General features: G+C 42.1%; 54 protein-coding genes, 3 tRNA genes and 1 pseudogene. 1 reads left to right on the plus strand and 57 read right to left on the minus strand.

Annotation, left to right across the window (positions count from 1 at the left end; translation table 11 throughout):
• The 39 genes and pseudogenes from J2T50_RS10025 to purD all read right to left on the minus strand — a co-directional run.
• Positions 1 to 94: pseudogene (locus J2T50_RS10025) on the minus strand (ATP-dependent metallopeptidase FtsH/Yme1/Tma family protein); the annotation flags it as partial.
• 186 nt (positions 95 to 280) lie between these two features.
• Entirely contained in the window at positions 281 to 667 is a 387-nt protein-coding gene (gene rplQ / locus J2T50_RS10030; protein ID WP_222348914.1) for a 50S ribosomal protein L17, read from the minus strand.
• 14 nt (positions 668 to 681) lie between these two features.
• Entirely contained in the window at positions 682 to 1620 is a 939-nt protein-coding gene (locus J2T50_RS10035) for a DNA-directed RNA polymerase subunit alpha (RefSeq protein WP_253366260.1), read from the minus strand.
• Positions 1621 to 1664: 44 nt separating this feature from the next.
• Positions 1665 to 2048 carry a 30S ribosomal protein S11 gene (rpsK, locus tag J2T50_RS10040; protein ID WP_018166218.1) on the minus strand — a complete coding sequence of 128 codons (384 nt, stop codon included), beginning with the start codon at positions 2046 to 2048 and terminating at the stop codon, positions 1665 to 1667.
• Between the two features lie 17 nt (positions 2049 to 2065).
• Complete coding sequence (rpsM, locus tag J2T50_RS10045) at positions 2066 to 2431, minus strand: 30S ribosomal protein S13 (protein WP_049617497.1); 366 nt, start codon at positions 2429 to 2431, stop codon at positions 2066 to 2068.
• 17 nt (positions 2432 to 2448) lie between these two features.
• Complete coding sequence (rpmJ, locus tag J2T50_RS10050) at positions 2449 to 2565, minus strand: 50S ribosomal protein L36 (RefSeq protein ID WP_001808836.1); 117 nt, start codon at positions 2563 to 2565, stop codon at positions 2449 to 2451.
• Between the two features lie 23 nt (positions 2566 to 2588).
• Positions 2589 to 2807 carry a translation initiation factor IF-1 gene (gene infA / locus J2T50_RS10055; RefSeq protein WP_002936627.1) on the minus strand — a complete coding sequence of 73 codons (219 nt, stop codon included), beginning with the start codon at positions 2805 to 2807 and terminating at the stop codon, positions 2589 to 2591.
• Positions 2808 to 2926: 119 nt separating this feature from the next.
• On the minus strand, positions 2927 to 3568 hold the full coding sequence (locus J2T50_RS10060) for an adenylate kinase (protein ID WP_253366262.1): 642 nt from the start codon (positions 3566 to 3568) through the stop codon (positions 2927 to 2929).
• Positions 3569 to 3666: 98 nt separating this feature from the next.
• Complete coding sequence (gene secY / locus J2T50_RS10065) at positions 3667 to 4977, minus strand: preprotein translocase subunit SecY (protein ID WP_253366264.1); 1311 nt, start codon at positions 4975 to 4977, stop codon at positions 3667 to 3669.
• 13 nt (positions 4978 to 4990) lie between these two features.
• Positions 4991 to 5431, minus strand: coding sequence for a 50S ribosomal protein L15 (gene rplO, locus J2T50_RS10070; RefSeq protein WP_253366266.1), 441 nt, complete (start codon positions 5429 to 5431; stop codon positions 4991 to 4993).
• A 137-nt stretch (positions 5432 to 5568) separates the two neighbouring features.
• Entirely contained in the window at positions 5569 to 5751 is a 183-nt protein-coding gene (gene rpmD, locus J2T50_RS10075; RefSeq protein ID WP_222348920.1) for a 50S ribosomal protein L30, read from the minus strand.
• A 13-nt stretch (positions 5752 to 5764) separates the two neighbouring features.
• Complete coding sequence (gene rpsE / locus J2T50_RS10080) at positions 5765 to 6259, minus strand: 30S ribosomal protein S5 (RefSeq protein ID WP_253366268.1); 495 nt, start codon at positions 6257 to 6259, stop codon at positions 5765 to 5767.
• A gap of 18 nt (positions 6260 to 6277) precedes the next feature.
• Positions 6278 to 6634 (minus strand): 50S ribosomal protein L18, encoded by a 357-nt coding sequence (gene rplR / locus J2T50_RS10085; protein WP_222348921.1) that lies wholly within the window; start codon positions 6632 to 6634, stop codon positions 6278 to 6280.
• 94 nt (positions 6635 to 6728) lie between these two features.
• Positions 6729 to 7265, minus strand: a complete 537-nt coding sequence (rplF, locus tag J2T50_RS10090; protein ID WP_253366270.1) for a 50S ribosomal protein L6 — start codon at positions 7263 to 7265, stop codon at positions 6729 to 6731.
• A gap of 77 nt (positions 7266 to 7342) precedes the next feature.
• A complete protein-coding gene (gene rpsH / locus J2T50_RS10095; protein WP_253366272.1) occupies positions 7343 to 7741 on the minus strand; it encodes a 30S ribosomal protein S8 in 399 nt (132 codons plus the stop codon).
• A 229-nt stretch (positions 7742 to 7970) separates the two neighbouring features.
• Entirely contained in the window at positions 7971 to 8156 is a 186-nt protein-coding gene (locus J2T50_RS10100; protein WP_002936651.1) for a type Z 30S ribosomal protein S14, read from the minus strand.
• Positions 8157 to 8170: 14 nt separating this feature from the next.
• Positions 8171 to 8713 carry a 50S ribosomal protein L5 gene (gene rplE, locus J2T50_RS10105; RefSeq protein ID WP_222348924.1) on the minus strand — a complete coding sequence of 181 codons (543 nt, stop codon included), beginning with the start codon at positions 8711 to 8713 and terminating at the stop codon, positions 8171 to 8173.
• Positions 8714 to 8736: 23 nt separating this feature from the next.
• On the minus strand, positions 8737 to 9042 hold the full coding sequence (rplX, locus tag J2T50_RS10110) for a 50S ribosomal protein L24 (RefSeq protein WP_253366274.1): 306 nt from the start codon (positions 9040 to 9042) through the stop codon (positions 8737 to 8739).
• Positions 9043 to 9117: 75 nt separating this feature from the next.
• Positions 9118 to 9486 carry a 50S ribosomal protein L14 gene (gene rplN, locus J2T50_RS10115; protein ID WP_004195497.1) on the minus strand — a complete coding sequence of 123 codons (369 nt, stop codon included), beginning with the start codon at positions 9484 to 9486 and terminating at the stop codon, positions 9118 to 9120.
• 24 nt (positions 9487 to 9510) lie between these two features.
• On the minus strand, positions 9511 to 9771 hold the full coding sequence (gene rpsQ, locus J2T50_RS10120; RefSeq protein ID WP_000440801.1) for a 30S ribosomal protein S17: 261 nt from the start codon (positions 9769 to 9771) through the stop codon (positions 9511 to 9513).
• Positions 9772 to 9794: 23 nt separating this feature from the next.
• Positions 9795 to 10001: a 50S ribosomal protein L29 gene (gene rpmC, locus J2T50_RS10125; protein WP_253366276.1), complete on the minus strand. Its 207-nt coding sequence runs from the start codon at positions 9999 to 10001 to the stop codon at positions 9795 to 9797.
• A gap of 9 nt (positions 10002 to 10010) precedes the next feature.
• Positions 10011 to 10424 (minus strand): 50S ribosomal protein L16, encoded by a 414-nt coding sequence (gene rplP, locus J2T50_RS10130; protein ID WP_049617483.1) that lies wholly within the window; start codon positions 10422 to 10424, stop codon positions 10011 to 10013.
• 3 nt (positions 10425 to 10427) lie between these two features.
• Positions 10428 to 11081 carry a 30S ribosomal protein S3 gene (gene rpsC, locus J2T50_RS10135; RefSeq protein WP_253366281.1) on the minus strand — a complete coding sequence of 218 codons (654 nt, stop codon included), beginning with the start codon at positions 11079 to 11081 and terminating at the stop codon, positions 10428 to 10430.
• Positions 11082 to 11093: 12 nt separating this feature from the next.
• Positions 11094 to 11438 (minus strand): 50S ribosomal protein L22, encoded by a 345-nt coding sequence (gene rplV / locus J2T50_RS10140; RefSeq protein WP_222348928.1) that lies wholly within the window; start codon positions 11436 to 11438, stop codon positions 11094 to 11096.
• Positions 11439 to 11453: 15 nt separating this feature from the next.
• A complete protein-coding gene (gene rpsS, locus J2T50_RS10145) occupies positions 11454 to 11735 on the minus strand; it encodes a 30S ribosomal protein S19 (protein ID WP_000533766.1) in 282 nt (93 codons plus the stop codon).
• A gap of 91 nt (positions 11736 to 11826) precedes the next feature.
• Positions 11827 to 12660, minus strand: a complete 834-nt coding sequence (gene rplB / locus J2T50_RS10150; RefSeq protein ID WP_253366283.1) for a 50S ribosomal protein L2 — start codon at positions 12658 to 12660, stop codon at positions 11827 to 11829.
• Positions 12661 to 12677: 17 nt separating this feature from the next.
• Positions 12678 to 12974 carry a 50S ribosomal protein L23 gene (locus tag J2T50_RS10155; protein WP_253366285.1) on the minus strand — a complete coding sequence of 99 codons (297 nt, stop codon included), beginning with the start codon at positions 12972 to 12974 and terminating at the stop codon, positions 12678 to 12680.
• Positions 12974 to 13597, minus strand: a complete 624-nt coding sequence (gene rplD, locus J2T50_RS10160) for a 50S ribosomal protein L4 (RefSeq protein ID WP_253366293.1) — start codon at positions 13595 to 13597, stop codon at positions 12974 to 12976. Before rplD ends, J2T50_RS10155 begins: the two co-directional genes overlap by 1 nt.
• A gap of 24 nt (positions 13598 to 13621) precedes the next feature.
• A complete protein-coding gene (gene rplC / locus J2T50_RS10165; RefSeq protein ID WP_222348931.1) occupies positions 13622 to 14248 on the minus strand; it encodes a 50S ribosomal protein L3 in 627 nt (208 codons plus the stop codon).
• 75 nt (positions 14249 to 14323) lie between these two features.
• Positions 14324 to 14632, minus strand: a complete 309-nt coding sequence (gene rpsJ / locus J2T50_RS10170; protein WP_067087606.1) for a 30S ribosomal protein S10 — start codon at positions 14630 to 14632, stop codon at positions 14324 to 14326.
• Positions 14633 to 14947: 315 nt separating this feature from the next.
• Positions 14948 to 15514, minus strand: a complete 567-nt coding sequence (locus J2T50_RS10175; RefSeq protein ID WP_253366295.1) for a nucleotidyltransferase family protein — start codon at positions 15512 to 15514, stop codon at positions 14948 to 14950.
• 4 nt (positions 15515 to 15518) lie between these two features.
• Entirely contained in the window at positions 15519 to 16517 is a 999-nt protein-coding gene (ruvB, locus tag J2T50_RS10180; protein WP_253366297.1) for a Holliday junction branch migration DNA helicase RuvB, read from the minus strand.
• Between the two features lie 251 nt (positions 16518 to 16768).
• Positions 16769 to 17668: a helix-turn-helix domain-containing protein gene (locus J2T50_RS10185; RefSeq protein WP_253366299.1), complete on the minus strand. Its 900-nt coding sequence runs from the start codon at positions 17666 to 17668 to the stop codon at positions 16769 to 16771.
• 164 nt (positions 17669 to 17832) lie between these two features.
• On the minus strand, positions 17833 to 19128 hold the full coding sequence (purB, locus tag J2T50_RS10190; RefSeq protein ID WP_253366301.1) for an adenylosuccinate lyase: 1296 nt from the start codon (positions 19126 to 19128) through the stop codon (positions 17833 to 17835).
• A gap of 3 nt (positions 19129 to 19131) precedes the next feature.
• Positions 19132 to 19686: a hypothetical protein gene (locus J2T50_RS10195; protein WP_253366303.1), complete on the minus strand. Its 555-nt coding sequence runs from the start codon at positions 19684 to 19686 to the stop codon at positions 19132 to 19134.
• A complete protein-coding gene (locus J2T50_RS10200; RefSeq protein ID WP_253366305.1) occupies positions 19646 to 20341 on the minus strand; it encodes a DUF6731 family protein in 696 nt (231 codons plus the stop codon). Before J2T50_RS10200 ends, J2T50_RS10195 begins: the two co-directional genes overlap by 41 nt.
• Before the next feature lie 204 nt (positions 20342 to 20545).
• On the minus strand, positions 20546 to 21637 hold the full coding sequence (gene purK, locus J2T50_RS10205; RefSeq protein ID WP_253366307.1) for a 5-(carboxyamino)imidazole ribonucleotide synthase: 1092 nt from the start codon (positions 21635 to 21637) through the stop codon (positions 20546 to 20548).
• The gene (gene purE, locus J2T50_RS10210) at positions 21624 to 22112 is read right to left on the minus strand and encodes a 5-(carboxyamino)imidazole ribonucleotide mutase (RefSeq protein ID WP_253366309.1); all 489 of its coding nucleotides are present in this window, start codon (positions 22110 to 22112) and stop codon (positions 21624 to 21626) included. The genes purK and purE overlap by 14 nt, the downstream gene beginning before the upstream one ends.
• 208 nt (positions 22113 to 22320) lie before the next feature.
• Positions 22321 to 23583 carry a phosphoribosylamine--glycine ligase gene (purD, locus tag J2T50_RS10215; protein ID WP_253366311.1) on the minus strand — a complete coding sequence of 421 codons (1263 nt, stop codon included), beginning with the start codon at positions 23581 to 23583 and terminating at the stop codon, positions 22321 to 22323.
• Between the two features lie 174 nt (positions 23584 to 23757).
• On the opposite strand from purD, the gene J2T50_RS10220 reads away from it, so the two are divergent.
• Positions 23758 to 25398 (plus strand): GBS Bsp-like repeat-containing protein, encoded by a 1641-nt coding sequence (locus tag J2T50_RS10220; RefSeq protein ID WP_253366313.1) that lies wholly within the window; start codon positions 23758 to 23760, stop codon positions 25396 to 25398.
• Between the two features lie 268 nt (positions 25399 to 25666).
• On the opposite strand, the gene purH is transcribed toward J2T50_RS10220, so the two are convergent.
• The 18 genes from purH to J2T50_RS10310 all read right to left on the minus strand — a co-directional run bounded on the left by purH (position 25667) and on the right by J2T50_RS10310 (position 43218).
• On the minus strand, positions 25667 to 27214 hold the full coding sequence (purH, locus tag J2T50_RS10225) for a bifunctional phosphoribosylaminoimidazolecarboxamide formyltransferase/IMP cyclohydrolase (RefSeq protein WP_253366315.1): 1548 nt from the start codon (positions 27212 to 27214) through the stop codon (positions 25667 to 25669).
• A complete protein-coding gene (locus J2T50_RS10230; protein ID WP_253366317.1) occupies positions 27211 to 27981 on the minus strand; it encodes a GNAT family N-acetyltransferase in 771 nt (256 codons plus the stop codon). The genes purH and J2T50_RS10230 overlap by 4 nt, the downstream gene beginning before the upstream one ends.
• Before the next feature lie 19 nt (positions 27982 to 28000).
• Entirely contained in the window at positions 28001 to 28558 is a 558-nt protein-coding gene (purN, locus tag J2T50_RS10235; protein ID WP_253366319.1) for a phosphoribosylglycinamide formyltransferase, read from the minus strand.
• Complete coding sequence (gene purM, locus J2T50_RS10240) at positions 28558 to 29583, minus strand: phosphoribosylformylglycinamidine cyclo-ligase (RefSeq protein WP_253366321.1); 1026 nt, start codon at positions 29581 to 29583, stop codon at positions 28558 to 28560. Before purM ends, purN begins: the two co-directional genes overlap by 1 nt.
• A 35-nt stretch (positions 29584 to 29618) precedes the next feature.
• A complete protein-coding gene (purF, locus tag J2T50_RS10245; RefSeq protein WP_253366323.1) occupies positions 29619 to 31073 on the minus strand; it encodes an amidophosphoribosyltransferase in 1455 nt (484 codons plus the stop codon).
• Positions 31074 to 31261: 188 nt separating this feature from the next.
• Positions 31262 to 34987, minus strand: a complete 3726-nt coding sequence (locus J2T50_RS10250; RefSeq protein ID WP_253366325.1) for a phosphoribosylformylglycinamidine synthase — start codon at positions 34985 to 34987, stop codon at positions 31262 to 31264.
• 1 nt (position 34988) lies between these two features.
• Entirely contained in the window at positions 34989 to 35696 is a 708-nt protein-coding gene (purC, locus tag J2T50_RS10255; protein ID WP_253366327.1) for a phosphoribosylaminoimidazolesuccinocarboxamide synthase, read from the minus strand.
• Between the two features lie 116 nt (positions 35697 to 35812).
• Positions 35813 to 36046, minus strand: coding sequence for a phosphopantetheine-binding protein (locus J2T50_RS10260; RefSeq protein ID WP_253366329.1), 234 nt, complete (start codon positions 36044 to 36046; stop codon positions 35813 to 35815).
• Positions 36039 to 37046 carry a phosphate acyltransferase PlsX gene (plsX, locus tag J2T50_RS10265; RefSeq protein ID WP_253366331.1) on the minus strand — a complete coding sequence of 336 codons (1008 nt, stop codon included), beginning with the start codon at positions 37044 to 37046 and terminating at the stop codon, positions 36039 to 36041. Before plsX ends, J2T50_RS10260 begins: the two co-directional genes overlap by 8 nt.
• A gap of 63 nt (positions 37047 to 37109) precedes the next feature.
• A complete protein-coding gene (gene recO, locus J2T50_RS10270) occupies positions 37110 to 37874 on the minus strand; it encodes a DNA repair protein RecO (RefSeq protein WP_253366333.1) in 765 nt (254 codons plus the stop codon).
• A complete protein-coding gene (locus tag J2T50_RS10275) occupies positions 37861 to 39039 on the minus strand; it encodes a pyridoxal phosphate-dependent aminotransferase (protein ID WP_253366335.1) in 1179 nt (392 codons plus the stop codon). Before J2T50_RS10275 ends, recO begins: the two co-directional genes overlap by 14 nt.
• 114 nt (positions 39040 to 39153) lie before the next feature.
• The gene (locus J2T50_RS10280) at positions 39154 to 40122 is read right to left on the minus strand and encodes a ribose-phosphate diphosphokinase (RefSeq protein WP_253366337.1); all 969 of its coding nucleotides are present in this window, start codon (positions 40120 to 40122) and stop codon (positions 39154 to 39156) included.
• 125 nt (positions 40123 to 40247) lie between these two features.
• Positions 40248 to 41444 carry a peptidoglycan hydrolase PcsB gene (gene pcsB, locus J2T50_RS10285; protein WP_253366339.1) on the minus strand — a complete coding sequence of 399 codons (1197 nt, stop codon included), beginning with the start codon at positions 41442 to 41444 and terminating at the stop codon, positions 40248 to 40250.
• Positions 41445 to 41528: 84 nt separating this feature from the next.
• Complete coding sequence (gene mreD / locus J2T50_RS10290) at positions 41529 to 42044, minus strand: rod shape-determining protein MreD (RefSeq protein WP_253366341.1); 516 nt, start codon at positions 42042 to 42044, stop codon at positions 41529 to 41531.
• Positions 42037 to 42876, minus strand: coding sequence for a rod shape-determining protein MreC (gene mreC / locus J2T50_RS10295; protein ID WP_253366343.1), 840 nt, complete (start codon positions 42874 to 42876; stop codon positions 42037 to 42039). The genes mreD and mreC overlap by 8 nt, the downstream gene beginning before the upstream one ends.
• A 65-nt stretch (positions 42877 to 42941) precedes the next feature.
• Positions 42942 to 43029, minus strand: a tRNA-Ser gene (locus tag J2T50_RS10300).
• Between the two features lie 15 nt (positions 43030 to 43044).
• Positions 43045 to 43118 (minus strand) — tRNA-Ile (locus tag J2T50_RS10305).
• 27 nt (positions 43119 to 43145) lie between these two features.
• Positions 43146 to 43218, minus strand: a tRNA-Phe gene (locus J2T50_RS10310).
• Positions 43219 to 43237 lie beyond the last annotated feature (19 nt).

Consider the following 43237-nt stretch of genomic DNA (forward strand, 5'->3'; position numbering starts at 1 on the left):
ACTTAATTTGCACGCTATCCAGCGTTTCATGCTCTAACAACGCCTCTGCTATCAATTTATGCACCTCGCGATGCTCTTGGATGATCGAGGCTGCTCAGCGCCGTATACAAATACAAAAACGCCCGCTTATGAAATGATTTAGAACTAAGTCATTTCATAAACAAGCGTTCGATATTCAATTTCTGATGAGTGTTACCGCTGAGATAATCTCAGCGGTAGACCAGAGCTAGACTAAGGATTCAATATCCCATCATCATAACACTCAACAAAATTGATGATCTTATACAAGTTCGATAATTGCCATTGGTGCTGCGTCACCACGACGTGGTTCTGTTTTAAGAATACGTGTGTAACCACCATTGCGTTCTGCATAACGAGGAGCAATTTCAGAGAACAATTTTTGAAGAGCTGTAGTAGAAGTATACTTATCTGTTGCTTCATCATAGTTTTCTGCTGCAATTTCGTTACGAACAAATGCTGCTGCTTGACGACGAGCGTGCAAATCGCCACGTTTACCAAGAGTAATCATTTTTTCAACTGTTTTACGGATTTCTTTCGCACGAGCTTCAGTTGTAACGATTGATTCATTGATTAAAAGGTCAGTCGTCAAATCGCGCAACATTGCTTTACGTTGTGAGCTAGTACGTCCTAATTTACGGTATGCCATTTTTTCCTCCTATATTATTTATCTTTTTTCAATCCTAGACCAAGGTCAGCCAATTTAACTTTGACTTCTTCAAGACTCTTACGGCCAAGATTGCGCACTTTCATCATTTCAGGTTCAGATTTTTCTGTTAAATCAAATACAGTGTTAATTCCTGCACGTTTCAAACAGTTATATGAACGCACTGACAAGTCAAGTTCTTCAATTGTACGGTCAAGCATACGATCATCTGAAGCCACTTCTGCTTCCTTCATCACTTCGGCTGACTTGGCAACTTCAGTTAAATCAGTAAACAATCCTAAGTGTTCCATCAAAATACGTGCTGACAGTCCCAATGCGTCTTCAGGAATTGTCGTTCCGTTTGTCATGATTTCAAGCGTTAATTTGTCAAAACCATCATTGCTACCAACGCGAGCTGGTTCAACTTGGTAATTTACTTTGACAACAGGCGTATAGATTGAATCTACCGCAAGTGTACCTACTGGTGCATCATCTTTTTTGTTACCCTCTGCTGGGATATAGCCACGTCCAGTATTGACAGTCATAACTGCCTTGAAAGTAGCGCCTGCAGCGATGGTGAAAAGATAATGATCAGGATTTACAATTTCAATATCACTATCTGTCAAGATGTCGCCTGCAGTAATTTCTGCTGGACCTACAACATCAAGTTCAATTGTCTTTTCGTCTTCGACATAAGATTTTACAGCAATGCCTTTGATGTTCAAAATAATTTGCATAACATCTTCGCGAACACCTGGAACTGTGTCGAATTCGTGGAGTACACCATCAATTTTAATTGATGTCACTGCAGCACCTGGAAGTGATGCAAGAAGTACACGACGAAGTGAGTTACCAAGAGTTGTTCCATAACCACGTTCTAGTGGCTCGATAACAAATCTGCCGTAATCTTTATTTTCATCAATTTTTGTTATAGTTGGTTTTTCAAACTCAATCATTTCTTACTCCCTCTTAAACGAAAAGCTGTGTATCGTTTGTATGATTATACACGGCGACGTTTTGGAGGACGAGCACCATTGTGTGGTACAGGAGTCACATCACGAATTGCAGTAACTTCAAGACCAGCGGCAGCAAGAGCACGAATAGCAGACTCACGACCTGAACCTGGACCTTTAACTGTAACTTCAACTGTTTTAAGACCGTGTTCTTGTGCAGATTTAGCAGCTGCTTCTGAAGCCATTTGGGCTGCGAATGGTGTAGATTTACGAGAACCTTTGAAACCAAGAGCACCAGCTGATGACCAAGCAAGAGCGTTACCATGCACATCAGTAATCATAACAATAGTGTTGTTAAATGTAGCGTGAATATGTGCAATACCAGATTCGATATTTTTCTTCACACGACGTTTACGTGTTGGTTTAGCCAATTTTTTTACCTCCTATTTTATTTTTTCTTACCTGCAATCGCAACAGCTTTACCTTTACGAGTGCGAGCGTTATTTTTAGTGTTTTGTCCACGGACAGGAAGTCCACGACGGTGACGGATACCACGGTATGAACCGATTTCCATCAAACGTTTGATGTTCAAGTTTACTTCGCGACGAAGGTCACCTTCAACTTTAATTGCATCAACTTCACGACGGATAGCGTCTTCTTGATCAGAAGTCAAGTCTTTTACACGGATATCTTCAGAAATTCCTGCAGCAGCAAGGATCTTTTTAGATGTTGTGAGACCGATTCCGTACACGTATGTCAATGAAATTACAACACGTTTGTCGTTTGGAATGTCAACTCCAGCAATACGAGCCATTTTTTCTCCTTTCTATCTTAACCTTGACGTTGTTTGTGTTTTGGATTTGCTGGGCAAATTACCATAACACGACCATTACGACGAATAACTTTGCAGTATTCGCAAATTGGTTTGACCGATGGTCTTACTTTCATTTTTATCCCTCCAAGTATTTCGACTATTTAAAGCGGTATGTGATACGTCCACGTGTCAAATCATATGGGCTAAGCTCGACAGTTACACGATCTCCGACCAAAATACGGATGTAGTTTTTACGGATTTTCCCTGAAACAGTTGCCAAGACTTGGTGTCCATTCTCCAACTCAACAGTAAACATAGCATTCGGCATTGTATCAACTACCTTGCCTTCAATTTCAATCACATCTTCTTTTGCCATGCAAAAGTTTCCCCCTCTAAATTTCGATTTGATGCCCTCTGCGCACAGAGGTAACAATTATAAGTCAGACTGGCTCATTTTATCATTTTTATCTAAAAAAAGCAAGTCATATTCATCAATTATTGTAATTTTGATAAAACAGCATCAATTGCTTCAAATACAACATCGATATCTTGATTGCCTTCAATATCATGAACAAGTCCTTGTGCACGATAGTGGTCGATAATTGGTTGTCCTTGAGCAATATTTACTTCCAAACGACGTTTTACTGATTCTGGTTTGTCATCTTCACGTTGGTAGTAATCTGCTTCGTTGTAACCTTCAGGTGGTAGGTTAAAGACTTTATGGAAAGTTTCACCCGTTTCACGGTGGATAATCCGTCCGCTAAGGCGCTCTACCAAAATACTTGGGTCAATTTCAATATTGATCACACCTTGAAGATCTATACCTAACTCTTTCAAGTTTTCATCCAAAGCATGTGCTTGCTCAATTGTGCGTGGGTAGCCATCTAGCAAAAAACCTTTTTCTTGAATATCATCTTGAGTCAAGCGTTCTTTCACGATACCGTTTGTTACTTCGTCAGGAACCAAGTCACCTTTATCGATATATGATTTTGCCAATAAACCCATTTCAGTTTGGTTAGCCATCGCAGCGCGGAACATATCTCCTGTTGAAATATGAGCTACGCCAAATTTTTCAACAATTTTTGCTGCCTGTGTCCCTTTACCAGCACCTGGCAACCCCATAATCAAAAGATTCATTTCGAACTCCTTTTATTGTGTGAATAGCTTTACGCTATTTTCTAATGTTAATTGACCTATCAAAACAAAATAGAAGGTTGACAATGTCAACCTATATACTATTCTGTGATTTCCATAAATCCAACGTATTTTCTCTTCAATAGGTAACCTTCCAACTGCTTGATACCTTCGATACTTGTCATGATCACGATGATCAAACTTGTACCCAAGAAAGCAATATTAGAAGAAAGTCCCAAAAGGTTTTGTGCCAAAATTGGTAACAAGGCCACAATACCAAGGAAAAGAGAACCTACAGTTGCTAAACGTTTCAACAATTTTGAAAAGTATTGCTCTGTGCCATTACCTGGACGAACTCCGTGGATGTAAGCACCACTCTTTTGCAAACTTTCAGCAGTTTTTTCTGGATTTACCTGAACAAAACTGTAGAAGAATGTAAAGATGATAATCAAAACTGCATAGACAAGCATTCCTTTAACTGTAGTGTAATCAAAGTAGCTTTGCAAGTTTTGAAGAAGTGAGCTTGTGCGGTTTTGACTTGTCAAAAATTGTAAAATTGAAGTCGGAATGGCTGTGATAGAACCTGCAAAGATGACAGGGATAACACCAGCTGGATTCAGCTTCAATGGCAAGTATGAGCTCGAAGGAGCACCTTGCGCACGTTTTGTGTACTGGATTGGAATTTTGTACTCCGCTTGTTGTACGTAGGTTGTAAAATAAACAATGGCTAAAATAGCAACTACCAATACGGCTACAAAGATAGCCGATTCTGTTAAGCGACTAGAGTCGATATTCACAAAACGATCTTCGTAAATTTCTTTGATAGTAGCTGGAAGGGATGAAATGATACCGGCAAAGATAATCATTGATGTTCCATTTCCGTAACCCTTGTCTGTAATTTGTTCACCGAACCAAGTAACAATCATTGAACCAGTTGTTAAGATACTACCGATAATGATGTAAGTTTTCCAGTTGAGAGGCATGGTTGTCAGTTGAGCACCCGCGAGAGCATTCAAACCTGCTGTAATACCGACTGATTGAACAAATGCAAGAACAAGTGAAATATAGCGTGTTGCTTGATTTAATTTCCGACGACCAACTTCACCTTGTTTTCCCCATTCAACAAACTTTGGAACGATGTCCATTTGTAACAGTTGAACGATGATGGATGCAGTGATATAAGGACTAACACCCAAGGCAAAAACGGAAAAGTTCTTCATCGCATTCCCTGAAACCAAACTCAACATGTTTAAGAATGGCAAGTTTGACACCGCCTCTAAACTCTTTGCGTTGATTCCTGGTACTGTGATGTGTGTTCCTACGCGAAAAACAAATAAGATAAAAATTGTAAACAAAATTTTATTGCGAACATTTTTTACCTTGAACGCTTCTTTTAATAGTTTAAAAAACATAGTTGGTCACCCCTTAGATGACTTCTACTGAGCCACCTTTTGAAGTGATTGCTTCTTCAGCTGATTTAGAGAATTTAGCAGCTTTCACTGTCAATTTCTTAGTCAATTCGCCGTTACCAAGAACTTTAACTCCTGATTTTTCAGCTTTGACAATACCAGCTTCGATAAGTACAACTGGTGTTATCTCTGTACCATCTTCGAAAACATTCAATTGATCAAGGTTCACAATTGCATACTCTTTAGCGTTGATGTTTGTGAAACCACGTTTTGGAAGACGACGGAACAATGGAGTTTGTCCACCTTCAAAACCAAGACGCACGCCACCACCGCTACGAGCTTTTTGACCTTTTTGACCGCGGCCAGAAGTTTTACCGTTACCCGATGATGTACCACGACCTACACGGTTGCGAACTTTACGTGAACCTGTTGCAGGCTGTAATTCATGAAGTTTCATTATTTAATTTCTCCTTATTTGTAAAATGCTAGCGCCTTTATGAGAAAAAGGACTTCCCACAAAAACTCGCCTATACTAAATTAACTTTAAGCCGCACAGAAACCCGTACGACTCAAGTTCTTATTCTGTTTGAAGTCTTATTTAACTTCTTCTACAGTTACCAAGTGAGATACGGCGTTAACCATACCACGGATAGCTGCATTGTCTTCTTTAACGACTGAGCTATTCAATTTGCCAAGACCAAGCGCCACAACAGTTTTACGTTGTGATGGAATACGGCCGATTGGAGACTTCGTCAAAGTAATTTTAATTTGAGCCATGAGTTCCCCTTTCTTATGCCAAATCTGAAACTGAGATTCCGCGAAGTGCAGCAACCTCTTCAGCACGTTTCAATTGTTTCAAACCTTCAACTGTTGCACGAACGATGTTGATTGGAGTGTTTGAGCCAAGTGATTTAGATGTTACATCTGCAATACCTGCCAATTCGATTACGGCACGTGTTGCACCACCAGCAGCAACCCCAGCACCTTCTACAGCTGGTTTCAACAATACTTTAGCACCACCAAATTCTGAACGAACTTCGTGAGGGATTGTTGTACCAACCATTGGTACTTCGATCATGTTTTTCTTAGCAGCTTCAACTGCTTTACGGATAGCTTCAGGTACTTCTTGAGCTTTACCAGTACCGAAACCTACACGTCCGTTACGGTCTCCAACAACCACAAGAGCTGCAAAACGAAGACGACGTCCACCTTTAACAACTTTTGTAACACGGTTGATGGCTACTACGCGTTCTTCAATTTCAACTGCGTTATCTTTAAATGCCATTTCTTAGTGTCCTCCCTATTAGAATTTCAATCCGTTTTCACGAGCTGCGTCAGCCAAAGCCTTCACACGTCCGTGATAGAGATATCCACCGCGGTCAAAGACCACTTCAGAAATACCTTTCGCAGCTGCACGTTCAGCAACGAGTTTACCTACAACAACGGCTTGTTCTGTCTTAGTTCCTTTTGAAACTTCTTTATCAAGAGTAGAAGCGCTTGCGAGCGTTACACCCGCTACGTCATCAATCACTTGAGCGTAGATGCCTGTATTAGAACGGAAAATGTTCAAACGTGGGCGAGCAGCAGTTCCAGAGATTTTACCGCGAACACGACGGTGGCGTTTTTGGCGGATTTTGTTTTTATCTGGTTTTGAAATCACAATTTTCACCTCTTTATTATTGATTTCGCCTCAAACGAGGCTAGTTTCGGAAAATAAAGTTCCGAGAAAGATATACATCTTCCTCAAGAAACTATTATTTACCAGTTTTACCTTCTTTACGGCGAACGAATTCACCAACGTAACGAATACCTTTACCTTTATATGGCTCAGGAGCGCGAAGGCTACGGATGTAAGCTGCTGTTTGACCAACAACTTCTTTGTTGATACCAGACACAATGATTTGTGTTGGTGTTGGAACTTCAAATGTGATACCTTCTGGTGCAATCACTTCGTCTGGATGTGATTTCCCAACTGCAAGTGTCAATTTGTTACCAGCCAATTGTGCACGGTAACCGACACCACGCATTTCAAGTTCTTTTTTGAAGCCTTCAGAAACACCAACAACCATGTTGTTGAGATTAGCACGGCTAGTACCGTGGATAGTCTTCATTTCTTTTGAATCATTTGGACGGTGAAGTGTTACTTCTGTACCTTCTACTTTGATTTCAATTGTTGTAGGGAATTCACGAGTCAATTCACCTTTAGGTCCTTTTACAGTTACCACGCCGTTGTTTTGAGCAAGCTCAACACCAGCAGGCAATGTAATCACTTTATTACCAATACGTGACATGTTATTTTTCTCCTGTTAAATTATCAGGCCATATGGCCAGTTTTCACGGGGCAGAAATTTAGTCTAAAACGACTAAATTACCATACATACGCAAGGATTTCTCCACCAACGTTCTTTTGACGAGCTTGTTTGTCTGTCAAAAGACCTTCTGATGTAGAAATGATTGCAATTCCAAGTCCGTTAAGAACTTTAGGAACATCTTCACGTTTTGAGTAAACACGAAGACCTGGTTTTGAGATACGTTTCAAGTTTGTGATAACTTTTTCACCGTTTGGTCCGTATTTCAAGAATACACGGATGATGCCTTGTTTGTCATCTTCGATGAATTCAACGTTTTTTACAAAACCTTCGTTTTTAAGGATTGTAGCAATCCCTTTTTTAATGTTTGATGCAGGTACTTCAAGCACTTCGTGTTTTGCTTGGTTAGCATTACGAATGCGTGTCAAAAAGTCTGCAATTGGGTCAGTCATAACCATTTTATTTTCTCCTCTTACTAGCAGTTTGAAAGAATCACTTGCTAGTTAATGATGTCCATTTGGACAGGCTCAGCAAAGCTGATTTAGATGTACGCTCATTCACAGAACAAGCCGATTCGAACACGGGCTAAACACTGGACAAAAAAGATAAACTCTCCTAGAAACCAAAGTCTCGTCGTCTAGTTTCCTATTTTTGCTGTGCGTTTTTAACGCCCTTTGTATCATCTTCTTACCAAGAAGCTTTTGTAACGCCTGGAATTTGTCCAAGGTAAGCCAAGTCGCGGAAGCATACACGGCAAAGTTTGAATTTGCGGTAAACTGAATGTGGACGTCCACATTTTTCACAACGAGTGTAGGCTTGAGTTGAGAACTTAGCTGGGCGTTTGTTCTTAGCGATCATTGATTTTTTAGCCATTTATTCTCTCCCTATTATTTCGCAAACGGCATACCAAGGCCTGTGAGCAATGCACGTGATTCTTCGTCAGTGTTAGCAGTTGTAACGATGACGATATCCATACCACGAGTTTTATCAACGTCATCGAAGTTGATTTCTGGGAAGATCAATTGTTCTTTCACACCAAGTGTGTAGTTTCCGCGTCCATCAAACGATTTTGTTGGAACACCGTGGAAGTCACGTACACGTGGAAGTGATACTGAAACCAACTTGTCCAAGAATTCATACATGCGTTCGCCACGAAGAGTCACTTTCGCACCGATAGCAACCCCTTCACGAAGACGGAAGCCGGCGATTGATTTCTTAGCTTTTGTGATAAGTGGTTTTTGACCTGAAATAAGTGCCAATTCTTCAGCAGCTTTTTCAAGGTTTTTAGCGTTAGAAACAGCGTCACCAACACCCATGTTCAAAACGATCTTATCAACTTTTGGCACAGCCATAACTGATGAATAGTTAAATTGCTCAGTCAAAGCAGGAACAACTTCATTAAGATATTTTTCTTTTAAACGATTTGCCATTATACTTCTCCTTTCCTTCGTGATTAATCAAGCACTTCGCCTGATTTTTTGTTGTAACGAACTTTTTTGCCGTCAACAACTTTGTAACCAACGCGTCCAGCTACACCGTTTTTGTCCAAAACTTGAACGTTTGATGCATGGATTGGAGCTTCGATTTCAACGATTGCACCTTGAGGGTTTTCGTTGTTTGGTTTTTGATGTTTTTTGACAATGTTAACACCTTCAACAACAACTTTGTTTACTTTTGGAAGTGCTGTTACAACAAGGGCTTCAACACCTTTGTCTTTACCAGCGATAACGCGAACTTTGTCGCCTCTTTTTACAAACATTTGGTTTCTCCTGTGAATTTCTTACGCCCTAATGGGCACCCTGCAGAACTGCAGGGGACTTAGTTTGTTTTTAGATTAAAGTACTTCTGGTGCCAATGAAACGATTTTCATGAAACCGCCGTCACGCAATTCGCGTGCCACTGGGCCAAAGATACGAGTTCCGCGAGGAGTTTTGTCTTCACGGATGATAACAGCAGCATTTTCGTCGAATTTGATGTATGAACCATCAGCACGACGAGCACCTGTTTTAGTACGAACGATAACAGCTTTTACAACGTCACCTTTTTTAACCGCACCACCAGGAGTAGCTTGTTTTACTGAAGCAACGATAATGTCGCCAATGTTTGCAAATTTACGTCCTGAACCACCAAGAACTTTGATAGTCAAGATTTCGCGTGCGCCACTGTTGTCAGCAACTTTTAAACGAGTTTCTGTTTGAATCATATTCGTTTTCTCCTTTCAGTTTGATTAAATGATAACTGCTTCTTCTACAACTTCTACAAGACGGAAACGTTTTGTAGCTGAAAGCGGACGAGTTTCCATGATACGAACGATATCGCCTTCTTTAGCAACATTGTTTTCATCATGAGCTTTGTATTTTTTAGAGTAGTTAATACGCTTACCATAGACTGGGTGGTTACGTTTAGTTTCAACTACAACTGTGATGGTTTTGTCCATTTTGTCAGACACAACACGTCCAACAAGGACTTTACGATTATTGCGTTCCATTGAAATTCTCCTTTCCCAATCTATTATTTCATTTCAGATTGCACTGTTTTGATACGTGCAATTTGTTTTTTAACTTCGTTCAAACGAGCAGTTTGCTCAAGTTGACCTGCAGCAGCTTGGAAACGGAGCTCAAAGAGTTCTTTCTTCAACTCGTTTTCGCGTTTTGCAAGTTCTTCTTGAGAAAGTCCACGAAGTTCTTTAACAAATTCTTTTACTTCATTAAGTTTCATGCCTTCTCCTTATTCTGCTTCACGTTTTACGAATTTCACTTTAACTGGTAATTTGTGGCCAGCAAGACGGAATGCTTCGCGAGCGATTTCTTCTGAAACGCCTGCAACTTCAAACATTACTTTGCCACGTTTAACTGGAGCTACCCAACCTTCAGGAGCACCTTTACCAGAACCCATACGAACCCCGATAGCTTTAGCAGTGTATGATTTGTGAGGGAAGATTTTGATCCAAACTTTACCACCACGTTTCATATAACGAGTCATCGCGATACGAGCAGCTTCGATTTGACGGTTTGTAATCCATGAGCTAGTTGTAGCTTGAAGGCCGTATTCACCAAATGCTACTTCTTTACCACCTTTAGCTTCACCGCGCATTTTTCCACGGAATTCACGACGGTGTTTAACACGTTTAGGTACTAACATTGGTTATTTACCTCCTTGAGTGTTTTTACGAGCTGGAAGAACTTCACCACGGTAAATCCATACTTTAACACCAAGTTTACCGTAAGTTGTAAGAGCTTCTTCCCATGCGTAGTCGATATCAGCACGAAGTGTGTGAAGAGGAACAGTACCCTCTGAGTAGCCTTCTGCACGGGCAATATCAGCACCGTTCAAACGACCAGAAACTTGTGTTTTGATACCTTTAGCACCAGCGCGCATTGCACGTTGGATAGCTTGTTTTTGTGCACGACGGAAAGCAACACGTTGCTCCAATTGACGAGCAATACCTTCACCAACAAGGTGAGCGTCCAAATCTGGTGATTTGATTTCAACGATGTTGATGTGTACTTGTTTACCAGTCAATTTGTTCAATTGTGCACGAAGTGCGTCAACATTGCTACCTGATTTACCAATAACCATACCTGGTTTAGCAGTGTGGATTGATACGATAACTTTGTTTACTGCACGTTCAATTTCAATAGTTGAAACTGATGCATCAGCCAATTCTTTTTTGATAAAGTTGCGGATTGAAAGATCTTCATGAAGGTAATCCGCGTATTCTTTTTCAGCATACCATTTAGCATCCCAGTCACGGATGATGCCGACACGCATACCAATTGGATGTACTTTTTGTCCCACGTTTTTACCTCCTTATTTTTCTGCCACAACTACAGTGATATGAGCTGTGCGTTTGTTGATTGGTGAAGCAGAACCTTTCGCACGTGGACGGAAACGTTTAAGAGTTGGTCCTTCGTTTGCGAATGCTTCGCTTACTACCAAGTTAGCTTTTTCCAAACCAAAGTTGTTTTCAGCGTTAGCGATAGCTGAGTTCAAAACTCCTTCAATCACTGTTGCAGCTTTGTTTGGTGTGAATTTTAAGATTGCAATTGCATCGGCTACGCTTTTGCCGCGGATGTTATCCAAGACAAGACGTGATTTACGAGGTGAAACACGTACTGTGCGAGCAGTTGCTTTAGCTGAAGTAATTTCTGCCATTGTGTTTTCCTCCTATTATTTTCTACGTGTTTTCTTGTCGTCAGCAGCGTGACCTTTGTAAGTACGAGTTGGTGCAAATTCACCAAGTTTGTGACCTACCATGTCTTCTTGGATGTAAACAGGTACATGTTTACGTCCATCGTATACTGCGATTGTATATCCGATAAAGCTTGGGAAAATCGTTGAACGACGTGACCAAGTTTTAATTACTTTTTTCTTTTCGTCATTTGCTTGAGCTTCAACTTTTTTCATCAAATGCTCATCGACGAAAGGTCCTTTTTTAAGACTACGTCCCATTATGTAGTTTTCTCCTTTAAATAATGTACCACAGCGGCTTGTGCGCTTACGCGCACTACCGAGCTGGCGGATAAATCAACTAGCTAGTTGATTATTTTTGGTTGCGACGACGAACGATAAGTTTGTCAGATTTCGCTTTCTTGTTACGAGTTTTAAGACCAAGCGCAGGTTTACCCCATGGAGTAGATGGCGCTTTACGTCCAACCGGTGCTTTACCTTCACCACCACCGTGTGGGTGATCGTTAGGGTTCATTACAGAACCACGAACTGTTGGGCGGATACCTTTCCAACGGCTACGTCCTGCTTTACCAATGTTAACAAGTGATTGTTGTTCGTTACCTACAGTACCAACAGTAGCACGGCAAGTGCCCAAGATCATACGAACTTCGCCAGATTGAAGACGAACAAGAACGTATTTACCTTCTGCTCCAAGTACTTGTGCAGATGCACCAGCAGCACGGACCAACTCACCACCGTGACCTGGTTTCAACTCGATGTTGTGTACAACTGTACCGACTGGAATGTTTGCAAGTGGAAGTGCGTTACCAACTTTGATATCCGCATCTGGACCAGAAACGATACGTTGACCTACTTCAAGACCTTTTGGTGCAATGATGTAAGCTTTCACACCGTCAGTGTAGTGTACAAGTGCGATGTTTGCAGTACGGTTTGGATCGTACTCGATAGTTTTAACAACTGCTTCAACGCCAGCTTTGTTACGTTTGAAGTCAATCAAACGGTAGTGACGTTTGTGACCGCCACCTTGGTGACGAACAGTGATGCGACCGTTGTTGTTACGACCAGCTTTGCTCTTAAGAGAAACAAGCAATGATTTTTCTGGAGTGCTTGTAGTGATTTCAGCGAAATCCAAAGAAGTCATGTTACGACGGCCATTTGTCGTTGGTTTATAAACTTTAATACCCACGTTATTTCCTCCTTAGATTATTCAGCTTCAGTTGCAAACAACTCGATTGCTCTTGAATCAGCTGTAAGAGTGATGATAGCTTTTTTCACTTTGTTTGTGCGACCTACATAACGACCTACGCGTTTTGTTTTAGGTTTTACGTTGATTGTGTTAACGTTAGCAACTTTAACACCTTCAAACGCAGCTTCAACAGCTTGTTTGATCAACAATTTGTGTGCACGAGTGTCAACTTCAAATACATATTTACCTGCTTCAAGTTGGCCCATTGAGCTTTCTGTGATGACAGGTTTTTTGATAACATCATACAAATTCATTATGCAAGAACCTCCTCGATTTTAGAGATAGCTGCTTGAGTCACAAGAAGTTTGTCACTGTTTGCGATGTCAAGAACACTTGCAGTTGTTGCAGTTGCAACTTTCACGTTTGGAATGTTGCGAGCTGAGAGAGCTGCGAATTCGTTTCCTTCTTCAAGAATAACAAGGACTTTTGAATCAATGCTCAAAGCTGCAAGAACTTTTGCAAATTCAGCAGTTTTTGGAGCTGCAAATGTAAGTGAGTCAACAGCTACAAATTTGTTTTCAGCAACTTTTTCTGAATAAACAGATTTAAGTGCCAAGCGACGAACTTTTTGTGGAAGTTTGTACGCGTATGAACGTGGAGTTGGTCCGAAGACTACGCCACCGCCACGCCATTGTGGTGAACGGATAGAACCTTGACGAGCGCGTCCAGTTCCTTTTTGACGCCATGGTTTGCGTCCGCCACCGCGAACTGCTGAACGGTTTTTAACTGCGTGAGTACCTTGACGAAGGCTAGCACGTTGGCTGATGATGACATCAAACACAACTGATTGATTTGGTTCGATACCAAATACTGCATCGTTCAATACAACTTCACCAGCTTGTTTACCAGTTTGGTCAAATAATGTTACGTTTGCCATTTCGACTGATTTCCCCTTTCCTTATTATTTACCAGCTTTAACTGCTGATTTGATAGTGATAAGAGATTTCTTAGCACCTGGTACGTTACCTTTGATAAGGATAACGTTCTTTTCTGGAACAACTTGTACAATTTCAAGGTTTTGAATTGTCACACGGTTTCCACCCATACGGCCTGCAAGGTTTTTACCTTTGAAGACACGGTTTGGCGCAACAGGTCCCATTGAACCTGGACGACGGTGGTAACGTGAACCGTGAGCCATAGGACCACGTGATTGACCATGGCGTTTGATAACACCTTGGAAACCTTTACCTTTTGATGTACCAGTTACATCAACAACATCGCCGGCTGCGAATGTTTCAACTGTGATTTCAGCACCAACTTCTAAGCCTTCAATGTTTTTGAATTCACGAATGAAGCGCTTAGGAGCTGTGTTAGCTTTTGCTACATGGCCTTTGGCAGGTTTGTTGCTCAATACTTCGCGTTTGTCATCAAAACCAACTTGAACAGCTGCATAGCCGTCAGTTTCAACAGTTTTCACTTGAAGAACTACGTTTGGAGTAGCTTCGATGACAGTTACAGGGATAAATTCACCTGATTCAGTGAAGATTTGAGTCATTCCCACTTTTTTCCCTAAGATTCCTTTTGTCATGAGAAAATGTTTCCTTTTCTTTATTTTTCTTAAAAAGTTTTTAACGAGCGTTTTTTATGCTCAAGTGAAATCAGATTAAAGTTTGATTTCTACGTTCACACCTGATGGCAAGTCAAGTTTCATCAACGCATCAACTGTTTTTTGAGTTGGGTTAACGATGTCGATCAAGCGTTTGTGTGTACGCATTTCGAATTGTTCGCGAGAATCTTTATATTTGTGAGTCGCGCGGATGATTGTGTAGAGGCTACGTTCAGTTGGAAGCGGAACTGGACCAGCTACGCTAGCGCCTGTACGAGTTGCAGTTTCTACGATTTTTGCAGCTGCTGTGTCAAGAGTACGGTGTTCGTACGCTTTCAAGCGGATGCGGATTTTTTTGTTTGCCATCTTTGTCTCCTTTTCGTCTATTTACGATAATAGGCTAGCTCCACAAGAAAACCGACAGGTGATTGCGTGGCAATGCAACCGAGCGTGTCGCAACCTCTTGCATCAAAGCTAAACTGTGATTTTCACAGCACCATAGTAGTATATCAAAACTCTATTCGCTTTGCAAGAATTTTGTGCACTTATTTAAAAAATAAAACAGGAACCATTTCTGTATCAAAAAATCGGACCTGTTTGTTTACTATTAATAGAAGAAGGTTTTTCAATTGATGGAAAGTCAGCTTGAAGTTGTTATACGAAAAAAGACTAGAGTTGCCTCTAGTCTGCTACAGGAATAGTTGTAATCTGTAAATTTGGCCATTTTTCTAACCAATTTTTCTTTTGCAGGCGTGTGTGGTAAAGTTGACGACGTGCCTCATCTTGAAGGAAATGAGGCGTTGGCTCAATGCGAAACGCTCGAATAACTTCCAGTCCGTAAGGGGCAAACACTTCTATCGTCTCATCTTCCATCAGTCGAACACCACTTGCGGTACAAGTTTCGGGATATTTTGACATAGCATCTTTAGAATTGATGTAGGGGGCTGTTCTAGGATTATGGATGTGCATGTAGACTTGTTTTTTTAATTCCCAACGATACTGCGGATAGACTTGTAGCAATTGCTTTTCCAACTGACAAGTCTCCTCATAAGAAACGTCTGGATCATAAAAAATAATATCTACATCTGTCTCTGGATCAAAGCCTGGTTGCCCAGAAGAACGATTCCAGATAAAATTACGCACACTACCTGCACACAGCCAACTATCTTTGAGTTCAAGTTCCTTGATGATGTGCAGAATCTTCCATATATCTGAATCCTGCTGCAATTCTTTTTTGAGAGTTTCCATGTTTTTATTTCCCGTGGTAGGGATAACCCAGATGGTCATAGGCTTTGGCCGTTGCCACGCGCCCCGTTCTCGTTCGCATAATAAAACCTTTTTGAATAAGATAAGGCTCATACATGTCTTCAACCGTATCACGATCCTCAGCAATATTGACCGAAAGAGTTCCCAGACCCACAGGTCCGCCATTATACATTTCAATCATGGTGCGAAGGATTTTCTGATCCACATAGTCCAAACCTTCTCGGTCTACATCCAGCATGGTCAAGGCCTTGTCCGTAATGGCATCATCAATCAGCCCATCTCCCATAATTTGAGCAAAATCGCGCACGCGTTTGAGTAGACGATTAGCAATACGAGGTGTTCCACGACTCCGACGAGCCAGCTCAATTGCCGCTTCATGGGTAATTTCCATTTCAAAAATTTCTGCCGTCCGTTCGACAATCTCTGTCAAATCATCCAGCTCGTAGTATTCCATGTGACCTGTGATTCCAAAACGTGCTCGAAGTGGATTGGACAACATCCCTGCACGGGTGGTGGCACCAATCAGAGTAAAAGGCGGTAAGTCCAAATGCACGGCACGGCTGGCTTCTCCAGCACCAATCATGATGTCAATATAGAAATCCTCCATAGCACTGTAGAGAATTTCCTCAACCGCCATCGGCATACGGTGAATTTCATCGATGAAAAGAACATCTCCCGGCTCCAAGTCATTGAGAATCGCTACTAAATCGCCTGCTTTTTCAATCACCGGACCGGAAGTCTGCTTGATATTAACGCCCAGCTCATTCGCAATGACAAAAGCCATAGTCGTCTTTCCCAAGCCAGGAGGTCCAAACAAAAGGGCATGATCCAAAGCCTCGTCCCGCAGCTTAGCCGCTTCAATAAAAATCTTCAGCTGATCCTTGACCTTGTCCTGACCGATATATTCGTCTAATTTTTGGGGGCGCAGCGTCCGTTCAACTTGCTCCTCATCCCCCATTTGCTCTGTATCAAAAATTCTAGTCATAAAAGTATTATAGCATAAAAAGAAGCTATTGATAAGCGCTAAAAGAGCGAAACACGACTCGTTTCGCCCTCCAGATCAATATTTCCACCATTCCCAGTCTGATAAAGTTTCTACTGTGTTTACTACAAATGGTAATGCAAGAAAGAATAAGTATTTCAACTTAAAAAGTTTGTTCATATTAGTTATCTCCTAAATATTTTTTACATTGTTTATTTTAAGAGATTCTAATCTATTTTAACATGTCACATATGTCATGTTCCCTGCGTATCTTTTTTCCATTCCTGCATTAACTGTTTCTCTAAGTAACTATCTCCAGTCATTTGCGCAAATGCAATAGCCTTCAAATAACATTCCTCTGCATTTTTCTTATCATTTAAAAGATAGAGTTTGTATTTCCATTGCAATAGCTGTTGTACCGGAAGACGCTTGAAATCATGAACTTTCTCTATTGTATCTGAAATGACTTGCAAAACTTTTTCCACTTTCGAAATATTTTTTTCTTTAAAATAAATAGAAAACAAATCCATACAAATAGAATTGATGATAAACAATTCTTCTGTATCGTACCTATGGTAGTGTTTCATCAGCAAAGAAAATATTTTATGAATGAATAGTTCGTCATAATACTCAGAAGACGCATTAGCACACAACAAATAGAGCTTGATTAAAATCAAATCATTCATCTGATAGCTATGTTTAAGCTTCAGCTGCTCTAAAGATTCTTCAAGTAAACCTGCCCCAAAGTCAACTTTTCGTGTACTAAAAGTATCCAAAATTGTTCTCAAACTATCAACTGTTAGCTTTTCATCTTCTGGTAAGCGGTCATAGTAATCACTATAAATTTCATCAAATTGCTCTTCTCGTTCTTGAATTTTTTCATCATCTGTATAAACTGGAGTGCGTAATATCTGATATTTTAACTCTTTATATTTCTTAGGAAGTTCTAAGGACGTTTCGTCAATAAAAAAACTGACAGACTCTCCAAATTGTTGTGCAATATATCGCATTCTCTCCAGAGTGGGTATACACTCACCCGCCTCGATCCTAGCAAATTGTCTCACAGAAAGGACTGACTGATCTCCACAAAAGCCTTCTCGCGTTATGCCTTTTTCTTCTCTCAACCGACGAATTTTTACTCCTAACTCTTTCATATCCTTCTCTCCTAGTGCTTATTCGTGTATTATATCACAAATATATGTTTTTTATTATATTTTATTTGTTTTTATAATTTAAAATTCGGATTTCACCCAAAAGTTGCTCTGTTTTCGTGGTGTTGATTATAAAAAAAGATTGAAGAATAATTCTTCAATCTTTTTTAATCCAAACCCAATCGAGCAAAAATGTCATCTACACGTTTTGTATAGTAGATTGGGTTGAAGAGCTCGTCTATTTCCTCTTGTGTGAGGCGGGATGTGACTTCTTCGTCAGCTTCGAGGAGCGGTTTAAAGTCTACTTGGTTATCCCATGAGTAGGCTGTTTTTGGTTGAACCAAGTCGTAGGCTTGTTCGCGGGTCATACCTTTTTCAATCAAGGTAAGCATCACGCGTTGGCTGTAGATAAGTCCAAAGGTTGAATTCATGTTTCGGAGCATATTGTCAGGGAAGACCGTCAAATTCTTGACAATATTACCAAAGCGGTTGAGCATGTAGTTGATGAGGATAGTCGTGTCAGGCGTGATGATGCGCTCAGCTGATGAGTGCGAAATATCGCGTTCGTGCCAAAGGGCTACGTTTTCATAAGCCGTCACCATGTGACCACGGATAACACGCGCTAGCCCAGTCATGTTTTCAGAACCGATTGGGTTGCGTTTGTGAGGCATAGCAGAGCTACCCTTTTGACCTTTGGCGAAGAATTCTTCAACTTCGCGCTGTTCTGATTTTTGTAGACCACGGATTTCGGTTGCCATGCGTTCAATAGATGTTGCGATGCTAGCAAGCACTGCAAAGTATTCGGCATGCAAATCACGTGGCAAGACTTGGGTTGAAATTTCTTGTGGGCGGATGCCTAATTTGCCACAAACATATTCTTCCACAAATGATGGAATGTTGGCAAAGTTACCAACTGCACCAGAGATTTTCCCTGCTTCCACACCAGCGGCAGCATGTTCAAAACGCTCAATATTGCGCTTCATTTCGCTGTACCAAGTGGCAAGTTTAAGACCAAAAGTTGTTGGCTCAGCATGAACACCGTGGGTACGACCCATCATGATAGTCATCTTGTGCTCACGAGCTTTATCAGCCACGATATTAGTGAAGTTTTCAAGGTCACGACGGATAATGTCGTTGGCCTGCTTGTAGAGATAACCGTAGGCAGTGTCCACCACGTCAGTAGAGGTCAAGCCATAGTGAACCCACTTGCGCTCTTCACCGAGAGTCTCAGAAACCGCACGGGTGAAAGCCACCACATCGTGACGCGTTTCTTTTTCAATTTCAAGAATGCGGTCAATATCAAAGTCCGCATTGGCACGAATCTTCGCCACATCCTCCTTAGGAATTTCACCCAACTCAGCCCAAGCCTCGTCAGCCAAAATCTCCACTTCCAACCAAGCACGGTACTTGTTTTCTTCACTCCAAATGTTCGCCATCTCAGGGCGTGTGTAACGTTCTAGCATTTTTTACTCCTTATTAAAATATTTTTCTTTAAATTCTTTGGATTTAGATTCATCCATCTTTTGTATCTCAGGGAACTCTTTTGATGATAATAAAGAAATGTTCAGCAAATACAACACCGTCCTAAAGGATGATATTAAGGCCGAACATACAACAAATAGCCACAAGTAAAAAATAAAATTATATTTTTGCAAATCATAATTTCTATTAAAAAATTCAATAACTATTGTTGAAAATAGTGACAAAAAGCTCAAAATTAAAGTTTCTTTACAAAAATAGAGTAATTGTTTTTCCGCTTCATATTCCCTTATCCTCTTTATGACTTCAGAACCAGATATTGAGGGTAAAATACCAAATAAAGCTATTAGAACACCAATTACGACCGCAAATACATTTATTATATTAGAAAATAAATTATCTAGTCCTTTTGAATTTGCATTAATTAAATTTAATTTATAAGATACTCCAGCCAATAATGCCGATATAATAAACGGAAAACAGCCGTACAAATTTAAAATATCAGCAATTTGACTTTTTAAATTCCGTTTTCCTTTTCTCATAAATTTCCATCATTTTATTTTTTACTACATCATATTTAATTGGATTTTTTCTCTCTTGAGTTATTTTTATTTCATCCTGTATCACATTCCCGAACAAACTTACAAACTCTGAAACTCCCTCATTTCTTATTGTAAAATCCGCCCGCTCAACATTATCTTTTAAACTTTCATTCAACAACAATATATCATCTAGTAAATCTTTTTTCTCAGAATCATTAAGTAATTTTGATTTATACCGTCCCACTGACAATGTAATATCATAATATGGGATACCTATATCACCCATTGAATCTATCGCCTGTCCCAACTTTGATTTTAATTTCGAAAACCAGTTCAAACGCTGCAACGCATCCACATCATTCATTCTCAATCGGATTTTTGCGACTTGTTGGGCTTTAGTAACTTTATCAACAGCAACAGAATCAATTTTTCGATCCAAACGAATTTTACTATCCTCGAATGTTTTGTAGAAATATTGTTCAATACCTACGGCACTTACACTATGTGAATTTTTTTGAACCATCAAAATATACTTTTCTGGATCATATAAACATACCATAGGCTCCGCCACATATTCATCATCCTTAAGCGATAACTCTGCCGCCTCTGATTCTTTTGTACAAAGTAGGGGTATATCTTTATCTCTAATACGCAAGAATTGAAAAAATATAGTCCACTTTGTTGATTGAATTCTATATTTTCTACTCGAATATAATCATCTAAATATTCGACAGCATTCTGAACATAATTTTCGACATCAATATATCCAATCCACCTTTCCAAACCAAAGGGAACTTTTTGGTTATGAATATATTCAAAGACATCAAAATACTCACATTTAAATGTTTTATAAGTATCACTATCTACCACAAATGACCTCCTTAAACTCCTCCACACTATCCGCATCCCCAAACAAGGTCACATGCCCCATCTTGCGGTTGTGCTTCGCTTCTAGTTTACCATAAAGGTGGAGATGGGCGCTAGGATTTTCGTGACAAAAGGCTTGCGCGGCTTCCATGTGTTGGCCGAGAACATTAAGCATGATGGCTGGTGCATGGAGGTGGATTAGTGGCAAGGGTTGTCCGAGAACACCTAGGATATGAGTATCAAACTGTGAAAAGTCGCAGGCTTCAATGGAATAATGTCCTGAGTTGTGGGGACGAGGTGCGATTTCGTTAACCAAAATCTGGTCACCCGCCACAAACATTTCAACGCAGAGGGTTCCTGATAGGTCCAACCGCTTGGCAATTTGCACTGCCATAGCTTGGGCTTTTTCTGCCAGTTCTTCAGAAATGCGGGCTGGGACGATGGTTTTTGATAGGATGTTGTTGCGATGGATGTTTTCTTGGACTGGGAAGACCGTCACGTCCTTGCCATTGCCTGACACGATGACCGAGATTTCAAGGTCGAAGGTCACAAATTCTTCCAAGACACACTCGGCATGATTTGCCAATTCCATCGCGTCAGCCAGAGTTTCTTGAGAGTTGATAACCACTTGCCCATGTCCATCGTAGCCACCTGTTGCGGTTTTGAGGACATAGTTTTTAGACAGGTCTAGTTTTTCTAGGTCTAGACTTGATATGATAACCTTGTAGGGTGCCACAGTGACGCCAGCCTTGTTTGACAGGAAGTCTTTTTCAAAAATACGGTTTTGGGAGATGCGCAGGAGGTCCGTTCCCTGTGGCAATTGTCCTGGCTTGGTGACCTTGTCCAAGGTGTCTGCGTCCACGTTTTCAAACTCATAGGTAAGCACGTCACAGCGCGCAGCTAATTGCGCCAAAGCCTCAACGTCGTCGTAGTCAGCCACAATCATGTCCGACACGCGCGATGCTGGGCAGTCAGCCGTCGGATCCAGAGTCACCACCTTGTGGCCCATGTAGATAGCCGAGATTGCCATCATCTGGCCCAATTGCCCGCCTCCGATAATGCCGATGGTTTTAGATGAGTTCATCCGTTGAAGCCTCCGCGATTTTTCCTTGCTCCTCTGCAAAATGGGCTAGCGCCTCCGCCAAGTTTTGGTCCTCGATAGCGAGAATTCGGAGGGCTGTGAGGGCAGCGTTTGTAGCTCCCGCTTCACCAATAGCCATGGTCGCCACAGGCACCCCACCCGGCATCTGAACAATAGAATAGAGGGAATCAACACCGCTGAGGGCGCGCGATTTGACGGGAACACCGATAACAGGAAGGGTTGTTTTGGCAGCGACCATACCTGGTAAGTGGGCAGCGCCGCCCGCACCTGCGATGATGATTTTGATGCCACGACCGCGGGCTTCTTCAGCATGTTTGAACATGAGGTCAGGGGTGCGGTGGGCAGAGACGACTTTTTTTTCGTATGGAACTTGGAAATAAACCAAGACTTCAGCAGTTTTTTGCATGGTGGCCCAATCGGATTTTGAGCCCATGATGATGGAAATGACTGGTTGCATATGAATATCCTTTTCTTTTTGATAATGGTCTTATGTGGTGAGGTAGGAAGCAAACCTGCGGTTTCATTCCTAAACCTTGAGCCTAAGGTCTCAAGGTTTCCCTCGACCGTAACTTTCAGTTACGGTCTTTTCACCACGGCGACCATTATCGGGGGTGGCTCGCTTCGCTCGCAATAGCTGAGCTGCTAAGTTATTAGGTAAATTTTTATTATTTCACTGCCTTGCTTCCGATGTCTGTCCGGTAGAAAAGACCTTCTGTGTTTTGGGTTTTAAGTTGGTTGTAAATGAGGTCTTGCACAGCTTGGACGGTGTCTGCTGTGGTGACTAACATGTAAACGCGACCACCGTTTGATAGCAGTGCTCTACCACTTTTCGAAAACTTAGCGCCTGCGTAATAGGTGACGATGTCGCCAGTAGTCTTCTCTGGGAGCTCCATGCCTTTGTCGTAGGCGAGCGGGTAGCCGTTTGAGGCAACGACCACACCGAGAGTTACGCCACTGTCCGTCCAAGTGATGTTTGTCTCCTTGCCATCGAGGATATCGCTGATGTTTTGAGCGAAATTTGACGTCAGGCGAGGGAGGATAATCTGAGTTTCTGGGTCGCCAAAGCGGGCGTTGAACTCGATGACCTTTGGTCCGTCCGCTGTCAAGATGAGACCACAGTAAAGGATGCCAAGATAAGGACGCCCCTCAGCAATCATGCCCTTAAGGACTGGTTTGACGATGGTTTCAACGGCTGTATTCACCACTGACTGAGGCAGGTGGGGAACTGGTGCATAGGCACCCATACCACCTGTGTTTGGACCCTTGTCGCCGTCAAAGGCACGTTTGTGATCCTGAGCTGTCGGCATGATGTAAAACTGGTCGCCGTTGACGAAGGCAAAGAGGGAGAACTCTTCCCCATCCAAAAATTCTTCGATGACCACGCGCGCACCAGAATCCCCGAACTTATTGTCCAGCAGCATGTCCTGAGCTGCTTCTACCGCCTGCTCGACCGTCTCTGCCACGACCACGCCCTTACCTAGCGCCAGCCCATCCGCCTTGACCACGATAGGCGCATCCTGCGCCTCGATGTAGGCCTTAGCTTTTTCGAAGTCGGAAAATGTGCCATAGGCTGCTGTCGGAACGCCGTATTTGACCATGATTTCCTTGGCAAAATCTTTTGACCATTCTAGCTCCGCTGCCAAACGAGTCGGACCAAAAGCCTTGAGCCCAGCCTGATTGAAATCATCAACGATACCAGCCGCTAGCGCATCATCCGGACCTATAAAGGTCCAATCGATATCATTTGCTTTAGCAAAATTAATCAACTTAGAATGTTCAGAAATAGCGATATCCACCAAATCCAAGCCATCCAAGGTCATACCATCATTCCCAGGTGCCACAAAGACCTGTTCAACACCATCAGACTCCAATAACTTCTTAGCAATCGCATGCTCACGACCACCTGAACCAACAACCAAGAGCTTCATAACTTCCCCTTTAAGACGAATTTTATAAAAATATTATACCACATTTGTTCGTTTTATAAATAATTCACCTGTATTTCTTTACTAACGTTCGGAATTATCAGCTTACATTTTCAATAAAATAAAATCCCTGCACTTTCACCAGCGAATGCGAATAGTTAAGGCAGGAGGAATTTTATGAAAAAATATTCTAAATTTTTGTTGTTATCAGCTGCCGTCTTAGCTACTGCGAGTTTTCCAATTGACAGTCGGGCTGAAGAAATCAGCCCTCGATCAGATAGTAAAAATTTAGCTCAACCCATTCCAACAGACCCAACTACTCTCACTCAACCAATCAAAATTGAACAAAAAGACCAGAACGTCATAATCTCTTACCGTCGTTCTCCACAACAAGAAGGCTATAAAATCCAATACGCTGTCTGGTCCAATGAAAACGGGCAAGACGACATTAAGTGGTATCTCGCCGACAAAGAGCAGACTGAGTTTTCTCTTGCCAACCATACTGGCTACGGAAACTATACGGTGCATGCCTATATCATTATCCAGGATCGATTGGTCTTTTTAGATGCAGGAGCCTTTACCCGCTCCAAATCACCCGTCAGTCTGACTTCGACCATTTCCGAAGTCGGTGCGATTGATATTACTGTCCAAAATCTGCCAGAAACCACCACTGAAGTCAAGATTCCAACTTGGTCCAGTCAAAATGGGCAGAATGACATTGTTTGGTACAGCGCTACTAAAAATGACGATGGTAGCTATCGTTTGCGCATCCCTCTCAATGCACATAACTTTAATTTGGGCAATTACGAAAGCCACGTTTATATCAAAGAAAATGGGCAAGACACTCAAAAATATGTAGTAAAAGCTACAACTCTTGTCGAAAATGGACATGTCCCGCTACAGCCAAAACCGACCATCACCTACGGAAATGTCAATCAGACAACAGAAACCTATCAGGTACTCACCCAAGAAACATTGCAGTCAAAGAAGATAAAATCCGTTGATGTCGCGACTTGGTCTATGGATAAGCAGGCCAATATCAAATGGCGGAAAGCCAATCTCATCAATGGTAACTATCAAGTAGCGGTAGATTTTCAAGAACACCAAAATCACACCGGAATCTACCAAAATCATGTCTACGTGACCTATACAGACGGGACACGCACAGGTTATGCTCAACCTACAGTGGACTTGACCGCCGCAAAATTACCCCTAGCCTTCAGCTCTCAATTTATCGCCGCAAGCACCATGCAACTCACCGCTAAAAATATCTATGGATCAGGCGATGTGCAATTCGCTATTTGGTCAGATGAAAATGGACAAGATGACTTGAAATGGTACAAGACAACCCTTTCAGCAGATAAAACCTACAGTCTGAAACTCCCCTTGACCAATCACAAAGGAATCGGAAAATACAACGTGCATATCTACCAAAACGGAAAAGGGTTAAAAGCAACCACCATGGATATCACTGCTACTCAGAAAGAAAGCACACCAAATACCTATCCCGTTGGCCAATGCACCTGGGGAGTCAAAGAAGTCGCCCCTTGGGTTGGAAACTGGTGGGGAAATGCCAACACCTGGGCTGAGTCTGCTAAAAAAGCTGGATTCACAATCGGAAATGTTCCAAAAGTTGGATCCATCGCTGTCTGGACAAGTGGGGCATTTGGCCATGTCGCTTTCGTAACCGAGGTTCGTAGCTCTAGCCAAATTCGCGTACAAGAATCAAATTATGCAGGCAAGATGTATCTTGGAGACTTCCGCGGCTGGTTCAATCCCATTTCCGACGGTGTCGCAGCCTACATTTACCCAAACTAAACTCAAAGGCACATCTTGTGCCTTTTTTTGCAAAAGAAAAACCCGACCAAAGTCGAGTTATTTCTAGTTACAGATATGGATACTGGATTTGCCAGTAAAAATTTTTACGATATCCGTTGTTGCTTTAGCAACTTACGAATATCTATGCAAAGATGTCCCAAGAGTCAGGTTCGCAGAACCGTAACAATTGGATGACAACTACTGCTAGGACTGACTGTAGTATAGTCCTGCTAGCTTAAGTTTTCCTAAAAGATTTCTTACACAAATCTTAATGTCTAAAATGACGAACACCTGTGAAAATCATGGTCATGTCGTGCTTATTGGCCGCATCAATCGACTCTTGGTCTCTGACGGAACCACCTGGCTGAATAATGGCCTTGATACCTGCGGCAGCAATTTCTTCGATATTGTCCGCAAATGGGAAGAAGGCATCGGAAGCAAGAACAGCGCCGTCAAGGCGGTCTTTGGCTGCTTCGATAGCGATTTTGACTGCTCCAACACGGTTAGTTTGACCTGAACCGACACCTAGTGTCATGTGGTCATTGGCTACCAAAATACCGTTTGATTTGACGTACTTGATGGCCTTCCAAGCGAATGCCATAGCAATCGCTTCTTGCTCGGTTGGTTGGCGGTCTGTCACCACTTGCCAGTCAGCTGGGCTTTCCTTGACCACGTCTTGATTTTGCACCAAAAGTCCACCAACCACACCTGTGTATTCAGCTTCGACTTCGCTGGCGTCTTGGGCGTCAAATGGCAACTCTAAGATACGAAGATTTTTCTTTTTATTGGTTAAAATGGCTAGCGCTTCTTCAGAGTAAGACGGTGCTATGATGATTTCAAGGAAAATTGGGTGCATTTTCTCAGCTGTCGCCGCATCAACTTCTCTGTTCAAGACGACGATTCCTCCGAAAATAGAAACCGGATCAGCAGCGTAAGCATTGTCCCAAGCTGTCTCAATATCGTCTGCCTGCCCGATACCACAAGGGTTCATGTGTTTGAGGGCAACAACTGTTGGACGGTCCTTGAAGTCACGAATGATACGAATAGCCGCATCAGCATCGCGGATATTGTTGAAGGACAATTCTTTTCCGTTGAGCTGTTTGGCTGAAGCGATTGAATAGTCTGTCGGAATAGCTTTTTGGTAGAAATCAGCATCCTGTTGTGGGTTTTCTCCGTAGCGCATTGGCTGTTTGAGGTCGTAGGTGAGCGTTAATTTTTCAGGCTTAGCCTCTCCCACTTGTGCTGTGAAATACTCAGCAATCAAGGCATCGTAGGCTGCTGTGTGGCGGAAAACCTTGGCTGCCAAACGTTGGCGAGTGGCATAGGTTGTCTCACCAGCGTCAGCCAATTCATCCAAGACCACGACATAGTCCGCAGGGTCCACCACAACGGTAACGCTAGCGTGATTCTTTGCTGCTGAACGAAGCATTGATGGTCCACCAATATCAATATTTTCAACCGCATCCGCGTAAGTCACATCGGGTTTGAGGATAGTTTCCTTGAATGGGTAAAGGTTAACCACCACAAGGTCAATCATCTCGAGGTTATTTTCCTTAGCAGCTTCTTGGTGGCTATCAAGGTCACGACGTGCCAAAAGACCACCGTGAATCTTAGGATGAAGGGTCTTAACGCGGCCATCCATCATCTCAGGAAAGCCAGTTACATCGTCAATGGCGATGGTCTCAAGACCAGCTTCGTCAAGAGCCTTCTTAGTCCCACCTGTTGAGATAATTTCCCAACCTAATTTTTTCAGTTGACTAGCAAAATCAATAATGCCAGCTTTATCAGAAACACTGATTAGTGCACGTTTTGTCATTTTTTCTCCTTTTTCCAATCAATTTCATAAGCTCTGTATTCATGAGAAAATTCATAACCGAGTTGTAGAGCTAAATGAAGCGAAACCTTTGTATGTGCATCCCAACTTGGATAAAGACCGCGCGCCAAGCATTCTAAAATCAACTTCGCCCCAGCAATCTTGGCCAATCCTTTTCTGCGATAATCAGGATGTGTGTCAATTTCAATCTCGATACCATCTTGATAGGTCGAATAAGAGGATGCTCCTGCTACCATTTGGCCTTTATGTAATATAACAACGCCTACACCAAACTGTTGATAATGCAAAAAATTATCATAGTTAGCCACTAAATCCTGAGACCATGTTTCCTCAAGACAAGCATCATAAATTTGCTGGTCGATGCATCTCAGCTCAAGTTCTTTCGGTAAGCCCAAAACAATGTCTTTCAACATTTTGTCATCAAAATCCGTATTTTTCTTGGTAGCGTAGCGTGTAAAAGCATGTGCTTTTTCTTTATATGTCGCTTCTATCAAATTTGCCCATGCTTGATTTTGCGGGACTAAAATAATATCTTGCCCCCGACACAATTCAAGCAAGTCTGTATTTGGTCGTCCTGCTAAAAAACCAAACGCAACCTCTTTTCCAAGTTTTGCAAGAGCAGATTGGGGTTGACTATCACCATCTACCCAAACCTCTCCCATAACACCTTGCAAACAAGACAAAATGATTGTCTCTTCCCAATTTCCAAAAATAAGCTCTGCTAATTTCAAATCTTTTAATCGTTTCATAGTTTCATTGTAGCAAAGTTTAACCTTTTTTTACCACTCCAAAACTCTCCAAAACCTCCGGATACAACTGATACTCTGCCTCATGAATCCTTGCTTCAAAAATCTCAATGGTATCGTCAGCTGAGCACGGCACGCGCACTTGTTTGATGATTTTACCTGTGTCAACACCGCTATCCACCCAGTGAACGGTCACGCCTGATTCAGCCACACCTGCATTCCAAGCGTCCTCGATACCGTGTGCACCTGGAAATTCTGGCAAATAGGCTGGGTGGATGTTGATGATACGACCTTCGTAGGCAGAAAGCAGCGTTGACCCGACAATCTTCATGTAACCAGCCAGCACCACCAAATCGATTTCATGTTCAGCCAGCAACTCAACAATAGCTTCTTCATAATCTGCCTTGCTATCGAATTCCTTGAGTTCAAAGGCATAGCTAGGCACACCTAATTGCTCAGCACGCTCTAGGACATAGGCGTTTCGATGGTCTGAAAAGACAAACTCTACCGGAAATTGCTCGGCAATGACTTGAAAATTGGAGCCATTCCCCGAGGCAAATACTGCAATCTTTTTGGCCATTACTTAATCACCACGCTAGCGCCAACTTTTTCCACAATACGACCAAGCTCATAAGCAGGCTCATCAAGAAACTCTTTGACACGCGCAACATTTTCAGGGCTAACAGCCAGCATGATGCCGACACCCATGTTGAAAATCTCGAACATCTCTTCGTGCTTAATCTCACCGTATGTTTCAAGGGCTTTGAAAATCGGTAAAACTGGCACCTTGTCTTCCTCAATCTCAGCAGCCAAATCATCAGCAAACATACGAGGCACATTTTCGATGAAACCACCACCTGTGATGTGGGCAATCCCGTTGACCAAACCTCCCTTAATCAATGGAAGCAAGGCTTTCACATAAATACGGGTTGGCTCAAGAAGAACATCCTTGAGTTTCTTGCCTTCCAATTCAGGAAGGACTTCCTCACCTGTGTAATCCGCAAAGACACGGCGGACAAGCGAATAACCGTTTGAATGAATTCCTGACGAAGCAAGGCCGAGCAGAACATCACCAGACTTGACTTTTGAACCGTCAATAATCTGTGATTTTTCAGCTACGCCGACCGCAAAACCAGCCAAATCGTAATCGTCTTCGCCATACATACCAGGCATTTCAGCCGTTTCGCCACCAATAAGAGCGGCGCCAGCTTGAACACAACCTTCAGCCACACCGGCTACCACTTGCTCCAGTTTAGCAGGAATATTTTTCCCAGTCGCTACGTAGTCTAAGAAATAGAGCGGCTCTGCACCTGCTGCAATGATGTCATTAACACACATGGCCACACAGTCCTGACCAATCGTGTCATGCTTGTCATACTTGATAGCCAACATGAGTTTGGTGCCCACACCATCAGTTCCAGAGATAAGAATCGGCTCTTTGACGCCGGTCGCTGTCAGATCAAACATCCCTCCAAAACCACCGAGAGCTCCCATGACACCCGCACGCTCGGTCCGCGCCACGTGTTTTTTGATGCGCTCAACCACTTCGTAACCCGCTTCAACGTCAACACCTGACTGAGCGTATGCATTTTTCTTTTCAGACATTTTTATTCCTTTCTTTTTGGAAAATAGCAGAGCTGTTACTTGACCTCATCAATGTAAAAACTACTTTTTTCTTCTAAACTTTTCAGATAGGCTTCCTCGTAATCATAAAGCGGCGTTGGATAATGGCCATCAAAGTAAGCCACACAGAGACCACCATTTGGCGCATCAGTATCAAGACCAATGGAGTCAATCAAACCATCTAAGGAGAGGTAGGTCAAACTATCTGCACCGATAATCTTGCAGACTTCATCAACAGTATGATTGGCTGAAATCAACTCACGCCGTGTCTGAATATCAATGCCGTAGAAACAAGGATACTTAAGCTCTGGACTGCCAATCGCCACATGGATCTCCTTGGCTCCTGCTTCACGCAGTAATTGCACGATGCGGCGAGAGGTCGTCCCACGTACGATAGAATCGTCAATCATGACCACGCGCTTGTCTTTGACCACTCCTGAAACAGCAGATAACTTCATCCGTACGCCTTGCTCACGCAATTCTTGTGTGGGTTGAATGAAGGTGCGCTGGGTGTATTGATTTTTTACCAAGCCCATCTCGTTTGGAAGTCCGGATTCTTCGGCAAAGCCCATAGCTGCTGAGAGTGACGAGTTGGGCACACCGACCACGATATCAGCCTCATGCTTGAATTCCTGCGCCAGCCTTTTCCCCATATTTTTACGAGCCGTATGAATGTTAACTCCAGCAATGGTCGAGTCTGGACGAGCAAAGTAGACATACTCCATAGAGCAAATGGCTAGCTGAGTGTCTGTGGTGTACTGGTCATAGGTAATCCCCTTGTCATCAATGATGATGATTTCCCCAGGCTTAACGTCTCTCACCCACTCGGCACCAACGACTTCAAAGGCACAGGTTTCACTAGCTAAAACCCATGCACCATTTTTCATCCGACCAATCGACAGGGGACGAAAACCGTTGGGATCAAGCGCAGCGATGAGCTTGTCTTCTGTCATGAGAAGATAAGCAAAGCCACCTTTTACCGTATTCAGCGCCTCTTTGACTTTTCCAATGAAGTCTGGATGGTGGCTGCGACGAATCAGGTGCATCAAGATCTCAGTGTCTGATGAAGCATTAAAAATAGCTCCCTGATGCTCCAATTCTTTTTTTAGGGAAAGGGCATTGGTCAAGTTCCCATTGTGGCAAAGGCCGAACTGCTCATCTGTGAAATTATAGAGAAAGGGCTGGATGTTATTGATAGAGGCTGTGCCTGCTGTTGCATAGCGAACATGTCCAATGGCCGCACTACCTGTTAATTGCTCCAAATCTTCCTGATGTTTAAAAACTTCTGAGAGCAGACCGGTATTACGATGCTGGAGGAGTTTGCCTGCATCATTTGAGATAATGCCTGCCCCCTCTTGACCTCGGTGCTGCAAACTATGTAGCCCAAAATAAGTTACTTGTGCTGCCTGTGGGTGCCCCCAGATTCCAAAGACACCGCATTCTTCGTTTAATGATTTTACTTCGTATGTCATTGTTTTTCCTAATATAACACTTTTTTCTATACTTACCTTAGGTGGCAGGGACGGTAGCAACCATCTTCGATGTCTCATACCTTAACTTTGAGCCTAAGGTCTCAAAGTTCCCCAGTAACCTAACAAATACATTGTTAGGTTACTCTTGCCACAGCGGTAAGTATGATTATAGGCTCACTGCGTTCGCCTTATTTGCCTGTAAAGTATTTTACAGCTGATTCAAAGAGATGTTGGTCTTTGTTTCCTGGGATGTTTTGGAAGAGACCATCTTCCCAGCGTTCTGAGTGCCCCATTTTACCGATGATTTGACCGTTCTTGCTGGTAATCCCTTCGATGGCATTGACTGAACCGTTTGGATTGTACTTGCTGTCCATGCTTGGCTTGCCATCAAAGTCAACGTATTGACTCCAAATTTGACCATTATCATGAAGTTCTGCAAATTCTTCTGCTGTCACGACAAATTTACCTTCACCATGTGACACTGGAATGGCATGAATATCACCGACTTGCACGCCCGCAAGCCATGGTGAATTGGTATTAGCGATACGTGTTTCCACCATCTTAGCGACGTGTTGATTGGCATCGTTGTAGAAGAGCGTCGGACTAGTTGTGCCAGCTTCCTCAAAGTTACCATAAGGAAGCAAACCTGATTTGACAAGGGCTTGGAAACCATTACAGATACCGATGATGAGACCACCTTGTTCGATAAAGGCGTCAATAGCTGCGCGAACTTTTTCATTGAGCAAGATATTGACGATGAACTTAGCAGAGCCATCTGGCTCATCAGCTGCTGAGAAGCCACCCGCAAAGAAGATGATATTGGCTTTTTCAATGTTAGCAACCATGGTGTCAACTGAGTCAGCAATAGCAGTTTCGTTCAAGGTGACAAATGGCACCAAGTTGACTGCTGCACCTGCTTGTTCAAAGGCTTTAGCTGAGTCATATTCGGAGTTTGTTCCTGGGAAAGCAGGGATGTAAACCAATGGTTTGTCAACAGTTCCTTTGGCTGTAATCACAGCATCTGAAGCCACTGCTGGCACTGCTTCAAGTGCGGTGCTTTGTTCGAATTCTGTTGGGTAAACCTCTTCAAGTTTGCCTTCAAAGGCTGAGAGGAGCTTGTCACCTGAAAGAAGCACATCGTTGATAACCACTGTAAAGTCAGCGGTTGTTTGACCAATTTTAACCGCGCCAGCAATTTCTTCATCTGACGTGAAGACGAAACCACCAAGTTGCGCTGTCAAGACCTTGTCAAGCTCTGCCACATTGACAGAGGCACCGATACGGTTACCAAAACTCATCAAGGCAAGGCTTTCAAGAAGACCGCCGTATTTAATGGCTGACGCTGCTGTAACAGTGTGCTCAGCCTGAATCTTTTCAAAGGCTGTAAAGTTAGCATTGATCGTATCAAAGTCGATATCTTGACCAAGAGCAGGACCTGCAAGGTAGTAAATGTTTTGACCTACGGCCTTAAACTCAGGAGAAAGTACCTTGTCGCTGTCTGCGGTTGTCACCCCGAAGGCTACCAAGGTTGGTGGCACTGTCAATTCTTCAAAGGTTCCAGACATGGAGTCCTTGCCACCGATTGATGGCAAACCAAGTTGAATTTGCGCCTCGATAGAACCAAGAAGGGCTGACACAGGTTGACCAAAGCGTTCTGCCTGTTTGTCCATACGCTCGAAGTATTCTTGATAAGAGAAGCGCGCTTTAGACCAGTTGGCACCTGTTGCAACCAAGCGCGCTGTCGCTTCGACCACTGCATAAGCTGCACCGTGGTAAGGTGACCATTCAGCCAGATATGGGTTGAAACCTTGTGCCATAACAGATGCGGTCTTGGTCACACCATTTTGAACTGGAAGCTTTTGAACAGAAGCCTCAGTTGGTGTGATTTGGTAACGACCACCGATTGGATGGTTGACGGTTGAACGACCAACAGATGAGTCAAAAATGGTTTGAAGACCTTTTTGACTGGCATGATTCAAGTCTGAAAGCATGGCTAGCGCATCAGCTTCAAGCGTCTCAGCTGACGTGTCAATTTGTCCTGGAAGGTCAACTGCTTTGTCAACCACCTTGGCATCAACCACCACGCGCACACCGTTTGTATCAAGGAAACTGCGCTCCAAGTCGACGATTTTTTGACCATTCCAAGTCAAGACAAGGTTTGGTTTTTCAGTAACGATTGCCACCACAACCGCATGGATATTCTCCTTAGCACATTCGGCGATAAATTGGTCCACATCACTGGGACGAACTACAACTGACATACGTTCTTGTGATTCTGAGATGGCAATTTCGGTTCCGTTAAGACCAGCGTATTTGAGTGGTACCTTATTCAAATCAATCTCAAGACCGTCAGCTAATTCACCGATAGCGACACAGACTCCACCAGCGCCAAAATCATTTGATTTCTTGATGAGACGAGTCACATCGCCATTGCGGAAAAGACGCTGAATTTTACGTTCTTCGATGGCATTCCCTTTTTGGACTTCAGCGCCAGCTGTTTCCACAGACTCAACCGTTTGAACCTTAGAAGAACCGGTCGCACCACCGACACCGTCACGACCTGTTTTCCCACCGAGGAGGATAACCACATCACCAGCCTCTGGTTTTTCACGGACAACATTTTTCTTAGGAGCAGCGCCGACAACAGCACCAAGCTCCATACGCTTAGCGACAAAACCTGGGTGGAAATACTCGCGCACATAAGTTGTTGCAAGACCGATTTGGTTACCATATGAAGAATAGCCATGCGCCGCTGTTTTAGAGATGATTTGTTGAGGCAATTTACCAGCACGCGTGTGAGCGATTGGAGTCGTGATGTCGCCAGCTCCTGAGATACGCATAGCTTGGTAAACATAAGAACGCCCTGACAACGGGTCACGAATGGCTCCACCGATACAAGTTGCAGCACCACCAAATGGTTCGATTTCTGTCGGGTGGTTGTGGGTTTCATTTTTGAACATAAGGAGCCAAGGCTCTTTGACACCATCAACGTCCACTTCAATCTCAACCGAGCAGGCATTGATTTCATCAGACACTTCCATGTCATCCAAGCGCCCGTTAGCACGTTCATAACGACCAAAGATTGTCGCCATATCCATAAGAGTTTCTGGTTTTTCAGAATGACCAAGTTCATTACGCATGGCAATGTATTTATCATAGGTTGCTTGCAATTGTGCTTGGAATTTAGACTCTGAAAAATCAATTGATTTCAACTCCGTCTCGAAAGTGGTATGACGACAATGGTCAGACCAGTACGTATCCAAGACTTTCAATTCTGTCTCAGTTGGTACACGACCGATTGATTTAAAGTAATCTTGAATGAACAGAAGGTCATCAACTTCCATTGCCAAACCTTCTTGAGCCTTATAAGCTGCAAAATCTTCTGCTGTATACGTTGCAAAGAAATCAAGATTTGGAATAGTCTTATCAGAATTTGAAAATTCTTGCGGATGAATAGCAACCGTAATATCTTTAAAACGTGAATCGACTGGATTCAACAAGTAATTTTTTACAGTCGCTAATTCATCAGCATCCACATCAGCATTAACCAAATACAATTGAGCCGTATTGACAACCACATCGCTAGAACTTCCAAGCAAAAGCAAGGCTTCTTGTGAACTCGCTGCACGTTGGTCAAATTGACCTGGAACAGCCTCAATGGCAAAAAAGGCTGCCTTTGCTAAGTCAGCTTCTACAGTCGCCTCGTCCAAAATTGTATCCGTTACTTGCTCAGAAAAAACATGTTTCTCCGCACGCGCAAACAAATCCTCTGCCAAGTTAAACACATCATACACTTGAATGATCCGAACATCTTTCAAGGTTTTCAATTGCAAATTATGTTGCAATTCCTTAACCAAAGATTCTGATTTAATCTGAAAATTAGCCTTTTTCTCAACGAAAATACGTTTATCCATTTTATTTAAGCTCCTGCAATTTTTCAAGCACTTCTTTGTAAACATCTATCAAGCTACCAAGTTCCCGACGGAAGACATCTTTATCCATGTGCCGCCCCTCAGCATCCCACAGTCGGCAGTTATCTGGAGAAAATTCGTCCGCCAAAATAATCTTGCCATTTTTATCCTTACCAAATTCCAATTTAAAGTCAATCAAGCGAAGACCAATTTGATCAAACCAATCTTTCAAAAGTTCATTGATTCGACGTGTTTCAGCCTTGATATAGGCAATATCCTCATCAGTTGCAATCTTCAAGAAGGTCACATGTTCATCATTGATAAATGGATCATCTAAATCATCATTCTTATAGTAAAATTCAACAATCGGCATCTCCAAAGCAAGTCCTTCTTCCACGCCAAAACGTTTTGAAAATGAACCAGCAGTCACATTACGAAGGACAACCTCCAACGGAACAATATCAACTTTTTTATTCAATTGTTCGGTTTCTGACAATTTTTCCACAAAATGTGTTGCAATACCCGCAGCGTTTAATTTCTCAAAAATAAGAGAAGAAATCTGGTTATTGAGTACTGCTTTCCCGGCAATCGTCTCTTTTCGGGCTCCATTAAGCATGGTCGCCTGATCTTTATAAACCGAAACAATCAAATCATCATTTTCTGTGCTATAAATATCCTTTGCTTTACCTGAATAAACCAAATCTCTTTTCATGTTTTCGTTCGCCTTTCACGCTTTGTTGATTTGATTATAGCACACAATTTTTTAAAAACAAATCAAAAACAGACTTTTTTATAAATATAAAAAATAACGTCCGTATTTTACGGACGTTATTTCTGTTCAGCTATATAATCTACCAAATCAGACACACTTGTGAAACTTTCAATCGCTTCATCTGGAATCTCCACTCCGAAGACATCCTCCACTGTAACGACAAATTCCATCAACTCGACAGAGTCCTCTGCAAAACTCGCAATTTCGGTATTCATCGTGATAGCGAGCTGAGCACGTTTTTCTGCATCGATTAACTCGATCAACTGCTCAAATAATTTCTCTTTACTCATTCGTTTCCTCCACTACTGAGAATTTTTCAACCGACTTCGGTACGACTTGCGTTTCCAACATCAAGCGAACCTGGCGAATAGTTGAAAAAATCGCCTTGGCATCACTCGAACCATGTGCCTTCACAACTGGCGCATTGAGACCAAAAAGAACAGCACCACCAGCATCAGAATAATCCAAGGACTTCTTCATAGTCCGCAAGCTATCTTTCATAAAGAGATAACCGATTTTAGCCTTCCAGCCTCCGCCTTCAATAGCAGACTTGAGTTGCCCCATAATTCCCATCGCTGTTCCTTCGATAGACTTGAGGACAGCATTTCCTGTAAATCCGTCTGTCACGACAACATCTGCCACTCCAGACATCAAGTCACGCGCCTCTACATTTCCAATAAAATGAATGGACGGCTCTTGTGACAGAAGTGCAAAGGTCTCCTTGCGAAGAGGATCACCCTTGGTTTCTTCGGTGCCATTATTCAACAAACCAACGCGTGGACGAGCAATTCCGCGGACATTTTCAGCATAGAAAGAACCTAAAACCGCATACTGATGCAAGTGCTCTGCTGTGCTTTCAGCATTGGCTCCCAAGTCTAGCATATCAAACCCTTTACCATCTGTAGTCGGCAAGGTTGACAATAGCCCTGGACGCGTAATTCCTTTAATACGCCCCACTACAAAAATACCAGCTGCAAGTAGAGCTCCTGTATTTCCTGCAGAAAGAACTGCATCGGCTTGTCCTTCTTTCACAGCCTTGGCTGCCAATACCATAGAAGCATTTTTCTTACGACGAACGGCCTTAGCCGGCTCATCATCTGAGTTAATTTTCTCATCCGTATGGATAATGCTCACACGCTCTGTTGCCGTCAAATAGGGCTTAATCTTATTTTCATCACCGTAAAGTTGAATCTCAATATCTGAAAAAGCCTCTAAAGCCTGATTAACCCCTTCGACAATAGCCTTAGGAGCATGGTCGCCACCCATAGCATCAACTGCAATTTTTTTCATAGTTATTCTTTACCTCTCTCATCGATTACTCCATCCTATTATAGCACGGAAAACAATCTCATCTCACTTTTTACCCTTCATGACGTCTCCCCAATTTTGAAGATCATCAATAAACTTCTTACTCTTCAAGTGAATACCAACGTATTCTTCGTATAATTGATCGATAAAAAGCCGTAATTTTTTCTTCATTTCTGGCTGCAATGAGATGGTCTTCAACTCATCAAACGAAATAGCCTGAAATTGATCAATCAAATAAGGAACATTGGGATTCAAATGACTCCGCCGCTCATCCTCTTGATAATGCTGAGGACAGAGCAAACCCGAATAGGCATAGGAAAAGTCAAATGGCAGACCAACACGATGACAAAAACCACATTCGTGAAAATTCAAGGACACACCAAATCGCCCCAAAAGCTGAATTTCAAAAATATTGGTCAATACCTCATAATCCAGGCCTTCTTCCATCAACTCCAAGGTCTTTTCCAAAAATCGAAAAAGTGCTGGGTCATGCATATTATCCTGAAGACAAGCGTCTGCCAAGGCAACGATATAAGAAGCATAGCTGAGCTGGAAAATATCCTCATTGACCTTCTTAAAAGGCTGAACCTGATGAAAATCCTCTATATAACTCAAGCCATCGTCATTGATTTTCACTATAAAATCTGCCACCGTCAGAGGTTGAATTCCCGCTACCAGCTTCGATTTTGATGCATGTTTCACGAAAAACATTCGCTTGCCTGCCTTCTCTGTAAAAATCTTCACCAACTTATCATCTTCTCGAAAATTCCGATTGTAAAGAACAAGTCCTCTGGTCTCAATTCTCTCCATGTTCTTCCATAAATTCTTTCAAACGTTTCATAGCTTCCTGGATTTTCTCCATGCTTGCTGCATAAGAAATCCGCACATAGCCTTCACCATATCGACCAAAAGCTGCACCTGGAATCAAGGCAACTGCTTTTTTACGTGCAAATTCTTGCAAGAACGCCATAGAATCCTGATTGTAACCTGCAGGAATTTTTGCAAAAATATAAAAGGCGCCGTCTGGTTTGATAATGTAAAATCCGAGCTCTGTCATCTTTTCGATGATGTAATCTCGGCGCACCAGATATTCTTCCCGCATAGGTAGCGCATCATCTTTTCCATTTTTCAAGGCTTCCAAAGCACCAAATTGCATAGCAGTTGAAGCAGCAGTAACCAAGTATTGATGGCTCTTAATTAACTGAGCGATGATTTCTTCTTTGGCCATAATTAAACCAATCCGCCAACCTGTCATGGCATGCGATTTTGATAAACCTTGAATTAAAATCGTTTGTTCTGGTAAAAACTCTGCAATTGAAGTATGAGGCTGTCCAGTATATGTCAACTCTGCATAGACCTCATCTAACAATACAAAGATAGGATATTTTTTCAAAATATCCGCAAAAGCAGCTATCTGCTCTCGTGAATAAGTCACACCAGTTGGATTGGCAGGATAGTTGAGAATAACTGCCTTGAGCTTGTCTCCCTGCTCCACAATCGCTTTTTCAAGCATATCAGGCGTCAAGACAAAATCATTTTCCGTCGTGTCAATCTCGACAATATCTGCTCCTACCATGTTGACAATCGGCTCATAACCAGGATAAGCTGGCGCTGGCAAAAGGACTGTATCACCTGGCTCCAAGATGGCTACCAAGGAGGCGGACAAAGCCTCTGTCGCACCAATTGTCACCAGAATTTCATTCTCAGCTTTATAGGAAAGATTGTACTTTTCTGACACAAACTCTGATGCTGCCTGACGCAGCTCCAACAATCCAGACATACCAGTATAATGGCTTTGATTTTCATCAATGGCGCGCTTGGCTGCCTCTTTTACATGGTCTGGTGTCGTAAAATCAGGCTCTCCCAACGTCATTTTTAAAATTCCAGGAATGTCTGATATCGATTGGTCAAATTGGCGAATCATAGACACTTCAATCCGATTCAAATTTTTATTAAAACAATTTTCTAACTTCATCGAATGCACCTCATTCTTTCTTTCCTACTATCATACGAAATTTTCTGACAATTAACAAGTCTAAAGAAAGACTTCCCCAATAGAAAAAACCGAGGATTACTCCCCAGCTCCTTCTTATTTATCTTTTGAAGTCTCAAAAAGTGGTGAAAGTGGACGCTTTTCGTGAATACGAATGATGGCTTCTGCCAACAATTCCGCTGTTGAAATCTGTTCAATTTTATCAATCAAACGGTCTTCAGGAATTTGAATCGTATCCAAAACCACCAATTTTTCAATGGCTGATTTTGTGATATTGTCCATAGCAGGTCCTGACAAGACAGGGTGTGTACAGGAAGCATATACAGCAACTGCACCAGCTTCAGCAAGAGCATCTGCCGCATGACAAATTGTTCCAGCTGTATCAATCATATCATCAATCAAGATACATGTTTTACCTTCAACAGTACCGATGATATTCATCACCTCAGAAGTGTTCATTTTATCGACACTACGGCGTTTATCAATGATGGCAATCGGTGTTTTCAAGAACTGTGCCAATTTACGCGCACGAGTTACACCACCATGGTCTGGGGAAACAACTACATAACCATCTCCTACCATACCACGACGCTCAAAATAATCCGCAATCAGTGGAGCACCCATCAAGTGATCAACAGGAATATCAAAGAAACCTTGGATCTGTGCTGCATGCAAATCAACTGTCAAGACACGATCAACACCAGCAGTTTCCAACATATTTGCTACCAATTTTGACGTGATTGGCTCACGTGCACGTGCCTTACGATCCTGACGTGCATAACCATAATAAGGGATAACAACATTCACTGACTCAGCTGAAGCCCGTTTCAAGGCATCAACCATAATCAAAATTTCCATGAGATTATCATTTACTGGTGAACTAGTGGATTGAAGGATGTAAACATGTGCACCACGAATAGATTCTTCAATATTAACCTGAATTTCACCATCAGAAAATTGACGAACTGAAGACTTACCTAATGGAAGTCCGATTTTACTTGCGACTTTCGCAGCTAACTCCTGATTAGACGAAAGGGCAAAGAGTTTTAAGTCAGAAAATGACATGACTGCCTCCTATTTATTTCTACTTTACTATTTTAACGCTTTTTTGGACAATTTTCAAACAAAATCCAGAGCAAATTTCTCCACAATAAAAGACTAAGAACTGCTTCCTAGTCTTTTTTGTTTTATTAATAAATATAACCTGCTACACCATCAGCAGCTGGGTTAAACCAACCACGGAAGTTTCCTACGTACATGTTACCTGCATAGTTAGACTCTTGAACTTGGATTTGTGATCCGTTAACAGCAACTACTACTGCCACGTGACCGTATGTACCAGCTGTCCAAACAGCAATAGAACCTACACGTGGAGTTGATCCAGTAGCACGACCTGCCGCTGCTGCTGAGTAAAGCCATTGATTTGCATTACCCCAGTTGTTTCCAACCCAACCAAGTTGTTCTTTGACGCCCCAAGTACATTGACCTACAGGGTATGTATTAACGCCGCTACTTGAGTAACTTACAGTTGTAGTTGCTGGCGCTGTATAGCTTGCTACTGCTTGTGGTGCTGATGTCGCAGCAACCGATGTTCCAGTAGCTACTGCTTGAGTTGTAACTGGTGATGCAACTGCTTGTTGTTGTTTCGCAGCAACTTCAGCTTGTTGAGCCAAGTAAGCAGCTTGTGCTTCTGCTGCAGCTTTAGCAGCAGCCTCAGCTTCAGCTTTTTGTGCAAGAAGTGAGTTTTTTTCATCTTGAGCAGTTGCTTTTTCAGCAGCCAAGCTCAATTGTGCAGCCTTCAAGTTTGCTTGTTGAGTTTGCAATTCTTGAGCTGAATCATCTAATTTTTTCCAGTTAGCTTCAACTGTATTGATAGCTGCTTGGTTAGCTTCTTGTTTCTTAGCAATTGCTTCTTTATCAGCTTTTTGTTGTTGCAACATTTTGTTGTTAGCTGCAACGATTTCACGCATTGCATTCACACGAGAAACTGCATCTGCAATATTCTTAGAATCTAAAATTGTGTTGATATAGCTTGTAGCAGAAGCATCTGTCTGTGCGCTACGTGCTTGTTTTTCCAAAGCAGAAGAACGTGACACGATATCCGCAGCCAAAGTTTTGATTTCTTTGCTCAAAGCCTCCGATTCAGCCGTCAATTTTTCATTTTCTGCTTTCAAGCTAGCTTGTTCAGCCACAATTGAATCAACTTTTGCTTGTAAGCTATCTACTTGTGATTGAGCAGAAGCTTGTTGTGACTCGATTGAGCTAATTTTACTATCCTGTGCAGCAATCTTACTGTCCACATCATCTGCACTTACTACTGCAAAATTACTTGCATTTGACAATACAACAATACTAAGCAAAGCAGCAGCTAAGATTTTTTTCTTCATAGATCTAAATCTCTCCTCTAATCTTTTTGACTATACAATAATAACAAAAAAAACGCGTTTATATGTTACGCGTTTGTTACATTTCTATGTCTTGTTTGTTATTCCAAAAATTTTTTTAAAAAATGGCTGGAGAGCTACTAATGTCAGGCAATTAAAGAGTAATGTCGGGGCTAAATTATAAAATACAAACATATACATAGATAGATTTGTTAAATGAAATAAGCGCCCGAGTAAAAAACTACCAAATTCAAATCCAAACAGTACAACCAATAATATTGTAATATTCGATAAGACATTAAATTTTAACTGCTGGTAAAAATAATAAATTAAATACACCATCAAAGGCAAGATTGTCAATCCTATCCCTAGAACATTCAAATAGTATATATCATAAAGAGCTCCTAATGCCGTCATAATAATCAGCTGCCCCCGCAATGTCATATCAACACTATAAAAGATAGACAAAATAAAGAGAATATGGCTTGATACCGTCATAGCGCCTGGAAGCCAATTGGTTATCAGCGTAGACAGTTGCCCATCAATCAAAAAAGCTATAAGGAAAATAAGCGGACTTAGATATAATAAATACTTCTTATTCATCTCCACCACCCACAAGTGTAACCGAATAAATAGCTGAAAAATCTGCTGACGGCGATACATATAGTTCCCGGCTAAGATTATTACTACTTGTCTTCACAGATTTGACCTGACCGACTGATAGATTAGCTGCCATATCCCCTGCTAAATCGCTTGTAACAACTGGACTTCCTACTGCAATATCTGCAGAAGAGTTTAATTGTGACACGATAAAAGCCTTATTTTCAATATCATAACCACTCAAAATACCATACACAGCCTCGCCAGCCGCTGAAATGCGAACAGCAACTTTTGTGAAATCTGCTGAACTCGTGAATAACTGAACTGACGCAGAATTCTCTTCAACATCTGTTACAATACCAACAATTCCGCCATTAGCAACCACTAGCATATTAGAAGTTACCCCTTGAGAAGAACCTCTGTTCACTACCATTTTATTTAGCCAACTAACTGGAGTCCGGACAGAAACCAAGGCAGGAATCTTGACCCTATTTCCAGCTTCTTCCGTTAAACCCAAAGAAGATTTTAGGCTATCATTCTCTTTTTTCAAAGTTTGATTTTCGGTAGCCTCATCCTTAAGGGTTGATAAAGTCTTTTTCAATTCTTGGTTCTCACCATATGTATCTACTAAATCTTGAAAAAACATTTTACGCTCTGATAAAAAACGAACTGGTCCTGATAAGACTTCATTCACAACCGAAACAACATTTTTTGCACCCGAAGAGACAAGTGGAATTTCTACACTATTCTTAGTCGTCAAAAAAAGAAAGGAAAGAGAAATAATACTCAACACTGAGACAATAATAAATAATCTAGACTTTTTATAGCGATTCATAATTCAACCTCCACTTTCAAATTAAGTACAAAAAAGAGAATATCGTTAGATACTCTCGTAAACTACGGAGAATAAGGGATTCGAACCCTTGCGCCAGTTACCCGACCTAACGATTTAGCAAACCGTCCTCTTCAGCCTCTTGAGTAATTCTCCATTATGCTATATTAATGGGCACGAGTGGAATCGAACCACCGACCTCACGCTTATCAGGCGTGCGCTCTAACCATCTGAGCTACGCGCCCAAGTAAAAACTTGGTATAAAGACCTAATGGCGCGAGACGGAATCGAACCGCCGACACATGGAGCTTCAATCCATTGCTCTACCAACTGAGCTACCGAGCCAATATTGCGGGAGCAGGAT

It is taken from the genome of Streptococcus gallinaceus, from assembly GCF_024170225.1.
In the GTDB taxonomy this organism is placed as follows: domain Bacteria; phylum Bacillota; class Bacilli; order Lactobacillales; family Streptococcaceae; genus Streptococcus; species Streptococcus gallinaceus.

Excerpts from the sequence above, each read along its gene's own strand:
- rplQ (WP_222348914.1), bottom strand. The coding sequence starts at position 667 with ATGGCATACCGTAAATTAGGACGTACTAGCTCACAACGTAAAGCAATG.
- J2T50_RS10035 (WP_253366260.1), bottom strand. The coding sequence starts at position 1,620 with ATGATTGAGTTTGAAAAACCAACTATAACAAAAATTGATGAAAATAAA.
- rpsM (WP_049617497.1), bottom strand. The coding sequence starts at position 2,431 with ATGGCTCGTATTGCTGGAGTTGACATTCCAAACGACAAACGTGTTGTA.
- rpmJ (WP_001808836.1), bottom strand. The coding sequence starts at position 2,565 with ATGAAAGTAAGACCATCGGTCAAACCAATTTGCGAATACTGCAAAGTT.
- infA (WP_002936627.1), bottom strand. The coding sequence starts at position 2,807 with ATGGCAAAAGAAGATGTGATTGAAATTGAAGGCAAGGTAGTTGATACA.
- J2T50_RS10060 (WP_253366262.1), bottom strand. The coding sequence starts at position 3,568 with ATGAATCTTTTGATTATGGGGTTGCCAGGTGCTGGTAAAGGGACACAG.
- secY (WP_253366264.1), bottom strand. The coding sequence starts at position 4,977 with ATGTTTTTTAAACTATTAAAAGAAGCGTTCAAGGTAAAAAATGTTCGC.
- rplO (WP_253366266.1), bottom strand. The coding sequence starts at position 5,431 with ATGAAACTTCATGAATTACAGCCTGCAACAGGTTCACGTAAAGTTCGC.
- rpmD (WP_222348920.1), bottom strand. The coding sequence starts at position 5,751 with ATGGCTCAAATTAAAATTACTTTGACGAAGTCTCCAATCGGCCGTATT.
- rpsE (WP_253366268.1), bottom strand. The coding sequence starts at position 6,259 with ATGGCATTTAAAGATAACGCAGTTGAAATTGAAGAACGCGTAGTAGCC.
- rplF (WP_253366270.1), bottom strand. The coding sequence starts at position 7,265 with ATGTCACGTATTGGTAATAAAGTGATTACATTGCCTGCTGGTGTTGAG.
- rpsH (WP_253366272.1), bottom strand. The coding sequence starts at position 7,741 with ATGGTTATGACTGACCCAATTGCAGACTTTTTGACACGCATTCGTAAT.
- J2T50_RS10100 (WP_002936651.1), bottom strand. The coding sequence starts at position 8,156 with ATGGCTAAAAAATCAATGATCGCTAAGAACAAACGCCCAGCTAAGTTC.
- rplE (WP_222348924.1), bottom strand. The coding sequence starts at position 8,713 with ATGGCAAATCGTTTAAAAGAAAAATATCTTAATGAAGTTGTTCCTGCT.
- rplX (WP_253366274.1), bottom strand. The coding sequence starts at position 9,042 with ATGTTTGTAAAAAGAGGCGACAAAGTTCGCGTTATCGCTGGTAAAGAC.
- rplN (WP_004195497.1), bottom strand. The coding sequence starts at position 9,486 with ATGATTCAAACAGAAACTCGTTTAAAAGTTGCTGACAACAGTGGCGCA.
- rpsQ (WP_000440801.1), bottom strand. The coding sequence starts at position 9,771 with ATGGAACGCAATAATCGTAAAGTCCTTGTTGGACGTGTTGTGTCTGAC.
- rpmC (WP_253366276.1), bottom strand. The coding sequence starts at position 10,001 with ATGAAACTTAATGAAGTAAAAGAATTTGTTAAAGAACTTCGTGGACTT.
- rplP (WP_049617483.1), bottom strand. The coding sequence starts at position 10,424 with ATGTTAGTACCTAAACGTGTTAAACACCGTCGTGAATTCCGTGGAAAA.
- rplV (WP_222348928.1), bottom strand. The coding sequence starts at position 11,438 with ATGGCAGAAATTACTTCAGCTAAAGCAACTGCTCGCACAGTACGTGTT.
- rpsS (WP_000533766.1), bottom strand. The coding sequence starts at position 11,735 with ATGGGACGTAGTCTTAAAAAAGGACCTTTCGTCGATGAGCATTTGATG.
- J2T50_RS10155 (WP_253366285.1), bottom strand. The coding sequence starts at position 12,974 with ATGAATTTGTATGATGTTATCAAAAAACCTGTCATCACAGAAAGCTCA.
- rplD (WP_253366293.1), bottom strand. The coding sequence starts at position 13,597 with ATGGCAAACGTAACATTATTTGACCAAACTGGTAAACAAGCTGGTGAA.
- rplC (WP_222348931.1), bottom strand. The coding sequence starts at position 14,248 with ATGACAAAAGGAATCTTAGGGAAAAAAGTGGGAATGACTCAAATCTTC.
- rpsJ (WP_067087606.1), bottom strand. The coding sequence starts at position 14,632 with ATGGCAAACAAAAAAATCCGCATCCGCTTGAAAGCGTACGAACACCGT.
- J2T50_RS10175 (WP_253366295.1), bottom strand. The coding sequence starts at position 15,514 with ATGGAAACTCTCAAAAAAGAATTGCAGCAGGATTCAGATATATGGAAG.
- ruvB (WP_253366297.1), bottom strand. The coding sequence starts at position 16,517 with ATGACTAGAATTTTTGATACAGAGCAAATGGGGGATGAGGAGCAAGTT.
- J2T50_RS10185 (WP_253366299.1), bottom strand. The coding sequence starts at position 17,668 with ATGAAAGAGTTAGGAGTAAAAATTCGTCGGTTGAGAGAAGAAAAAGGC.
- purB (WP_253366301.1), bottom strand. The coding sequence starts at position 19,128 with ATGCTAGAACGTTACACACGCCCTGAGATGGCGAACATTTGGAGTGAA.
- J2T50_RS10195 (WP_253366303.1), bottom strand. The coding sequence starts at position 19,686 with ATGAGAAAAGGAAAACGGAATTTAAAAAGTCAAATTGCTGATATTTTA.
- purK (WP_253366307.1), bottom strand. The coding sequence starts at position 21,637 with ATGAACTCATCTAAAACCATCGGCATTATCGGAGGCGGGCAATTGGGC.
- purE (WP_253366309.1), bottom strand. The coding sequence starts at position 22,112 with ATGCAACCAGTCATTTCCATCATCATGGGCTCAAAATCCGATTGGGCC.
- purD (WP_253366311.1), bottom strand. The coding sequence starts at position 23,583 with ATGAAGCTCTTGGTTGTTGGTTCAGGTGGTCGTGAGCATGCGATTGCT.
- J2T50_RS10220 (WP_253366313.1), top strand. The coding sequence starts at position 23,758 with ATGAAAAAATATTCTAAATTTTTGTTGTTATCAGCTGCCGTCTTAGCT.
- purH (WP_253366315.1), bottom strand. The coding sequence starts at position 27,214 with ATGACAAAACGTGCACTAATCAGTGTTTCTGATAAAGCTGGCATTATT.
- J2T50_RS10230 (WP_253366317.1), bottom strand. The coding sequence starts at position 27,981 with ATGAAACGATTAAAAGATTTGAAATTAGCAGAGCTTATTTTTGGAAAT.
- purN (WP_253366319.1), bottom strand. The coding sequence starts at position 28,558 with ATGGCCAAAAAGATTGCAGTATTTGCCTCGGGGAATGGCTCCAATTTT.
- purM (WP_253366321.1), bottom strand. The coding sequence starts at position 29,583 with ATGTCTGAAAAGAAAAATGCATACGCTCAGTCAGGTGTTGACGTTGAA.
- purF (WP_253366323.1), bottom strand. The coding sequence starts at position 31,073 with ATGACATACGAAGTAAAATCATTAAACGAAGAATGCGGTGTCTTTGGA.
- J2T50_RS10250 (WP_253366325.1), bottom strand. The coding sequence starts at position 34,987 with ATGGATAAACGTATTTTCGTTGAGAAAAAGGCTAATTTTCAGATTAAA.
- purC (WP_253366327.1), bottom strand. The coding sequence starts at position 35,696 with ATGAAAAGAGATTTGGTTTATTCAGGTAAAGCAAAGGATATTTATAGC.
- J2T50_RS10260 (WP_253366329.1), bottom strand. The coding sequence starts at position 36,046 with ATGAGTAAAGAGAAATTATTTGAGCAGTTGATCGAGTTAATCGATGCA.
- plsX (WP_253366331.1), bottom strand. The coding sequence starts at position 37,046 with ATGAAAAAAATTGCAGTTGATGCTATGGGTGGCGACCATGCTCCTAAG.
- recO (WP_253366333.1), bottom strand. The coding sequence starts at position 37,874 with ATGGAGAGAATTGAGACCAGAGGACTTGTTCTTTACAATCGGAATTTT.
- J2T50_RS10275 (WP_253366335.1), bottom strand. The coding sequence starts at position 39,039 with ATGAAGTTAGAAAATTGTTTTAATAAAAATTTGAATCGGATTGAAGTG.
- J2T50_RS10280 (WP_253366337.1), bottom strand. The coding sequence starts at position 40,122 with ATGTCATTTTCTGACTTAAAACTCTTTGCCCTTTCGTCTAATCAGGAG.
- pcsB (WP_253366339.1), bottom strand. The coding sequence starts at position 41,444 with ATGAAGAAAAAAATCTTAGCTGCTGCTTTGCTTAGTATTGTTGTATTG.
- mreD (WP_253366341.1), bottom strand. The coding sequence starts at position 42,044 with ATGAATAAGAAGTATTTATTATATCTAAGTCCGCTTATTTTCCTTATA.
- mreC (WP_253366343.1), bottom strand. The coding sequence starts at position 42,876 with ATGAATCGCTATAAAAAGTCTAGATTATTTATTATTGTCTCAGTGTTG.